We start from the raw sequence: 57671 nt of genomic DNA on the forward strand, positions 1-57671 counted from the left end.
CGCTAATTAAAAGTAATGGTAGAAAAAATAATTTGACAGAAAATTTGAGTAATTTCCAACTGAGACCACCAATCAAAAATAAGATTAATAAGAATAAGATTGTAAACATTATTGGCTCTCCTTATAAATTAATTATCTAATTGCAAGAATTATATGCAAGTTATATTTTAAAAGCAAGTTACGTTTCGCCAAAAAAGCCTTTCAGTAGTAAAATAACTTTAGAACTGAATGAAAGAGGCGTTAATATGGCAAAAGTTGAAAGTTTTACTTTAGATCATACGAAAGTGAAGGCACCTTATGTGCGGTTGATTAGTGAAGAGCACGGACCTAAGGGTGATCTAATTAGTAATTATGATTTGCGCTTAGTGCAACCTAACCAAAATGCAATTCCAACAGCAGGCTTACACACGATTGAGCATTTACTAGCAGGACTGTTACGTGATCGTTTGGACGGCGTGATTGATTGTTCACCGTTTGGCTGTCGGACGGGTTTTCATTTAATTGTTTGGGGTCAACATTCCACGACGGAAGTTGCTCAAGCTTTAAAATCATCCTTAACGGAAATTGCTGAAACAATTACTTGGGATGACGTACAAGGAACTGATATTTATAGTTGTGGTAATTATCGCGATCATTCCTTATTTTCTGCTAAAGAATGGTGTAAGCAAATCTTAAGTGAAGGTATCAGTGATCAACCCTTTGAACGACACGTTATTTAATTTAAAGAAGCTTCGAAAACCGCTTGCGCAGGTTGTTCGAAGCTTTTTTGTCTAAAAATTAGTGATACAAATGATGACTTTACCAATAATACAAGTTTCATTAAAGTCATCAATCTGATAGGTTAAAGTTGGAAAATCAGGATTATTAGAATCTGGAATAAATTGTACAAACCGTCTTTGGGCATCATAGTAAAAACGTTTAACGGCTACTGCCTGATTAACTTGAAAGACAACTAAATCGTCATTGTGTAATTCGGAGAGTTGATTGATTTTTTGTAAGCCGATTAAGGAGCCATCAGGTAGCACGCGGTTCATGGATTCCCCATTAACTGGGAGAAATATAATATCTCTGACATCTGAATATTTACCTAAAATTTGGCTGGGTAAACTGATGGTTTGCATTTGCTGATCAGTAAAAGGATCAACTTCTTGGGGTAAACCAGCGGAAATTCCTTCGGGAAAATAATTATACTTACGCACTAGTTCTGGAGTTTTCGTAGTTTGACGATAATTATCAAATAATTTTTGTGGTGTCACATTTAATGCTTTAGCATAGCTCAGAATTTCTTCTTCGCGTAGTGAGCGCTTTTGATTTTCATGATTGGAAATAGTATTTTGATTGAAGCCGGTTAGTTTACTCAGTTCCTTTTGAGTTAAATGTTGTTTTAAACGTAATTGTTTAATAATAGGTCCTAAGATATTTTTGGGCATAAAATCACTCCTTGCGATAAATATATCACAGCCAATAAATATTAAGCAACTTTTGAATTTAAATCTGAAAAGCTTGACGTAAATATTGCAATATGAGATATTAGCAAAGAGGAGTAAAATTATCATGAAGAAATTAGATCAAAAAACTTTGGATAAGAAAGTCTTGAAAGCAGCTTATTTAAAACCTAAATTTCATTTAAGAACCGCACGGCAAAATCGGGGATTAACTACCACGCAAATGGCACAATTAATTGGTTTAAAAAACCGCCGCCAATATGAGCAAAAAGAACGCGGTAAGGCGCCCTTTCATGATTATGAAATGTTAATCATTGCTCAGTATTTTGAAATGACCATTGAACAATTATTTTATGAAGATTAAATTCTGGTGTTACATATAATTAGAAGTAGATCACACAAAAGGAAAATGTCTAAAAATTATGCAAATTGAGTCAAAGCTTTCCTTCTTATCTTAAAATATTGAGGTGGGGGGACAAAAAATTCGTAATTTAAATGAACATCGGCCTTTTATAGTACTCACTTTTAAGCAACTTTTGTTCCAACTGCGATGAACGACTCTAATTGGCTATAAAATACTAATTCAGAGAGCCTAAGAATAGGGTGTTAATTGTTATTTCATTAATAACCACAATAATAAATACAGTATCACTCCGGGAAAAGGTGTAACGGTCAGTACAACCCAACAAATCCTCAGGACATTAGCATTCCAGTCGAAATATTCTGCTATTCCGCCCAAAACACCAGTCAAAACTTTATTAGATCGGGAACGATAAATTGGTAAATGCATAGTAAATCCTCCTTTGTTCTTAAACTGAATCATAAAAGTTTTTCTTGCTGTGATTAGTAGTTATAGAGAACTTTTTTCAAGTTCTAGCTTTATTATAAAGGTCCCAGCATTAATGAGATAGGATAATTTTCCAAGTTAATGACTCCGACTATCCGGAAGACAATAATTAGGTGTATAATATAGTTCCTTGGCAGGGGCATTACTCAAGGATTCAAAACTCACAATGGGGTTTTGAATCCTTTTTTACAGTTGCTTGCTGCTAAATCAGACATTCAAATATCTTAAAGGAGAAGATTATGGCACTTGTGCGACAAAAATTAGCTAAATTATTGCAGTGGCTAACATGGTTGTTAATGCTAGGGATGTTAGTTTCAGCAATCTTTTATGGGCCACAACGCTTAAGCAACCATCGCCTCTGGCTAGGAAGTTTAACCATCGGGTCTGTGGCCTTATTAGCGCTTGGAATTTATCTCTGGCGACAGCTGACAAATCAGCAACAGAAAATAATTAGTTGGTGTTTATTTGCGGCAGGACTAATTTGGCAAATTATTTTAATTATGGCTTTAAGTACGAGTAATGACTGGGATCCACAGAAAGTATTGATGTCGTTAACTCAGCGCACCATGTATAAAAATAATTATGTACTATATAACTACTTATCTTATTGTTCAAATAATTTGTTACTGTTTTATTGTTATGCTGGTTTACTAATGCTGAGTCAATTGTTACATTTAAGTTTAACTTGGACCTTCATTAATTGTTTTAATGCCGTAGCTATTGATTTAGCAGTAGTCTTGTTTTATCTAACTTTGAAAAAAATTACTGCTAAAAAGGTAGCGCACACTGCATTAGTAGTATTAACAATTACTTTAGTATTTAGTCCGTGGGTTATTATTACTTATACTGATACCTTATCGTTATTAACCACCGCATTAGCGATTTATAGTTTGGTCAATATTAAAATGACACAGACTTCCATGAAGCGTTACGGGTGGAGTGCTGTGGCGGGGATTATGCTTGCCTTAGGTTGGTATATGAAAGCTTCCAGTATCATTTTTGCGCTGGCATTGATATTAGTACTTGTAATTTTAAAAACACCTTGGAAAAAAAGTAGCTGCTTCTTATTAATTACTAGTTTGGTTGGTTTTGGTTTAACTTTCGTGACAATCAGTACAATTAATCAACATCAACAACTATATCCGATTAAGTCTGAGTTAAAGCACCCAGCTACGTACTATATGATGTTAGGTTCTAAGGGACATGGTGCTTGGAACGTGACAGATTTCAATCGCATTGTAGCTACTAAAGGTGAAAAAAATAAAACACAATTAGGCTGGCAAACGTATCAACAGCGGGTTTTAAAAATGGGCTGGCGCTATCCGCTATTTTTAATGAAAAAATTTTACTATACTGTGCGCGACGGATCATTTGGCTGGGGTGAAAATTCCACACCGCGGGGTTTTCTGATTCAAAATCGCCCCCAAACAACCACTTTGGGTGGCTTCTTACGCAGTTTGTTTTATCCTTTAGGCCATTATGTGTCAATTTATTATGTGTTGGCACAGGTTTGGTGGATTGCGATTCTAGTGGGAGCAGTCATTACTTTATGGCAACAGCGGCGGCAACAACCACACTTTTTACAAGTTTGCTTATATTTGACGATTATCGGTGGCTTACTCTATTTAATGCTTTTTGAATCAGGAATGAGTCGTTATTTGATTCAGTTCCTACCATTTTATGTGTTCATTGGCGCCCTGGGTCAACATGAGCTACTGTCCAATAAGTAAGAGAATTATTGTTCTGGCTTAGCAACGGCAATGTTAGCGATCTGTCCGTCAACTAAAGGCAAAACATCTTGAATATTCACGGTTACGGAGCGACCAATTTTACCAGCTGAAAAAGTGATTTTTTGATCAGTAAGTGCTTGTTGGTCAAAATAAATAGGATAATTATGCTGTTCACGAATACCGACGGGACTGTTAGCGCCGTGTTCAAAGCCAGAAGTTTGTTTGAGCATTTTTAAGGGAACCATGGCTACTTTTTTATTGTGGGAGGCTTTGGCTAATAATTTATAGCTTAAATGTTGATTTAATGGAATAACACCCACTAAAGGACCGCTTTGAGAACCATTGAGTACTAATGTTTTATAAACGTGTAATTCGTTGGTTGGATCATCTTTAATTTGCTGAACATCACCAACTTGCTGGGTGGCAAAATCCACGGGTTGGTAAGTGATTTTTTGCTTGTCTAAAATTTTCTCCACCAAGGTTTTCGATAAACGCTTTTTTTTGGACATAAAATCGTGTCTCCTTTTTGAATTTCATTTATAATATTAACATGATTTAGATTTTTAGAGCTAATAGGTGAGAATTTCATGTTTAAACGTCGTAAAACTACCAAAGTTAATTTACAAAAACAAGACTTTGAGCAAATCTTGAAGCAAGTCCGTCAAGATGATGAACGCTTGGTCACTGTTCAACAGCAGTTTGAACATTTGACTAAAAAGTATGTCACTTCAAAAAAAGTAAAGGAAAATAATTAAATGAGTCAACCAGTTTTTAATCAACTAATCATTACAACTGCTACTCAGAATTTAGATTTAATTAGTGCAGTATTAATTCAACAACAAATTCAAGGGATTGAAACCTTGCCAGATGATCAAGGATTGGCAATTTATTTGCCGGCAAAGACATTGAATCAACAGTGGTGCCAACAATTACAACAAGAGTTAAAGCAATGGGGCATTGCTGCAGATCAGTATGAATTACACCTACATGAAAATGTTGATGTGCATTGGGGTAAGTATTGGCAAAAATACTATCAACCAGTAACTGTTAGTCATTTTTTAAAGATTGTTCCCGCTTGGCAAAAAGATGCTCAACCAGCCACCACAGAAATTATGCTGCGACCACAGGAAGCTTTTGGTACGGGTGAACATCCCACGACTAAGCTTTGTTTGCAAGCATTGGAACTGTTTATTCATGGACAGGAGTCGTTAATTGATGTCGGAACGGGCACGGGGATTTTAGCTATTGCTGCGGCCAAGCTTGGTGTTAATCAGCTCTATGGTTATGATTTATCGGCAGAAGCTGTGACTGTTGCTCAAGAAAATTTTGCACTCAATCAGCTCACTAGTCAGTTTCAAGTCTGTCAAAATTCACTATTAACGGGTGTTCAACAGACAGCCGACATGGTTGTGGCGAATATGCTATTAGACCCACTAACTGCCTTAATGCCACAAATCAATGACCGTCTTAATACTTCAGGCTTAGTGATTGTGTCCGGATTTTTGGTGGAACAAGCAGAAACTATGAAAAAATTATTACAACAGCAACATTTAGTTATTCAACAAGAATTGATTAGTTCGGGCTGGTCTTGTTTGGTAGCTCAAAAGGAGCAAAGTTAATGCAACAAGTTTTTTGGTCAGAAACGCTTGCCCCCAACACCTCAAGTTTAGAGTTGGGCAATCCACATTACCAACATTTAATTAAGGTGTTGCACTATCCAGTAGGTAAACAATTTTGGCTGGTTGATCAGAGCCAGGCGACTTTTGTGGCAACAATCAGTAATATTTTAGCAACTAGTTTTGAAGTGACTCTCAAACCCCAAGCACGTCAGATAACGGAACTGCCGGTGCAAGTCACTTTAGCCTGTGCCTTATCGAAAAAAGACAAGCTGGAATTAATTACTCAAAAAGCAACTGAATTAGGTGTACACCAGTTGATTTTTTTTGAAGCCCGTTATTCGATTATGAAATGGAAACCGGCGGTTAGAATTAAAAAAATGGCCCGCTTACAAGAAATTGCGCAAGCAGCAGCGGCCCAGTCACAACGTTTGGTCATTCCTAAAATTAGCTATTTAAATAATGTGACCGAATTATTAGATTTTCCAGCAGATCATCGCTTGATTGCTTACGAAGAAGCCGCTAAACAAGGTGAAACAGCCCAATTGGTACAAACTTTGCAGACTTTGCAAGCCCAGCAGTCAATTATTTGTTTATTTGGCCCCGAGGGTGGTTTTCATATTGAAGAAATTACTCAATTGTTGCACAATAACTATATTAGTTGTGGCCTAGGTCCGCGTATTTTGCGGGCAGAAACGGCACCGCTGTACTTTTTAAGTACTTTGTCTTACCAAATTGAATTGAACAAGGAATATTAACGTGAAAAAATTTATTTTAAAATGTTGGCAATCGAATTATTGTCAAATCTGTTTATTAACAATTGTTTTAACGATTACCCTCCCTTTAATTGCGGGGACCTTTAAACTCGGTAAATCTTGGCGAGTTGGTTTGATCTTTTTAGTATTAAATTTAATTTTGGCGGTTTTGTATGGTCGATGGATTAAAAGAACACGCCAACCTAAATGGACGTTTGGAATTTTTCCAGGTTTCTTTTTGCTTCTAGTTTTATTGCATTATTTGACGAGTATCTATGCATATTTGTTGGTAATTTTATATTTGTTAGTGGAGTATTTAGCCTTTTTGTTGAGTACTTCTAAATAATTACTATTAATGATCAATCTGCAGTTAGTCTCATGTCTAAGTAATGAATTGTAGAACTGTACCAGAGAACTGGTGGTTCCAGCAAGCTCTAATGAAAGATTATACTGAAAGGTAGGTGCAGTCGGTTTTGTCGAAAGAAAAAGTTTATACGGCTGATGAAGTTTTTGCGTTATGTGCTACTTATATGAACGAACGTCATGTTAGTTATATTAAAAAAGCTTATCAGATGGCGGCTTATGTGCATCAAGATCAAAGGCGAGCTTCGGGGGAGCTTTATATTGTTCATCCCATTCAAGTGGCGGCTATCTTAGCTAATTTAAAAATGGATCCGGATACTGTTTCGGCAGGTTTTTTACACGATGTAGTGGAAGACACTAAGATTGTTTCTGGTGATATTCGAGAATTATTTGGTGATGATGTGGCTAATATTGTGGAAGGCGTAACTAAAATTTCCAAATATAAGTACAAATCTCATCAAGAATTATTAGCTGCTAATCATCGCAAAATGTTACTTGCAACGGCTAAGGATATGCGCGTTATCATGGTGAAATTAGCGGATCGTTTGCATAATATGCGGACGTTAAATTATTTGCGGCCGGATAAGCAGCGGCGGATTGCCAATGAAACTTTAGAAATTTATGCGCCGTTGGCGGATCGTTTGGGAATCAGTACAATTAAATGGGAATTGGAAGATTTATCCTTGCGTTACCTTAATCCACAACAGTATTATCGGATTGTTCATCTCATGAATTCCAAACGCACACAGCGTGAAGCTTATATTAAACAAGCAGTTCAGGAAGTTCAGGCAAATATTGATCAATTAAACATTCATTATGACATTAGTGGTCGGGCAAAGCATATTTACTCTATCTATAAAAAGATGCAAGAAAAACACAAACGTTTTGAAGAATTATATGATTTGTTAGCAATTCGCATTATGGTTAATTCAGTGCGAGATTGTTATAGTGTTTTAGGTAATATTCATGCGAAGTGGAAGCCGATGCCTGGACGCTTTAAAGATTATATTGCAGTGCCGAAAGTTAACGGGTATCAATCTTTACACACGACCGTCATTGGTCCCCAAGGGCGACCTTTAGAAGTGCAAATTCGTACCTATCAAATGCATGAAGTAGCGGAATTTGGGGTGGCTGCCCATTGGGCTTATAAAGAAGGCAAAAAGTCCGCCATTACTTTGGATCAAAACGACCATCAGATTGATGTCTTTCGTGAAATTATGGAGATCCAAGAAGAAACGACCAATGATGCAGATTTTATGCAAAGTGTGAAGGGCGACATTTTTAGTGATCGGGTTTATGTATTTACCCCTAAAGGCGAAGTCTTAGAATTGCCGAAGGGCTCTATTCCCTTAGATTTTGCTTATCAAGTGCACACTGAAGTTGGTAATCATACGACGGGTGTCAAAGTGAATGGAAAAATGGTTCCGCTTAATTATAAGCTGCGTAACGGCGATATTGTAGAATTATTAACCCAAAGTAATGCCGCACCCAGTCGCGATTGGGAAAATCTAGTCTATACTTCAAGAGCGCGGAATAAGATTAAACGCTACTTTAAAAGTGTTGATCGGCAAGATAATATCGAAGAAGGTCGCAATAAGCTAGAACGTGAATTACTGGACCGCAATTTTGCTCCTAAAACTTACTTGAGTAAAAAAATGTTAAGTAATGTCTGTCAACGTTATAATTTTGAAACTATTGAAGAATTATTGGCAGCCGTGGGTTATGGTGAAATTTCTGCTATTGGGGTTGTTAACCGTTTGACAGAAGCGGATCGTAAAAAGTTGGAACAACAAAAGCAAGCTGAATTAGAACAAAAGATTTTACAGGACACCCCGCCCGAAACGGAAGTGCCGCCAGAAGAAAAAATTGTGGCCAATGAAACTCAGGATCGAGAAGTCAATATTCAAGGTGCAGATAACTTATTGATTCACATGGGCAAATGTTGTACCCCGATTCCAGGCGATCAAATTGTGGGTTATATTACTAAAGGTCGAGGCGTAACTATTCACCGCGCAGCTTGTCCCAATATTGATTTAGAGAGCACTAATAACCGCTTGATTGAGGCAAGTTGGGGGAATGTTCATGACCATCATTATAATGTCAAATTAGAGGTGTTTGGTTATAATCGCAATGGTTTATTGACTGATGTATTGCAAGTTGTCAATAAACGGAGTGATTTGTTGTCTGGTGTCAATGGTCATGTTGATCAAGATCGGATGGCGCATATCACTTTGTCAGTAAAAGTTAGAAATTTGGAACACTTAAAAGATATTATGAATAAGATCAATAATGTTCAGGATGTTTACGACGTGCAACGAGTGATTAATTAAGGATTGATTTGAATGAAGGTAGTAGCACAGCGAGTTTTACAAGCACAAGTTAGTATTAATCAAGCAGTGGTTGGTCAAATTGGGCCCGGTTTAATGTTATTGGTCGGATTTGGGCACGACGACACAATTGAGCAAGTCAATTATTTAGTACCTAAAATTTTGCATAGTCGGATTTTTGCTGATCAGGCAGGTAAAACCAATTTATCTATTTTGGATGTACAAGGAGCCATTTTATCAATTTCACAATTTACTCTGTACGCTAATACTAAAAAGGGTAACCGTCCGAGTTTTACAGAAGCACTGGCACCAGCTTTGGCCAAAGATTTATACGAGCAATTCAATCAGCAATTGCGGAGTAGCAATTTGGTGGTGCAAACAGGACGGTTTGGCGCCGACATGCAAGTGCAATTAACTAATGATGGTCCAATGACAATCATTTATGAGAGGTAATTGATCAATGTTTAAATATGCAATTTGGGATTATGATGGTACTTTAGCAGATACGTATCCGGGAATTTTAAAAAGTCTCAAGCAAACGTTGCAACATTTTAATGACGATGTAGCAATCTCAGATCAGCAGTTGTATCGAAAAATCAAGTTGGGTTCAGTCACGAAGGAATTACAAATGGCTGCACAAAGTCTACAGCTGGATTTTGTGACTATGCAAAAATATTATCAAAATTTGGATCATCAGGCACAACTGAAAGTTCAGCTTTATCCACAAGCACAAGAAATTTTACGAACTGTTATAGCAGCTGGTGGTCAAAACTTTTTATTGACGCATCGCGATAATCAAGTGAGAGATTTGTTGCAGCAGCAAGGAATTGCACAGTTATTTACAGAAGTTATTACATCTAGTTTAACCTTTGCCCGGAAACCTAATCCCCAAGCTTTGAATTACTTGATAAAAAAATATCAACTATCCAAAGAGCAAACGGTGATGATCGGCGATCGTTCGTTAGATGTGTTAGCCGGACATAATGCTGAGATTGCCAGTATTTATTTTGATGTCGATGGTTTTCATGATCGTGCCACAGCCGAATATAGTGTCCAACAGTTGAACGATATGCAGCCACTGTTTGTGCATTAATTAGTTAATATGTTTCAAAAGTAGCTATCAATTATTAATTCACTGGAAATTTTGCACCAGTCCTTGATAAATGGCATCGGCTAATTGTTTTTGATAAGTAGGATTACTGATTTTTCGGTAATCCTTTTTATTATTGATATAACCGCCTTCGATTAAGATGGCAGGTTGTTCGTTTTCTCGTAAAACTTCAAAATTGCCAAATTTTAGTCCGCGATTTGGTAAAGCTGTGTGTTTTAGATTTTGGTTAATATGCTGTGCTAATCGCCGATCTTTTTTGGCAGAATAGTAGTAAGTAGTAATACCACTAGCATGACCATTGTCACTGGCATCGAAGTGTAGACTAATAAAAACGTCTGCGTTGAGTTTGTTTGCAGTTCGGGCCCGGTCGGCGAGAGCAATATTAGTATCAGAATGTCGCGTTAAAATAACATTCGCTCCTGTTTGCTCTAATTTGGCTTGTAACATTTGCATAATTTTTAAAGTATATGTTTTTTCATAGTGTTTTTGATTAGCCGATAATGCTCCCGGATCGTTACCACCGTGTCCCGGATCTAAAACGATTGTCGCTTCAGGTAATTTGGTGGCTGCAGTAGGTAGTGCATGGCGAGTGTCCGAAATTGACACTAATCCACTAGCAATATAGCCTTCTTCTCCCGAATTGAGCCGAATTTTATAAAATTTACCACTACGACCAAGATAAGGTAGAGTTGTTTGATCGGTGATATGTGCGACAATCTTTGAATTCAGGTTAGGTTGTTGATAAATTTGGGTATTGTTTTGTAAGGTAGTTACTGATTGGATGTTAGCAGTTTTGGAAGTTCCGGAATTTTGGGATCCTTGTTGAATTTTTTCCGGAACTTTATCAGTAATGATCAATTCAGAATTAGGAATCCAGCCTACTGTCTTGTCAAATAGGATTTGACTCCAATTATTTTGAGAGTAAACAATGTTGACTTTATCGGACTGCATTAAAGTTCCTAAAACAGGTGATGATTTTTGCGGATATTTTTGTACATTAGTATTAGGAGCTTTGATCACACCAAAGGTATTACTGGAAGTGTTAGCGTCATTATTAGCAATTAGCCAACTGGCAACCCAGCCAATCTTGTCACTATCAATCCGCACTTGATACCAATCATTTTTTTCACTGAGGATTGTTAAATGTTCGCCACGTTTAACTTGAGTAATTGTATCGTAAGACAGACTAGGTCCCAACCGGACGTTTAAGAAATTAGCCTGTACCGTAATTTGATTAGATTGAGCCAAAGTTAAAGTTGAATAACTAGCTAAGCATAATAATCCAATAATTAAAAAGAAGCTCATCAAATGATAATTATTTTTCGAAAAAATTTGTTTTACGCGTTTAAACATGAATTTGACATCCTGTAATATTGATTAATACTATATTATAATATTAAAAAGCAAATAGCCATTATATTTGAACTGGAGTTTGGAAATTTTACGACTTAGTCGAACTTAAAGTTTGAATGATCTAATGGTTTTTGAGAGCAATCCTCTTGAAAATTAAGGTTGCTTGAAAATAAATCACCAAATTGAAAAACTGGCTGGTTCAGACTTGACTTTCTCTTTGATGATGGTAATTTAGTAAGAGAGTAGTAATGTAGTATTACTTTAAATTAACAGAGAGAATATGACGGTGAGAGTATTCACTTAAAGTAACAGTGACGAGAATAAATTAATTCGTCTGGCAGGCGTTAACTGTAGCGATAATTAAGGTGGTACCGTGTAATTAATTTACACCCTTGTTTTTGAGCAAGGGTGTTTTTTAGTGAAGCGGTCACATCATTGGCAAATTAAGACCTGTGACTTGAAAAGATTGTTGTCCAGTGCGGTTATGAAAATTATAGTTGAATTTTATACTTGGTGCTGGCAGTATCACAGTTTGGAACAATGCTCAATGAATTATTGCGATCTTGTCTGAAGATGAAGGAGGATTAAAGATGCGGTATCAAAAACCTAAAGGTACAGTTGATATATTACCTGGAGAATCTGAAAAATGGCAATTTATTGAAGCCACAGCCCAACAAATTTTTAAAAATTATCAATATCATGAAATCAGAACCCCAATGTTTGAACAATATGATGTATTTGCGCGTTCGTCTGGTGATACTTCTGATATTGTTTCCAAGGAAATGTATGATTTTGAAGATAAAGGTGGCCGGCACTTAGCTTTACGGCCTGAAGGCACAGCTGGTGTGGTACGTGCTTATGTAGAAAATAAGTTATTTGCGCCCGAGTATGTGCGCCCTTATAAAGTTTGGTATAAAGGTCCGATGTTTCGTTATGAGCGACCACAATCCGGTCGTCAACGTCAGTTTCACCAAATTGGCGTAGAAGCATTAGGCAGTGATAGTCCACAACTAGATGTTGAAACAATTCTCATGGCGGTCAGTTTCTTAAATGAATTAGGAATTAATAATTATACGGTTGCGCTCAATACTTTAGGTGATCAAGAAACTCGTCAAGCTTATCATCAAGCATTATTAGCTTATTTGACGCCGTTGGCAGAGCAATTGAGTGCTGACTCGCAAGTTCGTTTGCAGAAGAATCCATTACGAATTTTGGACAGTAAAGATGCTCATGATCAAGAGATTGTCGCAGGTGCACCGTCGATTTTAGATTATTTAACGCCTGCAGCTCAAGAACATTTTCAACAAGTAACTGCGCTATTGGATGCGTTGAAAGTTCCATATACGATTGATTCCAATATGGTGCGCGGTTTGGATTATTATAATCATACAATTTATGAAATCATGGTTCAAAGTGCCGCCTTTAATAACCAAGAAATGACGGTGATTGCTGGAGGACGTTACAACGGTTTGGTGCAGCAATTAGGTGGGCCAGACGTGTCAGGAGTTGGCTTTGGCCTCGGTATTGAGCGCTTAATGTTATTATTAGAAGCTGAAAACCAGCATTTACCGAAAATGGTGGGACCTGATGTTTATTTAGTGAGCGTTGATAGTGCGGATTCTTTAGCCGTGTCACAGTTATTAGCTCAATTACGCCAAGCCGGCATCAGTGCTGAACGAGATTATTTGGATAAAAAAGTTAAAGGCCAGTTTAAGCAAGCGGACCGCCTGCAGGCGAAATTTACTTTGACCATTGGTGATAGCGAATTGCAGACGCGCCAAGCTAAGTTAAAACGATTAGCTGATGGTCAAGAAATTGCTGTTAACTTAGATGATCAAGCTGATTTATTGGCTAAAATTAAAAAGGGGTAAAACGATGGAACGAACAAATTATTGCGGCTTGATTGATGAAAAATATCTGAATCAAGAAGTAACCTTAGCTGGTTGGGTTCAAAAGAAACGAAATTTAGGTAATTTAATTTTTGTGGATTTACGTGACCGTGAGGGGATTGTTCAGTTAGTATTTAATCAAGAAAATGGCTCAGAAATTTTAAAGCAAGCGGATCAACTGCATTCGGAATACGTAATTAGTGTTCAAGGGACAGTTGTGGCTCGCTCCCAAGAGGCTATTAATGCTGAGATGAAGACTGGTAAAGTCGAAGTTAAAGTCAGCACCTTAGAAATTTTGAATCGTGCCAAGACGGTACCGTTTAATATTGAAGATGATGTTGATGCGAGTGAAGAAACTAAATTAAAATATCGGTATTTAGACTTACGGCGGCCTGAGATGCAAGCGGGGTTACGCATTCGTTCCCAAATTATGGCCACGGTGCACCAATACTTTGACCAGCACGGTTTTATCAACATTGAAACGCCCGATTTGGCCAAGTCGACGCCTGAAGGTGCGCGTGATTATTTGGTACCCTCACGAGTTTATCCAGGCAGCTTTTATGCTTTACCACAATCACCGCAACTGTTTAAGCAATTATTGATGGGCGCTGGGTTTGATCGCTATTATCAAGTGGCACGTTGTTTTCGGGATGAAGATTTGCGCGGCGATCGCCAACCGGAATTTACGCAAATTGATATGGAAACTAGTTTCTTGAGTGCGCAACAAATCCAAGATTTGACTGAGGGCTTAATTGCTCAAGTCATGCATGATGTCAAGGGGATTGATGTTCAGTTACCATTTCCGCGGTTGACTTGGAATGAAGCTATGGATCGGTTTGGGTCAGATAAACCTGACACCCGGTTTGGCATGGAGTTACAAGATCTCAGTGATTTATTTAAGGACTCAACTTTTAAAGTCTTTCAAAGTGCACTAGCTAATCAAGGACAAGTCAAAGCGATTGTTGTTAAAAATGCTGCTGATCAATACTCACGTAAAAAGATTGAAGCCCAACAAGAATATATTAAACGCTTTGGTGCCAAAGGCTTGGCCTGGATCAAAGTTAATGATGACCAATTAACGGGTCCTGTCGCAAAATTTGTACAAGATCAAGCTGCAGCTTTAAAAGCACGTTTAGCTTTAGCTAATAATGATTTAGTTTTATTTGTTGCAGATAGTCGCAAAGTCTGTGCTGATTCCTTAGGTTATTTACGGAAACACTTTGCGAAAGAATTAAAACTCTATGATGAAGATCAATTTAATTTCCTATGGGTCGTTGATTGGCCGTTGTTTGAATATGATGAGGGCATTGAGCGCTGGACGGCGGCACATCATCCATTCACGATGCCTAACGAAGAAGATGTGGCTTTATTGGAGACAGATCCGCATAAAGCTCACGCGCAAAGTTACGATATTGTCTTGAATGGTTATGAGTTGGGCGGGGGCTCGATTCGGATTCATACACGTGATATTCAAGAAAAAATGTTTAAAGCGTTAGACTTCACGAAAGAACGAGCACAAGAACAATTTGGCTTTTTGCTAGATGCCTTAGATTATGGTTTTCCACCACATGGCGGCCTAGCAATTGGCCTGGATCGTTTCGCCATGCTCTTAGCGCACCGGGATAATATTCGCGATGTCATTGCCTTTCCAAAGAATTCGAAAGCGTCTGAACCTATGATGCAAGCACCAGCACCCGTAGCGAAAAACCAGTTAACAGATTTAGATTTAGAAATTAAAAAGTAGCATATCTAATGAAGATTACCTCCTAATCCTTTAAAATAATGGCTTAGGAGGTAATTTTTTATGTATGAAAAACAAAAACAACAATTAACACCTTTACAATATCAAGTAACACAAGAGCAAGGTACAGAGCGCGCATTTGATAATCAATATGATGACTTTTTTGAACCGGGGATTTATGTGGATATTGTGAGTGGAGAACCACTATTTTCTTCAGCTAAAAAATATCAATCTGGTTGTGGTTGGCCCGCATTCAGTCAACCAATTGCTCCGTTGACGCAAAGAAGAGATTCTAGTCACCATATGGAGCGTGTGGAAGTTCGCAGTAAACAAGCCAATTCCCATTTGGGACATGTCTTTACCGACGGACCACAGGAAGATGGGGGGTTACGTTACTGTATTAATTCGGCGGCTTTGAAGTTTATCCCTTTAGCACAAATGGAAGCTGCTGGTTATGGTAAATATATTGATCTAGTAAAAACGACCTCTAAATAAACTTTTTTTCTAGAAATAATGTGTTAAAGTATTTAATGCAAGTAAATCTATAAAGGACTTTACACATTGATGAAGGAAATAGAACAAGTTTTAAAACGATATCGTACTTTGACTAAATTATCAGTCGCAGTGGTTTATGCTGTCTGTGTCTCAATTGCGGTGAATATCTTTTGGACGCCAGGTCATATCTATGGTTCCGGTATTACTGGTTTTGCCCAATTGATTGCCACTTTACTGAATCGTTGGTTGGCAATATCAGTACCCGTGGCATTTTTATATGCTTTGTTCAATTTACCTTTGTTAGTTTTATCCTGGAAAAAAATCGGACACAATTTTACGATCTTTACGGTCATCGCGGTTGCTTTATCTACGATTCTCATGCGGTTATTACCACCAGTTAAGGTACAATTTGATCCTATTATTTGTGCAATTTTTGGGGGAGTGTTTAATGGCTTTGGCACGGGGCTCGCGCTCAAAAATGAGTTGTCGACTGGTGGCTTAGATATTATCGGGATTGTGTTACGCAAAAAAGTCGGTAAAAGTGTCGGCACAATTAATTTGTCCTTTAACTTGATTATTGTCATTGGCTCTGGTTTTCTTTTTGGTTGGGTTCATGCGTTATACACAATTTTGAGCATATTTATCAATAGTCGTTTAATTGATGCTTTATATACTCGTGATCAAAAATTACAAGTCATTATTGTGACATCACACGCGCAGCAAGTGATTCACCAAATTCAAGACGAAATGCGACGGGGCATTACGATTGTGAACGATGTGGAAGGCGCTTATCGGCATACTAAAAAGACGATGTTGTTTACGGTTATTTCACAGTATGAATTACCCTTGTTTCGTCAAGCTATGCATCAATCCGATCCCTATGCTTTTGTGAGCATCACTGAAGCCAAAATGATTATGGGACGGTTTTATCAAGAACACATTTATTAACATATAAAAGACCTAACATCAAGATTTTGGTCGTCATGACTATCTGATTAGTTAGGTCTTTTTTATTTGCCTTTGTTTAATTTTTTAATTAGTAGTAAAGCTGTTCAAATGTAAATTATCTTCAATAATGGCTGCTACTTCTTCGATAGATTTGTTAGCCACGTTAATAACTAGGCAACCTAACTTTTCATAAAGTTGTGTAGCATAGTTTAATTCTTGTTTGATTTTATCACTACTGGAATAATTATTTTGAGCAGGTAAACCGTATGAGAGCATTCGCTGTTCACGAATCTTTTGAAGTACTTCCTCATCATTGGTTAAACCAATGATTTTATGAGGATCAACTTGCCACAGTTCAGGCGGTAATTGAACCTGCGGTACTAAGGGCAAATTCATCGCTTTGATTTGCTGATTAGCCAAATAAAAAGTTAATGGTGTTTTAGAAGTTCGAGAAATACCGAGTAAAACAACATCAGCTTCTAACATGCTGTGCGGATTTTTTCCATCATCATTTTCCGCGGCAAAGTCAATAGCTTCAATGCGCTTAAAATATTGGGAACTTAGTTTTCGGGCGGCACCGATTTCATGCGAAGCCGTTTTGCCGGTAAAAGCTTCAATGGTTGACAAGTAAGGGTTCAAAATATCAAAACACAACATGTTTTGATCATGTTTAAAATCTTTCACGATCTGATCTAATTGCGGACTACTCAGTGTGTAAAAAACAATCGCTTGTTCTGCTTGAGCACGTTTTAAGATTGCGGTTAATTTAGGGACGTCATTAACAAATGAGTATCTTTTTTGCGTCATTTGAATTTGAGGAAATTGGGCTAACATGGAGCGAGAAAAATTAGTTGTGGTTTCACCAGAAGAATCGGAAATCGTATAAACTATTTGTTTCAACATAATCACCTACTGTTTTTCTTTCAAATTAGCATTTTTATTTTAAAAAAGCTAGTCAAAGTCGGTAAATTATGGTTTCAACTTATCGAATTGTTTGTTATACTAGTTAAGAACTGTTGTAATAAACGGTTACGTAATGAAGCGGAAGGAGGGATATCATATGGCTAAGACCGTTGTTCGTGAGAACGAGTCTCTTGATGATGCTCTTCGTCGGTTTAAACGTTCTGTTTCTAAGAGTGGTACTCTTCAAGAATACCGTAAACGTGAGTTTTACGAGAAACCTAGTGTAAAACGTAAGCTGAAATCTGAAGCTGCACGTAAGCGTAATAAGAAGAGAAGAAGACGTTAAGAATTCGGGGTGTGATAGGGAATGTCCCTCACTGATCAATTAATGACTGACATGAAAGTTGCCATGAAAAGTCATGACAAGACCGGTTTGTCAGTTATCAGAATGCTTAAATCAGCTTTGATGAACAAGAAGATCGAAGTCGGTCATGATTTGACTGCGGATGAAGAAAATCAAGTAGTTGTTTCGCAAATGAAGCAACAAAAAGATTCTTTAGCAGAATTTGAAAAAGGTCATCGGGACGATTTAGTTGCAGAAACTAAGTCTCAAATGGCTATTTTACAAAATTACATGCCGCAACAACTATCAGAAGCTGAAGTTCGTCAACTGATTCAACAAACTGCCACTGACATAGGCGCAGAATCAAAAGCTGATTTTGGTAAATTAATGAAAGCTGTGATGGCCCAAGTTAAGGGACAGGCAGATGGTTCATTGGTTAATAAAATTGTCAAAGAAGTACTGCAATAACGTACTAAGGTTAAAGTGATTTTGCTTTAGCCTTTTTCTTTAGCTTCAATTTGTAATAAAATAAGAGATAGATCCAAGTTAGAGGCTATGAGCACAAATATAAAAGTTCCAATCTAAATGGGATTTTAAAGATTTAATTTTTTAGGTCTAGCTACTAATTTTAGAAATAAAATTGTGCTCAGAAATTGGTTCATAATTGGGATTAATTTAATTTTATAAAATAAGTTCTGAACGAAGGACAGGAGAAATTTTATTTGACAGTTGAAATAACTAAATCGTTTTATTTACAAAGTAATGATGATGCGGTGCTATTTGGCAGTAATGATGCTAATTTGACTATTTTGGCAGAAAAATTGTTACTGAAAATTCATCCTTTTGGTAATCGTGTCGACTTAAGTGGAGCAAATGATGCCGTTAATCTAGCTTTACAAATTCTCAAAGTTCTCAGTCGTTTGCAACACTCGGGTATTCAGATTGGTCAAGCAGATGTAGTTAGTGCTGTACAAATGGCACAAGCCGGCACCTTAGAATACTTTGAAGATCTTTATAATGAAATTTTATTGCGGGATGCGAAGGGAAAACCAATTCGTGTACGTAACCTCGGACAACGTAATTATATTAAAACTATTCAAAAAAATGATATTACTTTTGGCATTGGGCCCGCGGGAACTGGTAAAACTTATTTAGCAGTGGTGATGGCTGTAGCAGCGCTAAAAAAAGGTCGCGTTAAAAAATTGATTTTGACCCGACCAGCAGTGGAAGCCGGCGAAAATTTAGGCTTTTTGCCAGGAGATTTAAAAGAAAAAGTGGATCCATATTTACGTCCCATTTATGATGCGTTGTATTCAATTTTAGGAACCGAACAAACTAATCGTTATTTGGAACGAGAAATCATTGAAGTAGCTCCTTTAGCGTACATGCGTGGTCGGACACTAGATGAAGCCTTTGTGTTGTTAGATGAAGCACAAAATACGACGCATGAACAAATGAAGATGTTTTTGACGCGCTTAGGCTTTGATTCCAAAATGGTAGTCAATGGCGATCCCACACAGATTGATTTGCCTCGGCGTTCACCCAGTGGGTTGTTACAAGCACAACAAATTTTACGTAACTTAGCACATATTGGTTTTGTAGATTTCCAGTCCGGCGACGTAGTTCGTCATCCAGTGGTAGCGGAAGTGATCGAAGCTTATGCTAAAGTTAATAGGAGTAAAGAATGAACTTAGAAATTTATGACGAACAACACTTACTTGATAACAAACATTTAGATTTAGTCCAGCGCTTATTTGAGGCAGGGGCAAAAAAAATTGCCTTACCTGAAAACACAGAAGCCTCAATTACTTTTTGTACTTCCGAGCAAATTCATCAAATTAATCTCAAATATCGACAAACAGATCGACCAACGGATGTCATTAGTTTTGCTTTAGAGGATGGTGATGACGATGGCATTAGTTCACAGGCTTTAGCAGCAGAATTTGGTATTCCACGCAACATTGGTGACTTGTTTATTTGTCCGGAAGTGGTCACTAAACAAGCACAAGAATATGGACATTCTTTTGAGCGAGAACTAGGTTATACTGTCGTTCATGGCTTGTTGCATCTATCTGGTTGGGATCATATTAAACCAAAGGAAGCTGAGCAAATGTTCAGTTTGCAGCGGGAAATTTTAGCAGATTTTGGTTTGAAGCGGTAATTCAATTGAAAAAGGGGTTGGCAGAATAATGGAAACTAAGCAGTTAATGGATTTAGCAACAAAAATGTTGGATAAAGCTTATACACCGTATTCGCATTTTCAAGTTGGTGCTGCACTTTTAACCCAGGATGGTCAATTATTTGGTGGTTGTAATATTGAAAATGCTTCTTATGGTTTGACTAATTGTGCTGAAAGAACCGCTATTTTTCAGGCAGTTGCGCATGGTCAACGGCAATTTCAAGCTTTATTAATTACTGGCAATACTCCCGGTCCGATTGCCCCATGTGGTGCTTGTCGGCAAGTGATTAGTGAATTTTGTGATCCGCAAATGCCCGTTTTTTTGACAAATCAAACAGGAGCAATCCAACAAGTCAGTGTGGAACAATTGTTGCCAGGAGCTTTTACAACAGGAGATTTAGAACATGGTAGATAATTTTCGTTCGGGTTTTGTGGCAATTATTGGTGAACCGAATGTCGGGAAGTCCACTTTAATGAATCGTATTTTGGGGAGTGAAATTTCGATTATTTCTCCCAAAGCACAAACCACACGTAATAAAATTCAAGGTATTTATACAGATGAGCAACAGCAAATCATTTTTGTAGATACCCCTGGCGTCCATACACCGAAGAATAATCTGGATCAGTATATGGATAAAGCAGCTTTTTCAGCTTTAACTGAAGTCGATTTAATTTTATTAATGGTTAGCGCTCAAAAATCTGTCACGAAAACTTTACAAAATATTATTGCCAAATTACAGACAGTCCAAGTACCAGTTTTTTTGGTAATTAATAAAATTGATTTGGTTCATCCAGACATCTTGTTGCCGCTGATTGAACAATATAGTAACTTATTACATTTTCAAGAAGTGTTTCCCGTCTCGGCGACTCAAGGCAATAATGTGGCGGAGTTATTGACTGCTATTGGGCAGCAATTGCCTGTTGGACCGCAATATTATCCGGCTGATCAAATTAGCGATCATCCCGAATATTTTGTCGTTGCAGAAATTATTCGGGAGAAAATTCTAGAATTAACGCGGCAAGAGGTTCCACATTCAGTAGCAGTCGTGGTGGAACAAATGAATCAACATTTAAATAATAAATTGCAAATTGATGCTACTATTTATGTGGAACGCGATAGTCAAAAGAAGATTATCATTGGTAGTAAGGGTTCTTTACTCAAACAAATTGGGATTCGTTCGCGTCGAAAATTGGAAGACTTGCTGGGTGAGAAAATCAATTTGAAATTATGGATCAAAGTCCAAAAAAATTGGCGCGAAGATCCGCTATTTTTAGCACGAATTGGTTATTCACTGAAAGATTTGCAGTAATGATGGTTCAGCGTAATCAAAATTTTCAAGGTTTGGTCTTACGCAATCAGGATTATCATGAAAACGATCAACTGGTGTGGTTGTTAACTGATCAATTTGGCATTGTGACTTTTTTGGCTCGTGGGGTTAAAAAAGCACAATCGAAACAACGCGGCTTAGTTTTGCCTTTTACGTATGGTCAGTATCAAGGGACGATTAATACGTCGGGATTTTCTTATTTAAGTGATGCTTTAAATTTGCACCAGTTGCAAACTGTGGCGCAGGACATTGAGCTGAATGCTTATGTCACTTATCAAAATGATTTGATTTTACGCGCTTTTAGTGGTCAAAAAGTTTCTTTGGCCTGGTACCGACAAATTTTAGCAGCCCAAAAATTAATTGATCGGCAATTGGATCCAGAAATTATTACTAATGTTTTGGAACTACAACTGCTCAAGCCGTTTGGTGTAGCTCCTAATTTGACTAGTTGTGTGGTTGGTGGCGAACGCCAAGGAACTTTTGATTATTCTTTAAGTTTCGGTGGTATTTTATGTAGTCGCCATTGGACGAGAGATCAACATCGTTTGCATTTAGCCCCCAAAGTAGTGGCTTATTTGCGTTTTTTGGCGCAGTTAGATTTACAAAAAGTGGGTAAAATACAAGTTTCTGATTCGATTAAGGCTCAGTTGCGAAAAACTTTGGACTTAATTTATCAAGATAATGTGGGCGTTTATCCAAAAAGTAAAAAATTTTTGGAACAAATGTTTCGCTGGCAATTATAGAACTTTGAATTAATTAGAGGTTGAGCAATTTAAATGGAAGATTTTTTACAAGTTATGCAACAACATACTTCAGTGCGCGATTTTCAAGATCGGGCTCTTGATGAAGTAACGAAACAAAAATTAATTACGGCGGCACGAAGTAATGCCTCGTCTAATTTTGTGCAAGCATTTTCTATTTTAGAAATTCATGATGCAACATTGCGCCGCAATTTGGGACAATTGGCGAATTGTGAACCTTACGTCGTACACAGTGGTGTCTTTTATGTGTTTATTGCGGATTTGTATCGGCAAAAAGTTTTATTGGAGCAAAATCGGCAAAATATTGCGAGTTTAACTAATTTAGAATCATTGTTGGTCAGTGTCGTCGATACAACTATTAGTGCCCAGAGTATGGTTATCGCTGCTGAACAGTTGGGGTTAGGCATTTGTTACATTGGTGGGATTCGCAATGATCTTTTCAAAGTGGCCGAGTGGTTAAATTTGCCGTCATTGACCGTGCCATTATTTGGTCTAACTATTGGTTATCCTCAGACTAAAAATCAAGTCAAACCGCGCTTACCAGTGGCTAATCAGGTGAACGTTGATACTTATCCGCGCCAACAGTTTGCGGATTTAACAGCATATCAAGCTCAAACTGCAGCTTATTATCAAAAGCGCGCGCAAAATGCTCAGCAAAGTGATTGGCTACAAAAAAATCGAGCTTTTTTCAAAGAAATCCGGCGGCCGGAAGTGGCGAAATTTGTGCGCCAGCAAGGCTTTGTGTTGTAATTGGATAAAGAAGAGTTGACAGTCTTCTAAAGACTGCTAAAATTAAGATGTTTGTACAGCGAGTGTGGTTAGTGAGAGCACATGTAGATTAAAATGGCGAATTGATTTAATTAATAATGAAGAGCAGGCTGTGAGGCCTGAAATAGGGTGGAACCGCGAAGTTATTCGTCCCTATGCAATTTTTTGAGATTGCATAGGGCTTTTTTTGTGAAATGAGGTAGAAAATTGGAAAAAAAATTGAATGTACAAAACATGATTTTAACCTTACAGCAATTTTGGAGTGAAAAAGGCTGTATGTTGATGCAAGCTTATGATACAGAAAAAGGCGCGGGGACTATGAGTCCGTATACTTTTTTGCGGGCTATTGGTCCTGAGCCGTGGAATGCCGCTTATGTTGAGCCATCCCGGCGCCCAGCTGATGGTCGTTATGGCGATAATCCCAACCGCCTATATCAACATCACCAATTTCAAGTGGTTATGAAACCATCACCGTTAAATATTCAAGAATACTATTTAGACAGTTTAAAGGCCTTAGGGATTGATCCCTTAGAACATGATATCCGTTTTGTGGAAGATAACTGGGAGAACCCATCAATGGGTTGTGCTGGTGTTGGTTGGGAAGTTTGGCTTGACGGGATGGAAGTTTCCCAGTTTACCTATTTCCAGCAAGTGGGTGGATTAAGCGCTGATCCAGTGACGAGTGAAATTACTTATGGCGTCGAGCGCTTGGCTTCTTATATTCAAGATGTTGATTCGGTGTTCGATTTGGAATGGGGCAATGGCGTCCGGTATGGTGATATCTTTAAAGAACCGGAATATGAACATTCCAAATATGCCTTTGAAGAAAGTGATCAGACCATGCTCTTACAATTCTTCAATGACTATGAAAAAGAAGCGCAACGTTTAATTGATTTGGGCTTAGTACATCCAGCATACGACTATATTCTAAAGTGTAGTCATACGTTTAATTTGTTAGATGCACGCGGTGCGGTTTCTGTCACTGAACGGGCTGGCTTTATGCACCGCATTCGGTCGATGGCCCATCGAGTCGCCAAAGCTTTTGTGGCCGAACGGCAAAAATTAGGTTTTCCATTATTAGATGAAGCCACACGTCAAAAATTATTAAAGGAGCAAACTAATGACTAAAGATTTTTTATTAGAATTAGGTTTAGAAGAAATGCCTGCCCATGTGGTAACTAGTACAGAGCAGCAATTAGCCCAAAAGGTGGCCGCTTATTTACAGGAGGCCAATCTGGCTCACGGGTCAATTGAACAATTTTCCACACCACGGCGCTTAGCACTTTTAATTCATGATGTGGCCGAACAGCAACCCGATCAAGAACTTGAGGTCAAAGGTCCTGCCAAAAAGATTGCACAAGATGAACAAGGTAATTGGAGTAAAGCGGCCCAAGGTTTTGTTCGCGGTCAACAATTAAGCACCGACGATATTTATTTTAAAGAATTAAAAGGTACGCCCTATGTTTACGTCAAAAAGCAAATTTTCGGCAAACCGGCCGCGGAAATTTTGGCTGGTTTAATTAAGCCCTTATCCGAATTAACTTTTCCGACACGCATGCGCTGGAATAAATTTGATTTTGAATATATTCGGCCGATCCATTGGTTAGTTGCGCTGTTGGATCAAGAAGTTATTCCCATGCAATTATTAAATATTCATGCTGGTAATCAAACTCAGGGCCATCGCTTTTTAGGAACGACGATTACTTTAGAAAAAGCCAGTGATTACCAACAAGCTCTGGCTGATGACTTTGTCATTGTTGATGCAGCCCAGCGTAAAGCTTTAATTCAAGAACAGATTCAAGCTTTGGCGAAGCAGAATCATTGGGTCGTTGATTTAGATGAAGACTTGTTAGAGGAAGTTACTAACTTAGTTGAGTACCCCACAGCATTTGCTGGCAAATTTGCCGCCAAGTATTTAAAAATACCAGAAGAAGTGCTCATTACTTCAATGAAAGATAATCAACGTTATTTTTATGTGCGCGATGAACAAGGCCAATTAGCACCTTACTTTATTGGGGTACGTAATGGGAACCAAACACATTTAGATAACGTGATTGCTGGAAACGAAAAAGTGCTGGTCGCACGGCTGGAAGATGCCGCCTTCTTCTTTGCGGAAGATCAAAAGCATACTTTGTCAGAGTACGTTTCGCGTCTTCAACAAGTTACGTTTCATGATAAAATTGGTTCCATGTCTGAAAAAATGCAACGTACACAGATTATTGCCGATTTATTAGCGCAAAAATTTAATTTGTCCCCGCAGGAACACCAAGATGTTTTACGGGCGAGTGCCATTTATAAATTTGATTTGGTAACGGAAATGGTCGGCGAATTTTCGGAATTGCAGGGAGTGATGGGCGAAAAGTATGCGCTGATTTTTGGCGAACGGCCAGCAGTTGCGCAAGCGATTCGCGAACACTATCAACCTACTTCTTCAGAAGGCCAGTTGCCGCAATCTAAAGTCGGGCAAGTCTTATCTTTAGCTGACAAAATTGAAAGTTTACTCAGCTTTTTTGCGGTAGATTTAATTCCTAATGGTTCTAATGATCCGTATGGTTTAAGACGGCAAGCCATTGGAATTGTGCGGATTTTACAGCAGCAACAATGGCATCTTGATTTTGCTCAATTATTACCTCAGATTGTTCAGTGTTATAACCAAAAGTTAGGTTCAGTTAAGTTTGATTATCTGAAGCATCAAGCGGAATTAGAAGAATTTATTGTAGAACGAGTTCAGCAATTATTAACGCAAGCACAAGTGCCACATGACGTCGTCATGGCGGTGACAGCAATGACAAAAATTGATCCAACTCAGATGATAGCCACTGCTCAAGTATTAAATCAGCATCAAGCAGACTCTGATTATAAGGAGAACATGGAAGCTCTGACGCGAGTATTACGGATTGTGGCTAAGCAAGCAATTGCTGAACAAGAAATTGACACAACTTTATTCCAAAATCCATCTGAGCAACAGTTATTTCAAGCAGTTAATGACTTGAAGGAGCGCTTTGCATCGTTAACGACGCAAGCAAGCTATCAAGCTTTACAAAAATTACAGCCGCTCATTAGTCAATATTTCGAAGAGAACTTGATTATGGATAAAAATGCAGCTGTGCAGCAAAATCGTTTAAATCAGCTGCACCAATTGGCCCAATTAATTTGGCAGTTGGGTGACTTGAATCAATTAGTAATTAAATAGTGTAGTTTTTAAAAGATTGGAACAAAGCAACTAGTAATGGTTGATTAATAGTTCCAATCTTTTTTATTATAATTTTTGAAAGAATAAGGGGAGTAATTACTGTATATGAAGTTTTTTTAACTTGAGAGCTGGTGTTTATTGATAAAATATAATAAAATAATGAAGATTAAATGAACTTAAATTATTTTTTACTAGTTAAATATTGGAAACCAAAGCTGTTCGGACTTAATAATAAACAGCTGATCTAAAAAATTGAAATGGTGTGTGAAATGCAAAAAAAATTATCCTTAACTAAATTACAAACAACCATTGTAGTAATTGATTTTCTTGTTTTTGGCATAATAGGTTATTTAATCCCCTTAGTGGGGGATGATCTTAATTGGTGGAGTAGTTGGGGCACTCATTACTTTACTAGTGGTACATTTTTAACGTATGATGGTCGTTATTTGGGCGATTTATTTATTATTTTGATGAGTCATCTGCCGATAATCAGCTTCTTACTTTACGGAATATGCGCGGTTAGTTTGGTTATTTTATTGAAAACTATTACGCAGGTTGTGTGGCCGGCGGTGGATAGTACTTTAATAATGTTATTATGTTCTTTAGCGCTCTTGTTCTTACCGCCAACGGTGTGGCAACAAATTTGGGGGTGGCGGGCTGGTTTTGCCAATTACGTTCCGTCCATGATTTTTCCCTTGTTTGAGCTCACTTTAATTTTAAATCGACGACATTTACCTTTAACTTTAGCTAAAAAAAATCAAATTTTATTATTTTTCGGAGCACTGCTGAGCCAATTCTTAGCAGAACATATAACATTACTCAATTGTTGTAATGTTCTTTTAATTTATTTATTAATGCGCAAAGTTCTAACGACAGCTTTTATGCATAATTATATCCGCCCGATTGCAGGAGGAACTTTTTTAGGTGCAATTTTAATGTTTGTCAATGGTGCATATCTGCGGATTTTACTAGGACGGGATTCTTATCGCAGTATTAATCATCAACAGTCTAATACGTTAATTAATTATTATAAATTGATGTTTGAGCAACATCCGCACCGAGTGTTTTTATATTTAGTTGGGATAATAGTTTTTGGTTTACTATGTGCTGATAATTATCATCAGTTACATAATCAGCAGTTGCTGACGGTGACAGCTTTGTTAATTGTGGAAGCAATCATTAGTCAATTACCCTTTCTAGTTATTTCACCTTATGGTCCACGGTGTGCTTTTAGCTGGGTATTGTTCAGTTGGTTGGCAGTAATTATCAATATTGTGCCTTGGCTGAATGACACCGCGCATTTCACAATTGGCTTACTGAGTTGTGGTTTGCTCATTGCCGGCTTAACGGGAGTCTTTTTTGCTGAGAATTATCACCAGACGTTTGTGGCGGCTCGAGATTTAGCCCTTTATCAAAGAAAACAAAATTCAGCCCAAACTTATGTATTAGATTATGCTGATGTGGATTTTATTTGGACCAATAATAATAGTCAAGATCACAATTTTCAAGTGTTTTTTGTTAAGCCTAAAAGTCAAGTAATTCCTGTAGCTTATCCAGTCTGGAAGAAGTTAAGCCAAGGCTTAAATTTAAAACAGGTGGTTAATCAAAAAAAGCTTTTAAAACGACTACAGATCGATTTAAAAGCAACGCCTTAATTAAAAATATATCCGGCATTTTAATTTACTAGTGATAAGGATGCGGTTGACCTTTGATTTCGTGCTGCACGTGCTGAAACATATCGTCTAATAATTCGACAATGTGGGGATCATCGACTTGATAAAAAATCTTGATCCCCTGGCGTTGTTTACGAACCAATTGATAACGATATAAAATGCCTAGCTGTTTGGAAATAATCGGTTGTTCAAGCTGCAAATTTTGGACAATCTTGGTGACCGTAACGGGTTGTGTTTGTTGTTTTAAAAAATAAAGAATTTTTAAGCGCGTTTGGTTACCTAATATTTTATAAATTTTAGCTACTTCAGTTAAAACTTGTTCATCAAGGGGATTAATAATCAACACTACCTTTAAAATAATTGAATTAAATGCGTAATTAGTCCACTATCCCAAAAAACATAACAACCAACTGCCACGTAGATGATCTTGGTTAAGGGTTCACTATATTGATGAATGAATTTTTGGATAGTTTTGAAATCACCAATTATTTTAATCATAACAGTAAATATTATAGAAAGCAGTAAAATAAATAAGGTAGCTTCTATAAATTGTTTGCTATTCAAATTAGTCAAAATTGGCAAGAACAAAGACAGGTTACAACCGGAACAAACACTAAGATAGGTCAAAAAAGTGGTCTTTATGGGATGAGTTTGGGTATTATTTTGGTTAACGTCATCATTATCGTGAAAAGCTAAGTAGATGGGAAAAATTCCTAAAATACCGAGTAACCATTCGGGCAAAAAAGTTTGTAAAATTTTACCTAAGCCAAAACTTAGTCCTAATAAAACAATTAACCCTAAGCAATAACCACTAATGACGGGTAGCAAGCGAAAGCGTTGCAGCAACAGTAATAAAATAACAAAGAAATCTAAATTAATGCCGACGAAAGTTAAACCAATTATCCACCAATTCATTAATTAGCCTCCTATATATCAAAAAAGATATATTAATTATATATCTTTTTTTGTATATAGACAAATTACTGAAAAACTAAAACTTTGCATTTTACCAGTTAAACAATTACAATAAAATTAACATTAGGTCAAGTAGTCATATTTTTATATGACTACTTATTTTTCTAAAAAAAGCTGATTTTTTAAAATGGAGTGAAAGCAGATGGTAACGAAAATTCCGGAAGCTTTTATTGAAGAAGTCCGGCAAAAAACGAATATTGTTGACGTTATTGAACCCTATGTTCAACTAAAGAAATCGGGTCGCAATTTATTTGGTCTCTGTCCGTTTCACGAAGAGCGAACTCCTTCGTTTTCAGTTTCAGAAGAGAAGCAAATTTTTCACTGCTTTAGTTGTGGTCGTGGTGGCAATGTTTTTAAGTTTTTGATGGAAATTGAAAGTTTGACTTTTCCAGAAGCTGTTGTGAAAGTGGCAAAGTTTAGTGGTATTACTTTACCAGAACAATATAGTTCAACAGCTAATAAAGAAGTTAATTCCCCTCAAACGACTTTAAAGAAAGATTATCAGACAGTTCAAGAACTATATCATTATATTTTATGTAAAACAGAACTAGGTGAGCCGGCGCTGAATTATCTCCACCAGCGGCAATTGCAAGACGAGACGATTGAGCACTTTCAAATTGGTTATGCCCCAACAGCTGATAATACTTTGACAGAACTTTTGCAAGATCACAAACCAGAACAATTACAAAATTCAGGTTTGTTTGTACAGTCGCAACAAGGTCAGTTATATGATCGTTTTCGAGATCGGGTCATGTTTCCTATTACTGATCAAAGTGGTTCTACGATTGCTTTTTCCGGACGTGTTTGGCATGAACAAAATGAGCAGCAGCCAACTGCTAAATATTTAAATAGTCCTGAAACACCGATTTTTAATAAGAGTCAAACTTTATTTAATCTGGCAGCTGCTAAAAGTGCCATCCGTCAGTTTGGAGCTGCCATCTTGTTTGAAGGCTTTATGGATGTGATTAGTGCTTATCAAGCTGGTGTCGAAAATGGTGTTGCTTCGATGGGAACTAGTCTAACGCAACAACAGCTATATATGTTACATCGAATTACTAACAAATTGGTGATTTGTTATGATGGCGATGCACCGGGAATTAAAGCAGCACACCGTGCTTTAAATTTATTGAAGGATTCGAACTTTGATATTAGCGTGGTAGTCATTCCTAATCAGCAAGATCCAGATGAATTTATTAAAAGTCAAGGCGCTAGTGCTTTTCAAACGCTAGTGCGCAAAAAAGCGTTAACACCGAGTGCTTTTATGTTGGAATATTTAAGTCAGCAATATGATTTGACCAACGATAGTGCTAAAGTAGATTATTTAAACGCGGCCTTAGATTATGTTGTCGGTGATAATTCACCAGTGGAACAAGAATTATATGTGCAACAATTGGCGCAAAGGTTAGGTGTTTCAAAACAAGCTATTCAGCAAGAATTGTTGGATAAACAACGAGCACAGGACTTATTAAAACCCGCTGCTGATTACGGGCAAAATCAACAACAAGATGCCGCCATGGCGGTGAAAGAAGTAACTCCTAGTACCTTAAGTAAAACGGAAAAATCCGAACGAAATTTATTAAATATTGTTTTCCATTTTCCACAAGTAATTGGTATACTGGATAAGCATGTGGATTTTAGTTTTGTTCACGTCCAATATCAAGATATTTTTGATTATTGGGTACGATATTGTCTGACGGTTTCTCAACCGTTAATCGCACAATTTATGGATCAGATTCCAGATAATTTGCGGAATTTGGTCAGTACGATTGAAATGCTGCCCCGTCCTGCTGATTATTCAACAGAGGAAGTTGATGATTATATTAATAATATTATGTATGATCATAAACAGCAGCAATTATCAGAGTACCAAATGCAAATTAAACAGGCGGCCCAAATTGGCGATGCACAGCAAGAATTGCAATTAACGGTTCAATTAGTTACTTTGCGTCAGGAATTAGAACAACTTAAAGTAGCGGCTGAGAAGTAAAGTGTAATAGAGGAGGATTTTTCGTGGCTGAAAGTAAGAAGAAAAAAAGTGTCATCAAATCAAGCAAAGAATTAGAACGTGCAACGAATGATTTGATCAAAAAATATAAAAAAGACGGAAAAATCTCTGAACAAATATTAAATGAACAATTAATCAAGCCTTTTGCCTTAAAAGGCGATTCGATCGGTGAATTGGTTAATCATTTTACTGATAAAGGGGTCAGCATTGTGGATGACCACGGTGATCCTAGTCAGTTAGCTCTCAAGAGTCAAAAAGAAGTCAATCATCATGAATTAAGTGATATGTCGGCGCCAACAGGGGTCAAAATGAACGATCCAGTGCGGATGTACCTCAAAGAAATTGGGCGGGTTCCGCTATTAAATGCACAGGAAGAAGTCGAATTAGCTCAACGTATCGAAAAAGGTGATAATGAAGCTAAACAACAGTTGGCAGAAGCTAATTTACGTTTGGTTGTTTCGATTGCTAAACGTTATGTGGGCCGAGGCATGCACTTCTTAGATTTAATCCAAGAAGGTAATATGGGGTTAATGAAGGCCGTGGAAAAATTCGATTACCGTAAAGGCTTTAAGTTTTCGACTTATGCTACTTGGTGGATTCGCCAGGCAATTACCCGTGCCATTGCAGATCAAGCGCGGACGATTCGGATTCCGGTTCATATGGTGGAAACTATTAACAAACTCATTCGGATTCAACGACAATTACTACAGGATCTAGGACGGGAACCAACACCGGAGGAAATTGGTGCAGAAATGGATATTCCTACGCAAAAGGTGCGTGATATTCTCAAAATTGCCCAAGAACCGGTGTCCTTAGAAACGCCCATTGGTGAAGAAGATGATTCGCATTTGGGTGATTTTATTGAAGATGACGAAGCAACGAGTCCTGAAGATCATGCTTCTTATGAATTACTCAAAGAACAATTGGAAAATGTGTTAGATACGTTGACCGATCGCGAGGAAAATGTTTTGCGTTTACGCTTTGGGTTAGATGATGGCCGCACGAGAACTTTGGAAGAAGTGGGTAAAGTGTTTGGCGTAACTCGTGAGCGGATTCGACAAATTGAAGCGAAAGCCTTGCGCAAACTGAGACATCCCTCAAGATCAAATCAGTTAAAAGATTTTTTGGACTAGATTATTAAAGATTAAAAAAAGACCGCTTAAGCGGCCTTTTTCTTTTAAGAAGTTGAGATAAAAAAAGCAATTATTAAAATCTTCTGGGTGGAAGTGGTGCTGATGTTTAGCTGCTCAGTAATTTGAGAGTTTAATTTTAATGTAGGAAAGTAGGAGGAGTCATCTTTGAAGTTATCACGTCGTTTACAAGCCATTGCTGATTTGGTGCCCGTGACTGCAGCAATGGCCGATATTGGTTCTGATCATGCTTATTTACCGATTTATTTGGTACAGCAACAAATTGTCCAAACTGCGTTTGCTACTGAAGTAGCACCTGGGCCATTAGCAATTTCCAAAAAAGATATTCAACAAGCTGCACTAACTACCAAAATTAAGCCGCGTTTTGGTAATGGTTTGCAGGCACTTAAAGATACTGATTTAGTCCAAACTGCAGTGATTGCCGGCATGGGGGGGCAATTAATTCGGCAGATTTTAGAGCAAGGTCAATCGCAGTTGGCAACGATTAAGTATCTTGTGTTAGAACCTAATAATTATGAATTTCAAGTACGTCAATGGTTAGATCAGCATCAATTTGCCATTACTGCCGAAACAATCGTGCAAGAAGGGCGCCATACTTATGAGATTATGAAAGCTCAATTTAGTGGCAGTCAACCGCAGTTAACGCCAGAGCAACTGATGTTTGGCCCCATTTTACTACAGGAAAAAAGTGGCACTTTTAAAAATAAATGGCAACAGCAATTAAAGCGGAGTAAAATGATGTATTGTAATCTCAAAAATGCAAAACAGCCCCAAGAACAGAAATTGGTATGGGCACAGCAAAGAATTCAACGAATTGAGGAAATCTTGAGATGATTACAGGAGAGCAATTAGTACAAAAAATTGAAGAATTTGCACCATTAGCGTTAAAGATGGGTAATGATCCGACTGGTTTGCAGATTGGTAGTTTACAGCAGCCAGTGCATCGCGTTTTAACAACATTAGACGTTCGACCAGCAGTGGTTCAAGAAGCGCTAGAAAAACAAGTTGATTTTATCTTTGCGCATCATCCCGTAATGTTTCATCCAGCGACTAATTTGGATACTTCTTTACCACAAAACCGGATGTATGCTGATTTGTTAAGCAATCAAATTACAGTTTATGCGGCACATACTAATTTGGATCGGGCGCCTCGTGGAATGAATGATTGGTTAGCGGAATCTTTAGGTTTAACGGACATCCAGCCATTTAATTATGATGAACAACATATTGCTTTAGGGCGCTATGGCAAATTAAAACAACCACTATCTATTGCCGAATTAGGGCAATTGTTAAAAGAAAAATGGCAGTTAACTGGTTTACGGGCGATTGCTAGTGACTTACAGCAAAGCGTGCAAACAATTGGCATTATTGGCGGCAGTGGTAGTTCGTTTTATCAAGCAGCGTTAACTGTACCGGTGGATTTATTGATTACTGGTGATGTTAGTTATCATACCGGACACGATTTATTGGCGGCGCATTTACCCGTTTTAGATCCGGGGCACCATATTGAAGTTATTTTTAGTCAGATGGCCCAGAAGTTGTTACAGCATTGGAATCAACAGTATTCTTGCTGGCAATTAGAAATTTTAGCTTCGACGACTAATACGGAACCATTTCAATTTTTATAAGAGAGGTCTAAAAGATGCAATATACTAGCTTGATACCCCGATTTTTACGATATGTCAAACAAAATACACGCTCAGATGAATCGGCCGATACGATCCCCACAACTAAGCGGCAAGTTGATTTTTTGTTAAAATTAAAACAAGAGTTACAAGATTTAGGTTTAAGTGAAGTTGTTTATCACGTAGACAATTCGTATTTAACGGCCACGTTACCCAGTAATTTGGACTATGAAGTACCCACGATGGGTTTACTAGCACATGTTGATACGGCTGACTTTAATTCAGAGCACGTTAACCCTCAAGTCGTGGCTAATTATGATGGACACAGTGTAGTGAACTTGGATGCGCAAGGACAATATCAATTAGATCCAAAGGTTTTTCCTAATTTGAAGCAGTATGCAGGGCATGATTTAATTACGACAGATGGAACGACTTTATTAGGAGCTGATGATAAAGCTGGTGTCAGTGAAATTGTGACGGCAATGGAATATTTGCTGGAGCATCCTGAGATCGCTCATGGGAAGATTCGGTTAGGTTTTAGTCCCGATGAAGAAACTGGTAAGGGTGCGCACCACTTTGATTTTCAAGACTTTGCCGCTGATTTTGCGTATACAATTGATGGCGGATCGTTAGGTCAATTGGAATACGAAACTTTCAATGCTGCCGCTGCACAAATTACGATTCATGGTAAAAATGTACATCCAAGTGTTGCTAAAGATGTTATGGTTAATGCTAATCTGATTGCCTTACAACTGCAGGCTGCTTTACCTAGTGAACAAGTACCAGAAAAAACTTCCGGACGCGCAGGGTTCTTTTTATTAACGGATATTCAAGGAACGATTGATCAAGCACAATTATCTTATATTATTCGAGATTTTGATCGCACCCAATTAGAACAACGGAAGCAATTACTGCAAACAATTGTGGATCAGTTAAATGACCAGTACGGTGCGCAGACGGTGGAAGCAAAAATCTATGATCAGTATTATAATATGATTGAAGTTATGCAAGACCATCTGGAAGTGGTACATTTGGCCGAGCAGGCGATGCATAATTTACAGATTGAACCGGATGAAACCGCCGTTCGTGGGGGAACTGATGGCTCTATTATTTCATTTATGGGATTACCGACCCCCAATATCTTTGCGGGTCCGGAAAACATGCATGGTCGCTTTGAGTATGTGTCACAACAAGTGATGAGCCAAGCAGTAGACGTCATTTTAGAAATTATTCGTTTAAATAGTCAAGGAGAATAGTTATGCCATTAGTTCATATTGAGTTAGTCGCTGGTCGTACACCAGAACAATTAAAACAATTATGTCAAGATGTTACTGCCGCCATTAGTAAAAATACGGGCGCACCTGCGGAACATATTCATATTATTTTAGATGAGATGCAACCGGATCATTATAGTGTCGGTGGCGTTTTAAGATCGGAACAAAAATAAGTCAAACGGGTATGCTGAATAGAGATTGAAACCAAAAAAATTTTTCGTCAATTTAAGCGAAAAATTTCTTTTTAGGGCAGGACAAAGGGATAGTAATGACGGGAATTTGGAATGTTGTTCAGAGATCCTTACTAATTAATCTTTGTCCTACTTTTTTTATTTATGTGAAACATTATCAAATAAGAAAGCATGAGGAAGGTTCATGGACCAACAACTGAAACCGAAAATTAGTACCGTCGGTTTATTATCATTAGGTGCTGGAGGAGTAATAGGTAGTAGTTGGATCTATACCAACAGCCAATTTTTTCACCAATATGGCGCTGGCGGCGAGATTTTTGGATTAATTGTTGCCGCTGGTTTGGCAATTTTAATTTCATTGTCGTTTGCAGAACTGTCAACTATTTATCCAGAAGCTGGTGGTGAGGTAATTTATGGTTATCAAGCTTTTGGTAAGAAAGGTGCTTTATTTGCTGGTTGGGCACTGTTAGGTGCGTACTTAAGTATTTTAGGCTTTTTTGTAACAGCTTCTAGCTTATTAATTGCACGTATTTTTCCACAGGTGGCGAGTGGTCCCAGTTACCATTTTGCCGGAGTAGCAGTCCATTATCGCGAATTGATTTTGGGAATTGGGATAACTTTGGTTGTTTATGGTTTGAATTATTTGGGGGCCAAATTAACGAGTCATGTACAAGCAACCCTCTTTTTTTTGCTATTAATTTTGGGGGCAGTTTTAGTAGTCGTTGGCTTTAGTCAAGGTAAAGTTACTAATTTTTGGCCAGCTTTTTATCCGAAACAACACCCATTACCGGAAGTTTTTCGCTTTATTTTACCTGCAATGACTTTTTTAACGGGCTGGGAATCAATTGGAATTTTAGCCGGTGAGTCTCAAACACCGCCCAAAAAAATTGGTTGGATTGTCATTGGAGCGATTAGCTTGGCGGCAGGATACTATATTGCAGTATTGTTATCTTCGGCTTGGATTTATCCGTGGCAAAAGACGGCTCATCTTTCAATGGGAACGATTGATGCTTTTAAAAAAGCTGGTTATCCGCTCTTGAGTGCATTAGCGTATCTCATTTCTTTTTTAGGGTTAGGAACTAGTTTTCTGACGTTGTTTTCAGCCGCACCCCGATTGCTGTTTTCGCTAGCAGAAAAGGATATTTTACCGCGTTATTTTGCGAAGATACATCCGCGGTTTGGTACGCCTTATAGGGCCTTAACCTTGACTTTAGTTTTGGTTTTAGCGATTGGTTGGTTAGGTAAAGGGGCCTTGACGTATTTTTTGGATACGGGCGGATTATTGACGGCACTAGCCTGGAGTTTTAATACGTTAAATTTACTGAAAATTCGGCGTAAGAATCCAGATTTGCGGGGTGGCTTTTATAACAAATCGCTATTTTGGCCAATTTTAGGTGGCGTAGCGGCTATTTTGATTACTTTAGGAACGATTATTCCAGGAACACCGGTTTCCTTGGTTTGGCCTTATGAATACGTCATTTTAGGAGCTTGGGTGATCATCGGTTTGTTAACCTATTTTTTGCGTAAAAAGTAAATAATTGAAAATAAATTAAATAAAAAGACTGGGACTATCAAGCTAGTTAAAGTTGACAATGATTATACTGTTAACTTCAAACTAGCTTAAAATCCCAGTCTTTTTGATAATCTCAAATTAAGAATGATCACTGATGTATTGCATAATGCGTTGTTCATCTTCTGGAGTATAATCCGCTTTGCCAGCCTTGATAGCGTGGATTTTTTCCACCGAAAAATGGCTTTCAAATGCAAATTGTGCATCATTTTTGTGAGCTTTCTTTTGATATTCGATAATTAATTCCGATAAATTGTACTGCATACTAATCAATCCTCTCCTCGGTTAAAATGTTTTCATATGATTTAATGGCCAATAACGCCATTTAACAACGCCGACCACTTTATTCTTTTTAATAAAACCGATATAGCGGCTGTCCTTAGAGACACTGCGATGATCACCCATTACAAAGTACGAATCTTTGGGCACCCGATTGGTCTTTTTCATTTGCTGTAACTGTTTTTTAGAATAAATCTGCATATAGTTTGATGTTTTAGCTAACGAACTAATCGAAAAATTACCCGTATCAGCATAGCGTGTTCCATAAACACCATTGCTGCCATCATCAACTAATTTGAAACCTGGCTTCAAATAATTCTGGGATATTTTTTTGCCGTTAATATAAATTTCATTATTTTTAGCGACGACCTTTTCTCCTGGTGTGGCGATAATTCGTTTGATATAGAACTGTCCTGGCTCGTCGGGAGCATCAATGACGACCACTTCACCACGCTTTAATTGACTATGACGATAAGCAATTAAGCGATCACCGTCTTCAAACGTTGGCTGCATTGATGTACCAGAAACCCGGGCATTATCAAAGACAAAACGATTTAATAACGTGATAATGCCAAATAAAACAGCAGCTAATAAAAGGGTTTGTAACAGCCAAATGCCCCAATCCTTTAAGCTACTAGTTTCGTTAGAGTTGCTTTCTTTACTCATACTTAAACCTCACTTACCAATGATTAATAACTCTATTAATTAATATGATACACTTTTATGGAATTGATATCTTTAAAAACTTTGTTAAGATTCAATTTTGTCTCGACTTCTTAATTATGATAAACTTTTTAAATAACAATAATTTAAGGTCAACTATGCAAAATCTATCATATCCCCAACAATTACAACGATATCAAGCACAATTGCAAGCCGATAAAGAACTTAGCTATCGTTTACAGCAAATGCAATTAACACTACAAGCTTATCAAAAACAAACCTTGCCCTTTCAAAGTTTACCACCTTTGATTTTGGATGCCCAAGATTTGCAAAGATTATTACTTAATACTCAAGTTATGCCTAGTTTGACATGGCAACAAAAAGTTAAGTATTTAGAAAATTTAGCACGATTTATTGATGATTTTCGTCAGTTTCTGCAACAGCAGTATGGTGTTTGGGCCTTACTCAATCAAGCAATGTTAAATTGTTGGGTACAATGTTTCCCACAACAGTCGTACTTAGAATTAATGGCAGGCAATGCCAGTTTGAGTTGGGGACTACAACAAAGAAAACAATCAGTTATTGCGACCGATGATTTGTCTTGGTCTAAGCAAAGTCGCACCGGACATCAGCCGTGGTTACCAGTTCAGCAAGCTGATGCACTAACGGCCTTGCAGCGTTACGGCTCGCAAGTCGATGTAATTTTACTTGCTTGGAGTCCTGACCGCGAGGAAATTGATTGGCAAATTTTAAAAGAGTTACGCTCTTGGACAACTCGTCCACAATTATGGGTCATTGGTGAATATCGTGGGGCTACGAATAGTTTACGCTTTTGGCAAGGGGCCCATTTACATTACGATGCCAGAATTGCTAAGATTAATCAATTTTACCCAACCTTTGATTTAGTTAAAGATCATTTATTTGTAGTCAGGTGAATTATGAAAAGAACAATTGTTTTAAATATTTTAATGATATGCTTATTAGTGTTAGCAGGAGTTGTGGTTTCCAAAAATGATTTACGCAATTACCAAACACTGATGGATCGGGGGAATATTCGAGAAAATGCACTAATTTTTCCGTCACGTTCACGCCAATCAATTCCAACGGTTTTACGAAAGTTTGAACAAAGCAATGTGAAACATTATCAAATTAATTTTATTCAAAAAAAGAACCCCAATTTAAGTTATGTGTATATGTCACATAATGTCAAAGCTTTACCCATGACCAATGGTCGCTTTTTTTCACCAAGTGATTTTCAATCGCCAATCCCGTTTGTGGTTTTAGGTCGTGATCTTGGTCAAAAGACGTATAAACCTCAGTATCAAGCTTATTATCAATTAAACCATAACTACTATTCTGTGATTGGTTATACTGGCTTGAGCAATACCTCGAAACTCAATCAACATATCTTTATTTCAACTTCGCCCAAACAACATAATCATACTCAGATTCGACATTATCAAATTGTGATTGATGGACAATTATTAAATCATCCGCAAAAACTTAAAAAAGTTCAAACTATCTTGCATGCTAGTTATCCTTATCGTTCAGCAAATCAAATTAATAATATTAAGCAAAGCTGGTGGCTACGTTGGGGGTGGACGTTGCTGATTTTGTCAGGAATTGCGTTGTTAGTTCTATTTTTAAGCTTTTTTGTGCAAATTCCTGCGGTACAGTTATTGAAACGCTCCTTACTCAATGGTGATTTACTTTTAGACTTTCAATTTGGCAATTGGTTGAAATTTGTGATTACCGAAATGGTGACTTTTGGTGTCGCGTTAATCATTATTTTTGCTAAAATTCAAATTGTTAGTTGGAAATACTTTATGCTGTACTTAATCTTTTTATTTATTGCAGTCATTTTATTAGCAGCGTTTCAATTATTAATTAATCATAAGAATAAAAATGAGGCTCTTCATGAAAAATGAGTTACCGGCAACATTTGTCGCAAAGTATCAACAGTTATTGGGCGCTCAAGCAACGCCTTTCTTAGCTAGTTTTCAACGACCCGCAACGCACGGTTTTCGTTTAAATCCTGCTAAAAGTTCAACTGCCTTAGTCAATGAGGACTTAAGTCAACCGGTCTTGGGCGTGGATAATGGTTATTACGGTCAAGTTAGTGGTAAAGCGATTGATCATTTAGCGGGGTGGGTTTATTCGCAAGATCCGAGTGCCATGAATGTGGCCCAATTTGCTCAGCCGCAACCGGGGGAGCGAGTTTTAGATTTATGCGCAGCTCCCGGAGGCAAAAGTACGCAATTAGCAGCTTTTTTACAGGGGAAGGGCTTACTAGTAGCTAACGAGATAAATTCAGCGAGAGCGAGGACTTTATCCTCAAATATTGAACGTTGGGGGATTACTAATGCAATAGTGACCAATAATTCACCAGCACAATTGGCCAAGGTTTGGCCGCAATATTTCGACTGTATTGTAGTGGATGCACCTTGTTCAGGGGAAGGTTTGTTTCGTAAAGACCCAGAAGCCATGAAGTATTGGTCTTTGGATTATGTCTTGCAATGTGCCAAATTACAACGTCAGATTCTAGATTCAGCCGTGACAATGTTAAAGCCAGGAGGCCGTTTGATTTATTCAACTTGCACATTTGCTCCGGAAGAAGATGAGCAAAACATTGCCTGGTTAGTTGAGCATTATCCGGTGAAAATTATTGATTTACCAACTACCGCGCAGATGGATCACGGCTATCCTGAATGGGGCAATGGTCATGCTGATTTAACCAAGGCTGTACGCTTGTTTCCCCAGCATTATGCAGGTGAGGGACATTTTATTTGTGCGCTGCAAAAAAATGGAACCCAAGCTGCCGATTTATCGGCTCCAGCTGCTGTTTTAAAACATTCGAAAACCAAAAAACGGACTTCCTTAGACTTAACGACTTGGCAACAGTTTGTCCAGCAAACATTGACGCAGTCCTTGGACATTAAACCGCTGGTACAAGGTACTGAATTATATAGTAGTGTGATTGATGGTCAGGCGGTACCAACACTGCACGTTTTACGTAATGGTTTGAAATTGGGCACGTTTAAGAAAAATCGCTTTGAACCCAATCATGCCTTAGTATTGGCGTTAGCACCGGAGCAATTTCAACAAGTCATTGAGTTAACTGCGGAGCAATTCCAGCATTTTGTGCATGGTGAGGCTTTAACTTTGCAACAACGTTATGACTATCAAGGATTTGTGGCAGTTAGTTTTGAACATAAGATTTTTTCATGGGGCAAATTGGTTCAGCAACAATTGAAAAATTTTTATCCGAAGGGTTTAAGACAGTAAGCTTAGCCGGTAAATTCAAAAATTAACCGTGTTTATCGTTTCGTTTAAAGAATATGTCAATCGCAATTAGTAGCGAAATGATAACCTAAGGTGAAACACAAAAAATGTTCGTATTTGATTGATGATGAAACTTCCAAAGTTTTTTTTATTTTGGGGTTTACATCAATTATGGATACGAACATTTTTTAGTACTTCTCCAAAGCAGAAGTTTGGGTGTAATGGTTACAAAAGCTTGTAAATTTCCAGAGCAATTGATTATCACGTGTTGAAATGATTGCGCCACTTGCTAATTAACAGCGTGATGTCGGAGATTTTTTGAAGTGTTGGCTGATCCTTAATCAATTGCCAGCTACTGCAAGATTTTGCAGATATTTATCAGCTAGTTAAGGTTGCCATCCTGTTAGGACAACTTTGCCCTTCATATGTCCCGTTTCCACATCAGCGTGCGCTTTTTTCATGTTTGCAGCGTTGATGGGGGCGTAATTAATTTTGTTAATTGGTTGCAGTTTGTTTTCTTCATATAATTGCGCGATTGTATTTAAAATTTTGTGTTGGGAAATCATGTCTTTAGTTTGATAATATGATTTGCTGTACATCCATTCCCACGAAAAAGTGATGCGTTTTTTGGTCAGTTTTTGGAGGTCAATTAAACGCTGATTTTCGGTAGTTGCGACTACTTGACCGTCAGGATTGATGATTTCCGCAATTTCATCCCAATGAGCGTCCAGATTGTTGAGATTTAAAATATAATCTACGTATTGAAAGTTTAACTGACGGATTTGCTTAATTAAATTTTGGTGATGATCGACTACATAATCGGCCCCTAATTGTTTAACCCATTGAATCGCACTGTCTTGAGCTGCGGTTGCGATCACTGTAAGATTAGCTAGTTTGGCCAGTTGGATAGCGATAGATCCCACACCGCCAGCACCATTGATAATTAATATAGTTTGGTGGCTCTTAATGGTAGGGTCAATCTTTAACTTCTCAAATAAAGCTTCGTATGCGGTTAAGCCTACTAAAGGAACTGCGGCGGCGGCTTCGTTTTTTAAATTAGTTGGGGCCCATCCGACAATTCGCTCGTCAACTGCTTGGTATTGGGAATTACTACCAGATCTAGTGAAATCGCCGGCATACCAAACCCGATCACCAGTAGCAAATAAGGAGACTTGAGGACCGGTTTTGATAACTGTTCCGACAGCATCCCAACCAATGATTTGCGGAACTGTTAATTTAGTAGTACTTCCTGATTTGCGAACACCAATATCCACTGGGTTAACAGAAACGCCCTCCACCTTAACTAGTAAGTCATGAGCTCTAATAGTAGGTTCTAGAATGGTTAAGTCTTCGAAACTGTTCGCGTCAGAAATTGGTAGGTGTTGATAAAAACCGACAGCGTGAATTTTTTTAGTCATCTTTATTACCTCTCAGTAATGAAGATACTAATACAATTTCAAAATATTGGAAGAAGTGAATTTAAAAGCATTAGGTGAATTTAAATTCACCTCTAGTATCATTTCACTTAAAATGTATAATATATTTTATTGATTAATGAAAGTGAAAAAATTTAAAGTGGCTGAGTTGAGTGTTTTACAGAGAATTTTTAATTAACAACAGGTGAATTTTAAAATGCGAAAGAATTATAATTGCGACTTAGGATGTCCGGTACAAAATACCTTGCAATTCATATCGGGTAAATGGAAATGTGTGATTTTATATCACTTATTTAAAAATAGTGTCTTGCGCTTTTCTGAATTAGAGAGAAAGCTGCCTTATGTATCTAAAAGAATGTTGATTAAGCAGTTAAATGAACTAGAAAGTGATGGGATCATTGATAAAACAATTTACCCGGTTGTCCCGGTGAAGACTGAATATCGAGTTTCAGAATTTGGACAAACCCTCTCTTTTGTGATTGAAGCTCTGGAAACTTGGGGAACGGACTATTCACGGACAATGGTGAGGCAAGATTCAAGATTATAGATCAGTCAGGAATAATGCTTTGGCAGAACAGGATGAATTACAGTCTAAAATCAATCACAAATCGGATATTTGAGAGAAGTTAGAAGGGCTTGAACCTTAACTGAGGTTTTTATCATAATGTTTTTAGGTTTAACTGCGGACTAGCCTGAAAGCTGCCAACTTAGTTTTTTTTATAGATATAAAAGAAACTGGGGCAAAATTTCGGCTCATAACAAAAACGCAAGACAATCTTGAATTTTTTGATTGTCCTGCGTTTTTTGTTATGAAACTTCCAAAGTTGGTATTTAACTTTGGACTTGGAGGTTAATCTTCTGTATTAAATTTGTTGTAAGAAGTTGACTAATTCGGAACTTAAAACATAGTGCACCTGGGTTAATTCTGTGATGTTCTGACACCCTAACAATAGCATGATTTGTTGTAATTGTTGAATGAATTCTTGTCCAGCATTGATGGTCTGTTCTAAGCCTGAATGCTTTAAACTATGCAAAACAGGGGCTGCTATGCCCACAGCTTTTGCACCCAAAATTAAACATTTGATAGCATCTAAGGGATTACGAACACCACCGGAAGCCCAGAAATTCAAATCTGTTAATTTAGCTTGATTGATCGCTAATAAAGATTCTAAAGTGGTCAGTCCCCAATTTTGTAAGAACTGATAATCAGTCTGATGATTACGTTCACTTTCAATTTGGACAAAATTAGTGCCTCCACGACCACCAACATCAATGTTTTGCACGCCCAATTGCTGCAACTGCTGAATGCCAGACACACTCATGCCACAACCGACCTCTTTAATAATAACAGGCACACTCACTTGTGTGATAAGGTCTTTTAAGTTTTGACTCCAACAAAAATTAGTTTGGCCTTCAGGCATGACCACTTCTTGAGCGGCATTAACGTGTACCTGTAAATAATCAGCTTGAATTAAGTCAATGCACTTTTGGGCATCCTGCCAAGTAGTAGCAGCGGAAACGTTAGCCAAAATGACACCTTCGGGATTGGTTTGCCGAACAATTTGGTACGATTGGCGGACAGCGGCATTATCAGGATAGCGTAAATAATTACTCATTGAACCGACAGCCATGGCCAAATTTAATTGGTTCGCGACTTGCGCCAATTGCTGATTTAATTGGGTTACTTGCGGAGCGCCACCTGTCATTGCATTAATATACAATGGTGCTGCTGTCACTTTTTTAGTAGAAGGCCAAGTAAAAGTAGAATCAATTTGTTGGCTGGTTACATCTGGGATGATTGGGGCAACGACCCGGAATTGTTGAAAGTCGGCATTAGCAGACTGATAAAATTTTTCGGATAAAAAAATGTGTTCATTCTTACGTTGTAGATCATAAGGTTGTTTGGGCATAAAGACCTCCCAGATTAATTAAAAGGGGTATAGACATTAAAGTTCAACGGCTGAATACCGTTTTCCTGCCAAGCTTTTAATAGTTGCTTAGTTTGTTGATCGTCTTGAATCATGGCAATACCACAATCACCACCACCGGCGCCCGAACTTTTAGCAGCCGCATGAAATTGTTGTGCTAATTCACAAAGCTTATCTAAGCGGGCTGTTTCAATAATCACACCACTAAAGTCGGCTAATTTTTGTAGAATGCGACGATTAATTGTTAACTGTTGTAAGATCAGTTGCGCGTTGTTTTCTTTAAAACCTTGAATCATGGTTTTTAAACACTGCTTGGAAGCAGTTAAAAACTTTTGGTAATTTTGCTTTTGGTGTGCCCTAGCAGCGGCAATTTTATCGACTAATACCGGCGTTGAAGCAGGACTACCACTCCAACCGATTAATAATTTGAGATTGGGCGGACAAGTTAATGATTCAATTTTGAGTTGCGGCCATGGCTGTTGAATGACTTGAACTAAGGAGTTGGTTTTTAGTTGCTGGGTGAGCCATTGACGATCCGGTGATTGATAAGCAATCCAACCACCATAGACACTGGCGGCAATGTCGCCGAAAGAACCATTATTTTGGACCATAAAGTGAGAAATAGCTGCTAATTTAAAAATTTCTTCTTTAGATAAGTTTAGTTGGTAAAATTGTGCTAAAGCGCTGACTGTTGCGACAGTTACCGCTGCTGAAGAGCCCAAACCGTACTTTTTTCCATCGTCAGCATCTAACTGACTATTCACATTGACATCAAATAATTCTAATGAATGATTTTTTTCCAACGCATATAACTCTGTATATTTGATGGAGGATAAAATGTATTCAAATGGATTATCACGATTATCAATAACTAATTGATTGCCTTCTCTTTGCCAAATGACGGGCATTTCTTCATATTGTTTCGAATTAATTGTACCATGATCGTGCGCACGATTAATGGAGACCGTCACGAATTGATCCAAAGACACCACAATTGCTGGATACCCAGGCTCTACTACGGCATACTCCCCCGCAATATATAATTTACCTGGAGCTTTCACAGTTATCAATTCATCAAACCCTTTCATTGTTTGTACTATCTGTCTGTGTTGTAAAACACCAAAAAAATATTATAGCATAATTTTATTGAATTCCTGGTCCCGGTTTGAGAATTGTCGTAGTAGCTTGCGGAAAATTGGTTTGAATTTGTTGTTGTAACGTTACCACATCATTATCAGAAGTAATGACTTTGACATTCGGACCGGCATCAATGGTGGCATAGGCCAAGCAACCTTGCTGTCTTAATTTTGCCAAAAAATTGATGAGGCTTATGGTATCTGCCGAAAAATAAGAAAAACCAGGACGAGCCGTCCAATTTAAAGCATGCATTGCTAAAGCATTATTTTGCGAGATCAGGCCAATTTGTTCCAAATCTTGGTTGGCAATGGCATTAAGCATAGCATTCAGATCTGTTTGGACAATTTGGGGCCAAGCTTTGTAAAAAGGTGAGGTTTGCACCGCGTGTTGCATGCCTTGAGTTGAGGAAATTTTTTTAGGTTGTTGATTAAAAACCACGCTCACGATGCGAATAGGAATTTGGTTAGGTGGTTGGATAGGTTCAGAAAAAGAACTTTGATCGTCTGTGCCATGATGCCATTGGACAAAGCCCCCGAAGATTGACCGCGTAGCAGAACCCGAGCCCATACGGGCTAAGCGTGAGAGCGCGGTCTTGTCTAAATTCATTTGAAATAAGTTATTAAGAGAACCAGCCAAAGCGGCAAACCCCGAAGCTGAGGAGGCTAAGCCAGCAGCAGTGGGCACATGATTATCAGTTTGCACACAAATGGCGCGGTGGGAGTGATTTAAATGTCGAACATAATCTAAGAAGTGATGCGTACGTTGGAAAAATTTGGCCGGCGCAATTTCTTGATTGAGCCAAATTTGATCTTGAGGACCATCAATAAATTCAGTTGTCGTCGTCGTATAATAGCCATCTAAAGTTAACGATAAACTATCAGTATAAGGTAAGCGTAACTGCTGGTCTTTTTTGCCCCAATACTTGATGAGGGCGATATTGGTATGAGCTGTGGTAGTTGTGGACATTGATTAATTCCTATCTTTGTTGAAGTGATTGAATCCAAGTTTGGTGAGCACCGGCATTCATGACAGCCTGGCTGATGATTTGAGCGTTAGTTTGATCTGAAGCTAGGGCAATCAAACAACCGCCACGACCACCGCCAGTGATTTTAGTGCCGAGCGCGCCTGCTTGATTAGCAACTTGAATTAATTGATCGAGAAAAGGCAAACTGATTTTTAAGTCATGTAAAATCGTTTGGGCTTGTGTAAAAATGTGGCCGAGTTGCGTGACTTGTTGTTGTTGTAAACAGGTTTGTGCTTGCTTAGTCAATTGTCCTAATGTAGCTAATTTTTGATTGACCAGTTGTGGTTGTTGCTGTTTCAACACGCGTAAGTCATGAACCGCTTGGCCCGTGTTCCCGGTAATTCCAGAGTCAATAATAACTAAGTAGGCACAGAGATTCATGGTAAACGGCTGAATTAATTGATCTTTAATAAAATAGATCGGTTGCTTGGAGTTGACGGTGACGGCATCGACACCACTCGGAGTACCATGGATAATTTTCTCAGAAAAATTAGTATAATGAAGTAATGTAGCCTGTTCTAAAGGCGTATGTGTATAATTAAAGAGTGCCTTAGTAATGGCCGCTCCAGTGGCGGCGGAGGAGCCCATTCCACGTTCAATGGGCAACTGACTAGCAATGGTTATTTGCAGGTGCTGGGTAATGGGTAAATCGCGCATTAATAATTTAATTAAGGTCGCAATTCCTTGTAATTCTGGTAAAACATTGGTTAATGAACCGTGATAATATTGAGAAGCAATAGTTGTTTCAGTTGTTATGGGTTGAACCGTTACTGTGGTGGGAATATCCAAGAGCGGAATAGTGATGGCTGGTTGGCCGTAGACCACCGCGTGTTCACCGATTAAAATTATTTTACCGTGGGCTTGACCACAATTCGTCATAAAATCACCTTTCTCATAGTCTTTTATTTTACACAATTTAGACTTAAAACGCACCTTTTCATCGTTAAAAGTTTATCCAGGAGGTTTTCATGTCATTAAAATTAGTTTTGGGTACGATGCAAAAAGACAAGCACGCTTTAATGTTAAAAGACTTAAAGCAGCAACTAAAACAGTATCCGCAAGATAATTTTATTTGGTTAGTGCCAGATCATGTGAAGTTTGAACGGGAAGTGCAGATTTTAACGCAATTAAAATCCGCTCCCCAACAGATTATTGCAACCAATCGGCTACAAGTTTTTTCTTTTTCCCGCTTGGCGTGGTATTTTTTACGCAACGATCCCATTTACCAAAGTCCGCAGTTAACCCAGACAACGAAAGTGATGTTATTAGCTGATATTGTGCAACAACAAGCTGGACAATTACATTTGTACGGCGGTGAGGTTAAACATATTGGTTTTATTCAAGATTTACAACAACAACTAGATAATTTCATCAAAAATCATATTACGCCGCAACGCTTACAGATGATGGCACAAGATATCTCACAAACTGGTGATTTGCATTTAAAGCTATTAGATTTAAGTTTAATTTACGAGCAATACTGGCAAAAGATCACGACGAATTATAATGATGAGCACCAGTTATTAACATTGTTAACCCAGTTTTTACGGGCTGATCCCCAACAACAGCAGTTACATTATTTTATTAGTGACTTTACACAATTTTCGGCAGAGGAATTATTAGTTTTACAGGCTATTTTGACTCATGCTGCGACTGTCGAAATAAGCCTGACCTTAGATCATCCGGTTAATGATCAACAAACAACGCCTTTTTTTCAACGCCCCCAACAAGTCTTTCAATGGTTGACGCAGACTTGTCGTCAAGAAGATGTTGCTTATACAACACAAGTGGCTCAAGCTCGACGAGTAACGGCGGATTTAGCTTGCGTGGAAGACTTTTGGATCGCCCAAAATACTCAATTAACGCATCCACAACCGGAACAATTGCAGGATGATAGTTCAGTACAAATTTGGCAAGCTAGCACGCAGCAACAAGAGTTATTAGCAGTGACTACTTATATTCGACAGTTGGTGGCGACTCAAGGTTACCGCTACCGTGACTTTTTGGTTTTAGCACGGAATTTAACGGATTATCAACAAATAATTGATCCGTATTTTCAAAATCAAGGCTTGAGTTATTTTGTGGATTTACCACATTCGATGCGTGATCATGCATTTAAAGATGTGATTGATAGTTTATTTGCTTTAGTGCAAAATAATCTGCAATACGCTGATATTATGCGCTTATTGCGGACAGAATTAGTAGTACCGCAAGATTTGACCTTAGAACAGTATCGCCAAGCAGTTGACCTCACGGATAATTACTGTTTAGCGCATGGCTTACAAGCTAGGGATTGGCTTGCGGCTAAAGACTTTGCGGCTTTAGGGCAGCATCCGACAACAGAAATTCAGCATCAATTTAAACAAATTAATACGATTAAGCATTTGGTGGCCCATATTTATCACCAAGTACAACAACTAGTGCAACAAGAAATCACTGTCCAACAAGCTTGCAGCCAGTTATATCAATTACTAGTTGATTTACAAGTCTTTGCTAACCTCAAACAATGGGAAACAGCTGCCATTGATCAAGGAAATTTAGCGTTGAGTCAACAGCCAGAGCAAGTAGTGAATACTTTCGTACAGATTTTAGACGAATTTGTCGACTTATTTGGTACTCAGAAATTTGCGGCTACGGAGTTTTTAATTGTTTTGGATAATGGTTTTGATGAAGCTCAGTATTTAACTATTCCGGCGGCGTTAGATGCTGTCCAAATCTCGGGTTTAGGAGCACAGCAAGTCGCACAACGAAAAATTACCATTATTTTAGGTGCTAATGACCAGGATATGCCACAAGTTAATGAAGCGGTTAGTTTGTTTAGTGATGATGATTTAGCGGCCTTACAACCTTTACTGGCTAGTGATGAAACACTGCCGCCCACTAAAGAACAGTTAAATAGTTTTGAACCATATTTACATGATCTGGCCTTTTTAAGTAGCAGCCAAAGATTAATTTTTACTTATGCGCAAACTAAAAATGAAGCTGCCGTCCAATTATCACCTTATGTGCGAATCTTAAAGCAGCATTTTCAAATTACTGAACAAGTGGTGGACTTTGTGGAACCTACTTCACCGACTGCGGTTTTACAATTATTAGGTAGTCCCGTTTTGACAGCGGATCATTTGTTAGCTGTTTATCGTCATAGTAAAACCCAACAAATTCCTGTCGCCCCAGCTTGGCAGGCCATTAAAGACTTACTTTTTCAATCTGATGGTGCCGCTCAGCAGTACTTGTCTAAAATTTGGTCCGGCTTATCTTATCAAAATATTGCTGTTCCGTTAACAGCCCAAATTAGTCAACAATTGTACGGTCAAGAATTGACAGTCTCCATTTCTCAACTTGAAACGTTTTATCAGAATCCTTACGAATATTTTTTGAAATATGGTCTAGGATTAAAACCGCGTCCAGAATTTAAAATTACGCCGGCTAATCAAGGAACGTTTTTTCATGAAGTGATGGACTTAACGGTGAAGCAATTACAAATGCAAGGTATTTCGTGGAGTGAATTGCAAGCAAAACAGTTACAGACAATTGCCCAACAAGTTATTGAACAAGTCTTGGCACAGCCAGCTTACCAAATCTTTTCGCACAATGAACAATTCATCCAGCAACGGATGGTGATGACGGTTCAACAATCGCTGGAAGTTTTACGGCAACAAGCTCAGGACGCACAATTTACCCCGTGGAAAACCGAGGTAACTTTTGGGCAAGTTGGGGCGCAGCATGATTTGCAACCCTTGCGTCTAGAATTAGCGGATGAGCACCAAATTATTGTGCGGGGGCGGATTGATCGGATTGATCAATTGCAAAGTGACCCGAACTATTATTTTGTGGTCGATTATAAATCTAGCGCTCGAGATTTTGATTTTAAAAAGTTTTACGCCGGTTTAGACTTGCAGATGATGACTTATTTAACCAGTTTATTAAATGATTCGTCATTATTTAATGGCGCAATGTTACCGGTTGGTGGTTTTTATTTTCATTTACAAAATCCCGCAGTCAATGTTGAAGATTTGAAAGGCGATTTGAGTCAAGCGGCTAATTTGTGGTTTAAACAGTATCAGTATAAAGGTTTGATTATTGACGATGGCAAGAGTGCCTTAGCGTTAGATCCATCAATTGATGAGACAGCGTCACAAGTTTTTCAAATTGGAAAAAAACATCGGGTTTTAGCTAGTAAAGTGGTGAGTCCGACCCAATTTCAACAGATGGTTGATTTTAATCAAAAGTTGATTAAGCAAGCAGCTCACCAAATTTTTCAAGGTGTTGACGCCATCAGTCCTTTACGTTTAAACCGGCAACAAACCACTTTGCAATATAGTGATTATTTGCCAATTATGCAATTTGATGCCATGTTACCGGAAAATCAATATCGAAATTTAACCAAATTGAATAAGAAAAAATTCTTTGAGTTGTTGCAGCACGAAAAGGAGCAAAAGTAATGACAGAATTTAGTCCGACTGCAGATCAACGCCAAGCACTAATGGCTACGGGCAGTGATATTTTGGTTTCAGCGTCTGCTGGGGCCGGCAAAACTAAAATCTTAGTGGAACGTATTGTTCGGCAATTGCAACAGGGTGAACAGATTGAGCACTTATTAATTGTCACTTTTACTGAAGCAGCGGCTCAAGAAATGAAGCAGCGCTTATTACAACAAGTTCAGCTGGCGGCTCAACAAGCTACCAAGCCACAATTAGTGCAGCACTTACGCGCCCAATTAGCTAAAATTCCGGGCGCTTCTATCAGCACTTTGCATGCCTTTTGTTTACAAGTAATTCGTAAATTTTATTATTTAATCGACTTAGATCCAGTTTTTCGTTTGTTAAGTGACTCTAATGAACGCTTTTTGCTCCAAGAACGGGCCTGGCAGCACGTTCGCAGTGCGTATTACCAAGCCGCCGATAGTGACTTTCTAGCATTAGAAAATAATTTTGCCACGGGTAATGACGATAGTGAAGTGGAAAATTTATTTTTTAAATTAACCGACTTTGCGTTAACTAATGAAAATCCCCAACAGTGGTTGCACCAATTAGCCGCGGATTATCAAGTAGTTGGTGACGTGAGTGCCGCCAATTTTTATCAAAAATATTTTTTAGATTTTTTGGAACAACAATTGCATTATCTAATTGTACAAGTCAGTGATTTAGCCGAACAAGCTACTAATTTTACGGAGCTAAATGGTTATCAAACCAGTGTTGAGACGTTGTTACAGCAAGTTAATGCGTTATTAACTGATCTCAAGCAATTAAAGTGGGATCAGTTGCGCCAACGCGTTTTAGCATTAACACCGATCAAGGGACGGGCTAAAGCTAAAAGTGATAGTAGCATTGTGGAGCCGTTTAAAGCTAAGAAAAAAATCGTGAGTCAATTAATCCAGGAATGGCAATATAAGTATTGTGTTTTAGATAACAATCAATGGTGCCAAATTTTACAAGCTAGTGAACATTTAATTGATAAAGTGGTAGAAGTTGAAGAGCGCTTTTTAACGGCTTTTCAAAAACAAAAGCAGCGTCAACATAGCCTAGACTTTAATGATTTGGAACATTATTGTTTAAAAATCTTGCAGGTGGATTATCAAGGACAACAAGTTGCCCGAGAATATTATCAAACTTTATTTCACGAAATTTTAGTAGATGAGTATCAGGATACTAATCCATTACAAGAAGCAATTATTCAACAAATCAAACAGTCAAATCCCGGTAATTTATTTATGGTGGGCGATGTTAAACAGTCAATCTATGGTTTTCGGCAGGCAGCACCATTTTTATTCACGCATAAATTTCAAGCCATGCAACAAGACCCAACTGTTGGTCAATTGATTAATTTAACGACTAATTTTCGCTCACATCCCAATGTTTTAGCCACAGTCAATGAAATCTTCCGTCATATTATGGATCAAACCTTAGGGGAGGTCGACTATGACCAAACGGCGCAGTTGCAAGCTGGTAGTCAGTTTCCCGCCAAGTGTGATGCTACTAGCGAGGTGTTGTTCTTACAGCAATCTTCCTTGACTGCGAGCCATTTGACGAATGAACAAGCACAAATTCAATTGATTATTCAACGCATTCAAGAGTTAAAAGCGGCTAATTTTCAAGTTTATGATCGGCAAACGCAAAAATTACGTCCCCTCCGTTATAGTGATATTGCTATCTTGACGCGGGTAAAAAGTTTGAATAATGATTTAATTGAACAATTTAATCAAGCACAAATTCCAATTGTCGTTCATGATGCTGCTAATTATTTCCAGGCAACCGAAGTGCAAGTCATGTTGTCGATGTTAAAAATTATTGATAACCCTCAACAAGATATTGCTTTAGTAGCAGTTTTACGTTCGGCCATTGTTGGTTTAGATGAAAATGAATTAGCATATTTACGGATTAATCAACGTGGCGATAATTACTATCAACGAGTAGAACATTATTTAAAAGATCGAGAGTATAACCAAAAAAATGCTTTTGCGCAGCGCTTAACGCAAAAAGTGACAACTTTTATGGAGCAATTAACCAGTTTTCGCAGATTAGCACCGAAAATTAGTTTGGCCGCCTTAATTTGGCAGGTTTATTTAAAGACGGGATATTTGTCTTATGTGCAAGGAATGCCTAACGGTTCCCAACGAGTCAGCAATTTGCACGCTTTGTATCAACGAGCTGATGAATTTGAGCAGCAAGGATTTAAGGGGCTGTTTCAGTTTATTCATTTTATTGAACACATTGAAGATAACAATCAAGATTTGAGTCAACCAGTTGAACACCATGGACAACAAGATGAAGTGCAGGCCTTAACGATTCATGGTAGTAAAGGCTTGGAATTTCCGCTTGTCTTTGTTTTAAATCTGGATCATAGTTTTAATTTGATGGATGTTAGAAAAAGGTATTTATTAGATGCCCAGCAGGGCATGGGAATTAAGTATTTAGATACAAAAAACCGTATCTTTTATGAAACCCTGCCGATGACCGCTTTAAAAGCTAATCAAAAAAATAAGGTTTTGTCAGAAGAAATTCGCTTGCTTTATGTAGCATTAACCCGAGCTCAACAAAAGTTGATTTTGGTGGGGTCAGTTAAAGATAATCCGGAAGTGGCGTTTGAAAAATGGCACCTAGGTTTAACTGGCGAAACAACCGTTTTAGATATTGGTTTGCGGACCAATTTTCATTCGTTTCAAGAGATGATCCAGCCCATTTTGGCCTTAGCCGGCACGTTGAAACAGCAAGCTGAAACCATAGTGATTGAACCTAAAAAAAATAGTAATTTTCAGTTTGTGGCTCGCTTTATGGCAGTTCCGTTAGAAAAGAAAAAGCCGCTACTAACACACCCCAATGATCAAACAACTGCGACTAGTGCACCAGTAATGGATGATCTTTTTCTGAAAACTGCGCGGCAAATTTTAGGCTTTCAATATCCTCAACAAATTGCTACCACCACGACTGCTTATCAATCCGTCTCCGAAATCAAGCATTTATTTGCGAATCCCGATGATCAAACCTTACCCACTTTAGATTTACAAGCCCAGTCAACTTCCGGTCAACGTTATGTCTTAAATGATTTTAAGCGGCCGAGGTTTTTAAGTCAGGATAAATCCCAGGTGACACCAGTTGATGTGGGGAGTGCTACGCATTTGTTATTGCAAAAAATCACTTTAACGCAGACCCCCACGCAGCAAGATTTTCAGGCTTTGGCCCAACAATTAGTGGCACAAAAGGCGTTGAGTGCCAATGTGGCGCAACAGATTGACTTTGTCAGCTTAGAAAACTTCTATGCTTCTACTTTAGGACAGCAGATTATTGAAAATCAAAAAACCTTACACCGAGAATGGACTTTTTCGATGGTTTTGCCGGCCCAACAAATTTTTCCCCAACAACAACTAGGTGATGATCAAATTCTAGTCCACGGAATCATTGATGGTTTATTTGTTAATCAAGCCCAACAAGTAGTGTTATTTGATTATAAAACTGATCACGTTAATTTACGGCAAGCTACAGGGGAACACTCAGTCCAACAAATTGTACAGAAATATTCGGGGCAGCTCAATTTGTATCAACAAGCAGCCCAACAAATTTTGCACTTACCGGTAGTAGATAAATTCCTTTGTTTATTGTCCGTTAATCAAATAATTAAGGTAAACTAGACTGTATGAAGAATAAAAAGTATGTTGTGGTTGATTTAGAAACCACGGGAACTAGTCGTCAAGATAATGATCGAATTATTCAGTTTGCAGCGGTTGTGATTGAAAATTGGCAAATCCAAGATCAGATTACTTTTTTAATTAATCCAGAGCAACCAATAACTAAACGAATTAGTAATTTAACCGGAATAACTAACGAGCAACTGCAACAGCAAGCGGTTTTTCAAAAACATGCCCAGTCCATTTTTGAATTATTAAAGGATGCCACTTTTGTGGCGCATAATGTTAATTTTGACTTGCCCTTTTTACAGTCTGAATTAACTGCGGCCAATTTACCTCAACTTAATTGTGCGGCGATTGATACGGTGGAATTGGCGCAAGTGTTGTTACCGCAGGCGCCTAGTTTTAAATTAGTTGATTTGACACGTTATTTAGAGATTGATCATTTAGCACCGCATCAAGCTGACAGTGATGCCTTAGCAACAGCCATTTTATTTTTAAAGTTACGCGAGCGCTTGTTAAAATTACCAGCGCCCACTTTAAGATGGTTGGTCAAAGCAGCACCAAACTTTTTACGACAGACTGGGGACTTTATTACGCAAGTGGCCCAGCCGTTATTGAATGAGAAGCAAAGCCTACCGAACAATTTAGTGATGAGCCACCAGATTGTTTTACAAAAACCGTTGAGCACGAGTGCAAGTTTCTTGTCGTCCGCTACTTTTCCGGTGACTAAAAAACAGAAATTAGCATTGTTTAAAGAACAATTACAATGGCGTCCACAACAGGCTAAATTGATGAACTTTGTTCAACGTAAATTGACGCAAGAAGCGCCTTTGGCACTAATAGATGCCCCGACGGGGTTAGGCAAAACTTTGGGTTATTTATTGCCAGTTAGTTATCAGTTAGATCAAGGTCAAAAAATAGTCGTTGCCACTTCAACAAAGTTGTTGCAACAACAAATTTTAACAAAGGACTGGCCGCAAATTGAACAATTGCGACAGCGTCATTATGAAGTGGCGCAGTTATCTAGTGCACAGGATTATTTAGATTTAGATAATTTTTATCGGTTATTAACCCAAACGACAAAAGGTCGGCAAACTAAATTATTATTGCTGAAAATTTTGGTGTGGTTGACCCAAACGACCAGTGGTAATTTACAAGAATTAAATATTACAAATGATCAAACGGAAATTTTTCGTTTATTACGCAGTTCGGGTCACCGCACTAGTGGTTTATTTATGGAATATGATTTTTGGCACCGCCAATTACAAACAGCCCGACAAAGTTCTTTAATTGTGACCAACCAAAATTATTTATTACGGCATTTGGATTTAGATGTTTGGCAAACTGCTCAGAGCGTGATTGTTGATGAGGCAGCTAATTTATTACAACAAACTTTACAACCGCAAGCGCAATTCAATTTGGCAACGACGCAAACAGCACTGAAACATTTGAGTGATTTATTGTACCAAAACCGGGTTCTATTACGGCAATTTTTTCAGCAAAATCGCTGGCAATCGTGGCGTTATACGAATTTGACCGAGTTTGAACAAAAGTTTGGCGAATTAACAGCTAGTTTGCACCGCTTAAGTGCAGATTTAATGACTAATTATGTCAAACAAAAGCTAACTTTGCAGCAGAGAAGTGGGTCTGTGCAACTAGGAATTTCACAGACGGAAATTCAGGCGACGACAATCACTTATTTGCAGCAATGTTCACAAGCTCTTCAAGCTTTATTAGCGGTCGTTTTGCCGTTGCTCAGATTATATCAAGCAACGAAACGTAATTCTTTACTAGCTGTTGACCGTTTGTTACAGCAAATTACTAATGAGTATTTATTATTGCAACAGCAGCTACAACAATTAGAATCAATCATCCAGCAGTTGACCAAGCAGCAGACAGGCGGGGTTATTATCACGATGGTTGATTATCATAATTGGGATAGTTTAACATTAGCGACGCAAGTTTTTAATCAACGAGCAGTGATGGACGCATTAAAGGACCGGTTTGCTACGGTCATTTTGTTAGGAGCAGGCTTAAAATATCAACATAGTTTTCAAAACTTTTTGCAGCAATTAGGTTATACAGCGCCCATTGCTCAAAAAAATAAGTTAAGTTTACAAGCTGATTTTCCCGTAGCAACGCGTTTAAAGGTTTATCTGCCAAGTGATGCTAGCGCCCCCGCCAAAACTGATTTTGCTGCAACTTTAGGTCAGCAATTGGTAGAATTGCTACGCTCACAGACTACGCAGACGTTGATTTTATTTAATTCTCTGCGGACTTTGCAAGCAGTTTATCAAGCTGTGCAAATAAGCGGGTTAACTGATGAACGTGAGGTTTTAGCACAATCAATTTCGGGTTCTAACCGGCGGTTACAGAAACGCTTTGCTTTAAATCCTACAGCGATTTTATTAGCGACAACTAGTTTTGGTACGGGCTTAAATTTAGCTCCGCAACATTTAAAATTAGTGATTATTACGCAATTGCCATTTGAAGCACCGGATGATCCGTTTGTGAAAGCTAAAAATCAATATTGGCAACGTCAAGGTCATAATGCCTTTCAAGTGGAAAGTTTGCCGACGGCTGTGCGTCGCTTGAAGCAACAAGTAGGACGTTTAATTCGCGGTCCCAAAGATCAAGGTACGTTAATTTTTCTAGATCAACGCTTGCAGACGGCACATTATGGTAAACTAATTTATCAAGAGTTAGATTTACCGCTATTACGGACAGATTTAACTGTTGCACAAATCAGTCAACAACTAAGTGTGGTGAAAAAATGAAACGACAATGGAAAAGTTCGTTAATTTGGGGCGGAATTATTGTAGTAATTGCTATCTTAATTGGTAGTTTATACTTAATGGTGCTGCCACATAGTTCTGCTAAAAAGCAAGCCATTAAAGTAGCGCAAACCCAGGTCGGAATTGAACAAGTTAATTTTTACTCCGAATTTGACCGCCAAAAGCAATATTTTACTGTCGGTGGTAAAAATCGCCAGCAGCAATATTTTTATGTTTTGATTAATGGTCAAACGGGTGCTGTTAAAAGCATTGCTGGTAGTCCTCATTTGGTACAGCAAGTCCAACAAACGGTTCAGGAGCATCAACATCCCCAAAAAATTAATAAGGTGGCCCTGGGTTATGATAAAAAGCGGCTGGTGTGGGAAGTAACCTATCGGAATAAGAATCATACGTTAGGCTATTATTTGATCAATTTTAAAAATACGAAAATTTTACAAGTAATT

General features: G+C 38.1%; 55 protein-coding genes (2 of these 55 only partly in view). 40 read left to right on the top strand and 15 right to left on the bottom strand.

Annotation, left to right across the window (positions count from 1 at the left end; translation table 11 throughout):
• A protein-coding gene (locus tag AC3B6B_RS05175) for a hypothetical protein (RefSeq protein WP_489757602.1) crosses the window boundary here: on the bottom strand, window positions 1–109 show its 5' portion. 86 nt of this gene lie to the left of the window's left edge; the window shows 109 of its 195 coding nt (coding positions 1–109); its start codon is at window positions 107–109; its stop codon lies beyond the left edge, outside the window.
• A 136-nt stretch (window positions 110–245) separates the two neighbouring features.
• On the opposite strand from AC3B6B_RS05175, the gene AC3B6B_RS05180 reads away from it, so the two are divergent.
• A complete protein-coding gene (locus AC3B6B_RS05180) occupies window positions 246–719 on the top strand; it encodes an S-ribosylhomocysteine lyase (protein WP_489757603.1) in 474 nt (157 codons plus the stop codon).
• 51 nt (window positions 720–770) lie between these two features.
• Here the strand turns inward: AC3B6B_RS05180 and AC3B6B_RS05185 are convergent, their stop codons facing one another.
• Window positions 771–1430 (bottom strand): LexA family protein, encoded by a 660-nt coding sequence (locus AC3B6B_RS05185; RefSeq protein ID WP_489757604.1) that lies wholly within the window; start codon window positions 1428–1430, stop codon window positions 771–773.
• 124 nt (window positions 1431–1554) lie between these two features.
• Between AC3B6B_RS05185 and AC3B6B_RS05190 the strand changes: the two genes are divergently transcribed.
• Window positions 1555–1809 carry a helix-turn-helix transcriptional regulator gene (locus tag AC3B6B_RS05190; RefSeq protein WP_489757605.1) on the top strand — a complete coding sequence of 85 codons (255 nt, stop codon included), beginning with the start codon at window positions 1555–1557 and terminating at the stop codon, window positions 1807–1809.
• Between the two features lie 249 nt (window positions 1810–2058).
• Here AC3B6B_RS05190 and AC3B6B_RS05195 read toward each other — a convergent pair whose 3' ends face one another.
• Window positions 2059–2235 carry a PspC domain-containing protein gene (locus AC3B6B_RS05195; protein WP_489757606.1) on the bottom strand — a complete coding sequence of 59 codons (177 nt, stop codon included), beginning with the start codon at window positions 2233–2235 and terminating at the stop codon, window positions 2059–2061.
• Between the two features lie 296 nt (window positions 2236–2531).
• Here AC3B6B_RS05195 and AC3B6B_RS05200 point away from each other — a divergent pair, with 296 nt between their 5' ends.
• A complete protein-coding gene (locus AC3B6B_RS05200) occupies window positions 2532–4022 on the top strand; it encodes a glycosyltransferase family 39 protein (protein WP_489757607.1) in 1491 nt (496 codons plus the stop codon).
• Between the two features lie 5 nt (window positions 4023–4027).
• Here the strand turns inward: AC3B6B_RS05200 and AC3B6B_RS05205 are convergent, their stop codons facing one another.
• The gene (locus AC3B6B_RS05205; RefSeq protein WP_489757608.1) at window positions 4028–4531 is read right to left on the bottom strand and encodes a YbaK/EbsC family protein; all 504 of its coding nucleotides are present in this window, start codon (window positions 4529–4531) and stop codon (window positions 4028–4030) included.
• A gap of 78 nt (window positions 4532–4609) precedes the next feature.
• Between AC3B6B_RS05205 and AC3B6B_RS05210 the strand changes: the two genes are divergently transcribed.
• The 7 genes from AC3B6B_RS05210 (at window position 4610) to AC3B6B_RS05240 (ending at window position 10176) form a co-directional block, all read left to right on the top strand.
• Window positions 4610–4777: a hypothetical protein gene (locus AC3B6B_RS05210; protein WP_489757609.1), complete on the top strand. Its 168-nt coding sequence runs from the start codon at window positions 4610–4612 to the stop codon at window positions 4775–4777.
• Entirely contained in the window at window positions 4778–5641 is an 864-nt protein-coding gene (prmA, locus tag AC3B6B_RS05215; RefSeq protein WP_489757610.1) for a 50S ribosomal protein L11 methyltransferase, read from the top strand.
• Window positions 5641–6396 (top strand): RsmE family RNA methyltransferase, encoded by a 756-nt coding sequence (locus AC3B6B_RS05220; protein WP_489757611.1) that lies wholly within the window; start codon window positions 5641–5643, stop codon window positions 6394–6396. The genes prmA and AC3B6B_RS05220 overlap by 1 nt, the downstream gene beginning before the upstream one ends.
• Window position 6397: 1 nt before the next feature.
• The gene (locus AC3B6B_RS05225) at window positions 6398–6739 is read left to right on the top strand and encodes a hypothetical protein (protein WP_489757612.1); all 342 of its coding nucleotides are present in this window, start codon (window positions 6398–6400) and stop codon (window positions 6737–6739) included.
• Window positions 6740–6866: 127 nt separating this feature from the next.
• A complete protein-coding gene (locus AC3B6B_RS05230; RefSeq protein ID WP_489757613.1) occupies window positions 6867–9086 on the top strand; it encodes a RelA/SpoT family protein in 2220 nt (739 codons plus the stop codon).
• A gap of 12 nt (window positions 9087–9098) precedes the next feature.
• Entirely contained in the window at window positions 9099–9536 is a 438-nt protein-coding gene (gene dtd, locus AC3B6B_RS05235; protein ID WP_489757614.1) for a D-aminoacyl-tRNA deacylase, read from the top strand.
• Between the two features lie 7 nt (window positions 9537–9543).
• Window positions 9544–10176 (top strand): HAD-IA family hydrolase, encoded by a 633-nt coding sequence (locus tag AC3B6B_RS05240; RefSeq protein WP_489757615.1) that lies wholly within the window; start codon window positions 9544–9546, stop codon window positions 10174–10176.
• Window positions 10177–10215: 39 nt separating this feature from the next.
• Here AC3B6B_RS05240 and AC3B6B_RS05245 read toward each other — a convergent pair whose 3' ends face one another.
• On the bottom strand, window positions 10216–11547 hold the full coding sequence (locus AC3B6B_RS05245; RefSeq protein WP_489757616.1) for an N-acetylmuramoyl-L-alanine amidase family protein: 1332 nt from the start codon (window positions 11545–11547) through the stop codon (window positions 10216–10218).
• A 590-nt stretch (window positions 11548–12137) separates the two neighbouring features.
• On the opposite strand from AC3B6B_RS05245, the gene hisS reads away from it, so the two are divergent.
• From hisS to AC3B6B_RS05265, 4 genes are all read left to right on the top strand, one after another.
• Window positions 12138–13418 (top strand): histidine--tRNA ligase, encoded by a 1281-nt coding sequence (gene hisS, locus AC3B6B_RS05250; protein ID WP_489757617.1) that lies wholly within the window; start codon window positions 12138–12140, stop codon window positions 13416–13418.
• A gap of 4 nt (window positions 13419–13422) precedes the next feature.
• Window positions 13423–15180 (top strand): aspartate--tRNA ligase, encoded by a 1758-nt coding sequence (aspS, locus tag AC3B6B_RS05255; RefSeq protein WP_489757618.1) that lies wholly within the window; start codon window positions 13423–13425, stop codon window positions 15178–15180.
• A gap of 60 nt (window positions 15181–15240) precedes the next feature.
• On the top strand, window positions 15241–15672 hold the full coding sequence (gene msrB / locus AC3B6B_RS05260; RefSeq protein WP_489757619.1) for a peptide-methionine (R)-S-oxide reductase MsrB: 432 nt from the start codon (window positions 15241–15243) through the stop codon (window positions 15670–15672).
• Window positions 15673–15741: 69 nt separating this feature from the next.
• Window positions 15742–16620, top strand: a complete 879-nt coding sequence (locus tag AC3B6B_RS05265) for a YitT family protein (RefSeq protein WP_489757620.1) — start codon at window positions 15742–15744, stop codon at window positions 16618–16620.
• Between the two features lie 84 nt (window positions 16621–16704).
• Here the strand turns inward: AC3B6B_RS05265 and AC3B6B_RS05270 are convergent, their stop codons facing one another.
• Window positions 16705–17523 (bottom strand): pyruvate, water dikinase regulatory protein, encoded by an 819-nt coding sequence (locus tag AC3B6B_RS05270; RefSeq protein WP_489757621.1) that lies wholly within the window; start codon window positions 17521–17523, stop codon window positions 16705–16707.
• 157 nt (window positions 17524–17680) lie between these two features.
• Between AC3B6B_RS05270 and rpsU the strand changes: the two genes are divergently transcribed.
• The 11 genes from rpsU (at window position 17681) to AC3B6B_RS05325 (ending at window position 27750) form a co-directional block, all read left to right on the top strand.
• Complete coding sequence (gene rpsU / locus AC3B6B_RS05275) at window positions 17681–17869, top strand: 30S ribosomal protein S21 (protein ID WP_249512765.1); 189 nt, start codon at window positions 17681–17683, stop codon at window positions 17867–17869.
• A 21-nt stretch (window positions 17870–17890) separates the two neighbouring features.
• On the top strand, window positions 17891–18334 hold the full coding sequence (locus AC3B6B_RS05280; RefSeq protein WP_489757622.1) for a GatB/YqeY domain-containing protein: 444 nt from the start codon (window positions 17891–17893) through the stop codon (window positions 18332–18334).
• A gap of 254 nt (window positions 18335–18588) precedes the next feature.
• The gene (locus AC3B6B_RS05285; RefSeq protein ID WP_489757623.1) at window positions 18589–19554 is read left to right on the top strand and encodes a PhoH family protein; all 966 of its coding nucleotides are present in this window, start codon (window positions 18589–18591) and stop codon (window positions 19552–19554) included.
• A complete protein-coding gene (ybeY, locus tag AC3B6B_RS05290; protein WP_489757624.1) occupies window positions 19551–20027 on the top strand; it encodes an rRNA maturation RNase YbeY in 477 nt (158 codons plus the stop codon). Before AC3B6B_RS05285 ends, ybeY begins: the two co-directional genes overlap by 4 nt.
• Window positions 20028–20055: 28 nt before the next feature.
• On the top strand, window positions 20056–20460 hold the full coding sequence (locus AC3B6B_RS05295) for a cytidine deaminase (protein WP_489757625.1): 405 nt from the start codon (window positions 20056–20058) through the stop codon (window positions 20458–20460).
• Window positions 20450–21355 (top strand): GTPase Era, encoded by a 906-nt coding sequence (gene era / locus AC3B6B_RS05300; RefSeq protein WP_489757626.1) that lies wholly within the window; start codon window positions 20450–20452, stop codon window positions 21353–21355. The genes AC3B6B_RS05295 and era overlap by 11 nt, the downstream gene beginning before the upstream one ends.
• The gene (gene recO, locus AC3B6B_RS05305) at window positions 21355–22116 is read left to right on the top strand and encodes a DNA repair protein RecO (RefSeq protein ID WP_489757627.1); all 762 of its coding nucleotides are present in this window, start codon (window positions 21355–21357) and stop codon (window positions 22114–22116) included. Before era ends, recO begins: the two co-directional genes overlap by 1 nt.
• Window positions 22117–22149: 33 nt before the next feature.
• Window positions 22150–22884 carry an NADPH-dependent oxidoreductase gene (locus AC3B6B_RS05310; protein WP_489757628.1) on the top strand — a complete coding sequence of 245 codons (735 nt, stop codon included), beginning with the start codon at window positions 22150–22152 and terminating at the stop codon, window positions 22882–22884.
• A 252-nt stretch (window positions 22885–23136) separates the two neighbouring features.
• Entirely contained in the window at window positions 23137–24030 is an 894-nt protein-coding gene (gene glyQ, locus AC3B6B_RS05315; RefSeq protein WP_489757716.1) for a glycine--tRNA ligase subunit alpha, read from the top strand.
• Entirely contained in the window at window positions 24023–26095 is a 2073-nt protein-coding gene (glyS, locus tag AC3B6B_RS05320; protein WP_489757629.1) for a glycine--tRNA ligase subunit beta, read from the top strand. Before glyQ ends, glyS begins: the two co-directional genes overlap by 8 nt.
• 269 nt (window positions 26096–26364) lie before the next feature.
• Window positions 26365–27750, top strand: a complete 1386-nt coding sequence (locus AC3B6B_RS05325; protein ID WP_489757630.1) for a hypothetical protein — start codon at window positions 26365–26367, stop codon at window positions 27748–27750.
• Window positions 27751–27778: 28 nt separating this feature from the next.
• Here the strand turns inward: AC3B6B_RS05325 and AC3B6B_RS05330 are convergent, their stop codons facing one another.
• The gene (locus tag AC3B6B_RS05330; protein WP_489757631.1) at window positions 27779–28111 is read right to left on the bottom strand and encodes an ArsR/SmtB family transcription factor; all 333 of its coding nucleotides are present in this window, start codon (window positions 28109–28111) and stop codon (window positions 27779–27781) included.
• 8 nt (window positions 28112–28119) lie between these two features.
• A complete protein-coding gene (locus AC3B6B_RS05335; protein WP_489757632.1) occupies window positions 28120–28683 on the bottom strand; it encodes a cadmium resistance transporter in 564 nt (187 codons plus the stop codon).
• Window positions 28684–28885: 202 nt separating this feature from the next.
• Here AC3B6B_RS05335 and dnaG point away from each other — a divergent pair, with 202 nt between their 5' ends.
• From dnaG to AC3B6B_RS05370, 7 genes are all read left to right on the top strand, one after another.
• Complete coding sequence (gene dnaG / locus AC3B6B_RS05340; protein ID WP_489757633.1) at window positions 28886–30730, top strand: DNA primase; 1845 nt, start codon at window positions 28886–28888, stop codon at window positions 30728–30730.
• Window positions 30731–30753: 23 nt separating this feature from the next.
• The gene (gene rpoD, locus AC3B6B_RS05345) at window positions 30754–31881 is read left to right on the top strand and encodes an RNA polymerase sigma factor RpoD (protein WP_489757634.1); all 1128 of its coding nucleotides are present in this window, start codon (window positions 30754–30756) and stop codon (window positions 31879–31881) included.
• A 165-nt stretch (window positions 31882–32046) separates the two neighbouring features.
• On the top strand, window positions 32047–32733 hold the full coding sequence (locus AC3B6B_RS05350) for a tRNA (adenine(22)-N(1))-methyltransferase (RefSeq protein WP_489757635.1): 687 nt from the start codon (window positions 32047–32049) through the stop codon (window positions 32731–32733).
• Window positions 32730–33527, top strand: coding sequence for a Nif3-like dinuclear metal center hexameric protein (locus AC3B6B_RS05355; protein ID WP_489757636.1), 798 nt, complete (start codon window positions 32730–32732; stop codon window positions 33525–33527). Before AC3B6B_RS05350 ends, AC3B6B_RS05355 begins: the two co-directional genes overlap by 4 nt.
• A gap of 14 nt (window positions 33528–33541) precedes the next feature.
• The gene (gene pepT, locus AC3B6B_RS05360) at window positions 33542–34780 is read left to right on the top strand and encodes a peptidase T (RefSeq protein ID WP_489757637.1); all 1239 of its coding nucleotides are present in this window, start codon (window positions 33542–33544) and stop codon (window positions 34778–34780) included.
• A 2-nt stretch (window positions 34781–34782) separates the two neighbouring features.
• Complete coding sequence (gene thmT / locus AC3B6B_RS05365) at window positions 34783–34971, top strand: 2-hydroxymuconate tautomerase (protein ID WP_489757638.1); 189 nt, start codon at window positions 34783–34785, stop codon at window positions 34969–34971.
• A 202-nt stretch (window positions 34972–35173) separates the two neighbouring features.
• The gene (locus AC3B6B_RS05370) at window positions 35174–36523 is read left to right on the top strand and encodes an APC family permease (protein WP_489757639.1); all 1350 of its coding nucleotides are present in this window, start codon (window positions 35174–35176) and stop codon (window positions 36521–36523) included.
• Between the two features lie 117 nt (window positions 36524–36640).
• Here the strand turns inward: AC3B6B_RS05370 and AC3B6B_RS05375 are convergent, their stop codons facing one another.
• Entirely contained in the window at window positions 36641–36823 is a 183-nt protein-coding gene (locus AC3B6B_RS05375; RefSeq protein WP_489757640.1) for an LBP_cg2779 family protein, read from the bottom strand.
• Window positions 36824–36844: 21 nt separating this feature from the next.
• Window positions 36845–37504 (bottom strand): signal peptidase I, encoded by a 660-nt coding sequence (gene lepB / locus AC3B6B_RS05380; protein WP_489757641.1) that lies wholly within the window; start codon window positions 37502–37504, stop codon window positions 36845–36847.
• A gap of 155 nt (window positions 37505–37659) precedes the next feature.
• Between lepB and AC3B6B_RS05385 the strand changes: the two genes are divergently transcribed.
• From AC3B6B_RS05385 to AC3B6B_RS05395, 3 genes are read left to right on the top strand one after another with little or no spacing between them, the layout of a single operon-like run.
• Complete coding sequence (locus tag AC3B6B_RS05385; protein WP_489757642.1) at window positions 37660–38436, top strand: hypothetical protein; 777 nt, start codon at window positions 37660–37662, stop codon at window positions 38434–38436.
• 3 nt (window positions 38437–38439) lie between these two features.
• Window positions 38440–39429, top strand: coding sequence for a hypothetical protein (locus AC3B6B_RS05390; protein ID WP_489757643.1), 990 nt, complete (start codon window positions 38440–38442; stop codon window positions 39427–39429).
• On the top strand, window positions 39419–40786 hold the full coding sequence (locus tag AC3B6B_RS05395) for an RsmB/NOP family class I SAM-dependent RNA methyltransferase (protein ID WP_489757644.1): 1368 nt from the start codon (window positions 39419–39421) through the stop codon (window positions 40784–40786). Before AC3B6B_RS05390 ends, AC3B6B_RS05395 begins: the two co-directional genes overlap by 11 nt.
• Before the next feature lie 383 nt (window positions 40787–41169).
• Here the strand turns inward: AC3B6B_RS05395 and AC3B6B_RS05400 are convergent, their stop codons facing one another.
• Entirely contained in the window at window positions 41170–42201 is a 1032-nt protein-coding gene (locus AC3B6B_RS05400) for a zinc-binding alcohol dehydrogenase family protein (RefSeq protein ID WP_489757645.1), read from the bottom strand.
• A 214-nt stretch (window positions 42202–42415) separates the two neighbouring features.
• On the opposite strand from AC3B6B_RS05400, the gene AC3B6B_RS05405 reads away from it, so the two are divergent.
• Window positions 42416–42766 carry a winged helix-turn-helix transcriptional regulator gene (locus AC3B6B_RS05405; RefSeq protein WP_489757646.1) on the top strand — a complete coding sequence of 117 codons (351 nt, stop codon included), beginning with the start codon at window positions 42416–42418 and terminating at the stop codon, window positions 42764–42766.
• A gap of 316 nt (window positions 42767–43082) precedes the next feature.
• Here AC3B6B_RS05405 and fni read toward each other — a convergent pair whose 3' ends face one another.
• The 4 genes from fni to mvk all read right to left on the bottom strand — a co-directional run bounded on the left by fni (window position 43083) and on the right by mvk (window position 47187).
• Window positions 43083–44129, bottom strand: a complete 1047-nt coding sequence (gene fni / locus AC3B6B_RS05410; RefSeq protein WP_489757647.1) for a type 2 isopentenyl-diphosphate Delta-isomerase — start codon at window positions 44127–44129, stop codon at window positions 43083–43085.
• 14 nt (window positions 44130–44143) lie between these two features.
• A complete protein-coding gene (locus AC3B6B_RS05415; RefSeq protein WP_489757717.1) occupies window positions 44144–45217 on the bottom strand; it encodes a phosphomevalonate kinase in 1074 nt (357 codons plus the stop codon).
• Window positions 45218–45290: 73 nt separating this feature from the next.
• The gene (gene mvaD, locus AC3B6B_RS05420) at window positions 45291–46250 is read right to left on the bottom strand and encodes a diphosphomevalonate decarboxylase (protein ID WP_489757648.1); all 960 of its coding nucleotides are present in this window, start codon (window positions 46248–46250) and stop codon (window positions 45291–45293) included.
• A gap of 10 nt (window positions 46251–46260) precedes the next feature.
• Entirely contained in the window at window positions 46261–47187 is a 927-nt protein-coding gene (gene mvk / locus AC3B6B_RS05425) for a mevalonate kinase (RefSeq protein ID WP_489757649.1), read from the bottom strand.
• Between the two features lie 89 nt (window positions 47188–47276).
• Here mvk and AC3B6B_RS05430 point away from each other — a divergent pair, with 89 nt between their 5' ends.
• The 4 genes in view from AC3B6B_RS05430 to AC3B6B_RS05445 are tightly spaced (at most 5 nt apart) and all read left to right on the top strand, a layout consistent with a single transcriptional unit that may run on beyond the window.
• Window positions 47277–50750 carry a PD-(D/E)XK nuclease family protein gene (locus tag AC3B6B_RS05430; protein ID WP_489757650.1) on the top strand — a complete coding sequence of 1158 codons (3474 nt, stop codon included), beginning with the start codon at window positions 47277–47279 and terminating at the stop codon, window positions 50748–50750.
• Window positions 50750–54433 carry a helicase-exonuclease AddAB subunit AddA gene (gene addA, locus AC3B6B_RS05435; protein ID WP_489757651.1) on the top strand — a complete coding sequence of 1228 codons (3684 nt, stop codon included), beginning with the start codon at window positions 50750–50752 and terminating at the stop codon, window positions 54431–54433. The genes AC3B6B_RS05430 and addA overlap by 1 nt, the downstream gene beginning before the upstream one ends.
• Before the next feature lie 5 nt (window positions 54434–54438).
• Complete coding sequence (locus AC3B6B_RS05440; protein WP_489757652.1) at window positions 54439–57210, top strand: helicase C-terminal domain-containing protein; 2772 nt, start codon at window positions 54439–54441, stop codon at window positions 57208–57210.
• A protein-coding gene (locus tag AC3B6B_RS05445) for a cell wall elongation regulator TseB-like domain-containing protein (protein WP_489757653.1) crosses the window boundary here: on the top strand, window positions 57207–57671 show its 5' portion. It continues 12 nt past the right edge of the window; 465 of the gene's 477 nt are visible here — the first part of the coding sequence; its start codon is at window positions 57207–57209; its stop codon lies off the right edge, out of view. Before AC3B6B_RS05440 ends, AC3B6B_RS05445 begins: the two co-directional genes overlap by 4 nt.

This window comes from Bombilactobacillus sp. ESL1197, from assembly GCF_058107145.1.

Coding starts and splice junctions, on each gene's coding strand:
- AC3B6B_RS05180 (WP_489757603.1), top strand. CDS start 246: ATGGCAAAAGTTGAAAGTTTTACTTTAGATCATACGAAAGTGAAGGCA.
- AC3B6B_RS05185 (WP_489757604.1), bottom strand. CDS start 1,430: ATGCCCAAAAATATCTTAGGACCTATTATTAAACAATTACGTTTAAAA.
- AC3B6B_RS05190 (WP_489757605.1), top strand. CDS start 1,555: ATGAAGAAATTAGATCAAAAAACTTTGGATAAGAAAGTCTTGAAAGCA.
- AC3B6B_RS05195 (WP_489757606.1), bottom strand. CDS start 2,235: ATGCATTTACCAATTTATCGTTCCCGATCTAATAAAGTTTTGACTGGT.
- AC3B6B_RS05200 (WP_489757607.1), top strand. CDS start 2,532: ATGGCACTTGTGCGACAAAAATTAGCTAAATTATTGCAGTGGCTAACA.
- AC3B6B_RS05205 (WP_489757608.1), bottom strand. CDS start 4,531: ATGTCCAAAAAAAAGCGTTTATCGAAAACCTTGGTGGAGAAAATTTTA.
- AC3B6B_RS05210 (WP_489757609.1), top strand. CDS start 4,610: ATGTTTAAACGTCGTAAAACTACCAAAGTTAATTTACAAAAACAAGAC.
- prmA (WP_489757610.1), top strand. CDS start 4,778: ATGAGTCAACCAGTTTTTAATCAACTAATCATTACAACTGCTACTCAG.
- AC3B6B_RS05220 (WP_489757611.1), top strand. CDS start 5,641: ATGCAACAAGTTTTTTGGTCAGAAACGCTTGCCCCCAACACCTCAAGT.
- dtd (WP_489757614.1), top strand. CDS start 9,099: ATGAAGGTAGTAGCACAGCGAGTTTTACAAGCACAAGTTAGTATTAAT.
- AC3B6B_RS05240 (WP_489757615.1), top strand. CDS start 9,544: ATGTTTAAATATGCAATTTGGGATTATGATGGTACTTTAGCAGATACG.
- AC3B6B_RS05245 (WP_489757616.1), bottom strand. CDS start 11,547: ATGTTTAAACGCGTAAAACAAATTTTTTCGAAAAATAATTATCATTTG.
- hisS (WP_489757617.1), top strand. CDS start 12,138: ATGCGGTATCAAAAACCTAAAGGTACAGTTGATATATTACCTGGAGAA.
- aspS (WP_489757618.1), top strand. CDS start 13,423: ATGGAACGAACAAATTATTGCGGCTTGATTGATGAAAAATATCTGAAT.
- msrB (WP_489757619.1), top strand. CDS start 15,241: ATGTATGAAAAACAAAAACAACAATTAACACCTTTACAATATCAAGTA.
- AC3B6B_RS05265 (WP_489757620.1), top strand. CDS start 15,742: ATGAAGGAAATAGAACAAGTTTTAAAACGATATCGTACTTTGACTAAA.
- AC3B6B_RS05270 (WP_489757621.1), bottom strand. CDS start 17,523: ATGTTGAAACAAATAGTTTATACGATTTCCGATTCTTCTGGTGAAACC.
- rpsU (WP_249512765.1), top strand. CDS start 17,681: ATGGCTAAGACCGTTGTTCGTGAGAACGAGTCTCTTGATGATGCTCTT.
- AC3B6B_RS05280 (WP_489757622.1), top strand. CDS start 17,891: ATGTCCCTCACTGATCAATTAATGACTGACATGAAAGTTGCCATGAAA.
- ybeY (WP_489757624.1), top strand. CDS start 19,551: ATGAACTTAGAAATTTATGACGAACAACACTTACTTGATAACAAACAT.
- AC3B6B_RS05295 (WP_489757625.1), top strand. CDS start 20,056: ATGGAAACTAAGCAGTTAATGGATTTAGCAACAAAAATGTTGGATAAA.
- era (WP_489757626.1), top strand. CDS start 20,450: ATGGTAGATAATTTTCGTTCGGGTTTTGTGGCAATTATTGGTGAACCG.
- recO (WP_489757627.1), top strand. CDS start 21,355: ATGATGGTTCAGCGTAATCAAAATTTTCAAGGTTTGGTCTTACGCAAT.
- AC3B6B_RS05310 (WP_489757628.1), top strand. CDS start 22,150: ATGGAAGATTTTTTACAAGTTATGCAACAACATACTTCAGTGCGCGAT.
- glyQ (WP_489757716.1), top strand. CDS start 23,137: ATGATTTTAACCTTACAGCAATTTTGGAGTGAAAAAGGCTGTATGTTG.
- glyS (WP_489757629.1), top strand. CDS start 24,023: ATGACTAAAGATTTTTTATTAGAATTAGGTTTAGAAGAAATGCCTGCC.
- AC3B6B_RS05325 (WP_489757630.1), top strand. CDS start 26,365: ATGCAAAAAAAATTATCCTTAACTAAATTACAAACAACCATTGTAGTA.
- AC3B6B_RS05335 (WP_489757632.1), bottom strand. CDS start 28,683: ATGAATTGGTGGATAATTGGTTTAACTTTCGTCGGCATTAATTTAGAT.
- dnaG (WP_489757633.1), top strand. CDS start 28,886: ATGGTAACGAAAATTCCGGAAGCTTTTATTGAAGAAGTCCGGCAAAAA.
- AC3B6B_RS05355 (WP_489757636.1), top strand. CDS start 32,730: ATGATTACAGGAGAGCAATTAGTACAAAAAATTGAAGAATTTGCACCA.
- pepT (WP_489757637.1), top strand. CDS start 33,542: ATGCAATATACTAGCTTGATACCCCGATTTTTACGATATGTCAAACAA.
- thmT (WP_489757638.1), top strand. CDS start 34,783: ATGCCATTAGTTCATATTGAGTTAGTCGCTGGTCGTACACCAGAACAA.
- AC3B6B_RS05370 (WP_489757639.1), top strand. CDS start 35,174: ATGGACCAACAACTGAAACCGAAAATTAGTACCGTCGGTTTATTATCA.
- AC3B6B_RS05375 (WP_489757640.1), bottom strand. CDS start 36,823: ATGCAGTACAATTTATCGGAATTAATTATCGAATATCAAAAGAAAGCT.
- lepB (WP_489757641.1), bottom strand. CDS start 37,504: ATGAGTAAAGAAAGCAACTCTAACGAAACTAGTAGCTTAAAGGATTGG.
- AC3B6B_RS05385 (WP_489757642.1), top strand. CDS start 37,660: ATGCAAAATCTATCATATCCCCAACAATTACAACGATATCAAGCACAA.
- AC3B6B_RS05390 (WP_489757643.1), top strand. CDS start 38,440: ATGAAAAGAACAATTGTTTTAAATATTTTAATGATATGCTTATTAGTG.
- AC3B6B_RS05395 (WP_489757644.1), top strand. CDS start 39,419: ATGAAAAATGAGTTACCGGCAACATTTGTCGCAAAGTATCAACAGTTA.
- AC3B6B_RS05400 (WP_489757645.1), bottom strand. CDS start 42,201: ATGACTAAAAAAATTCACGCTGTCGGTTTTTATCAACACCTACCAATT.
- AC3B6B_RS05405 (WP_489757646.1), top strand. CDS start 42,416: ATGCGAAAGAATTATAATTGCGACTTAGGATGTCCGGTACAAAATACC.
- fni (WP_489757647.1), bottom strand. CDS start 44,129: ATGCCCAAACAACCTTATGATCTACAACGTAAGAATGAACACATTTTT.
- mvaD (WP_489757648.1), bottom strand. CDS start 46,250: ATGTCCACAACTACCACAGCTCATACCAATATCGCCCTCATCAAGTAT.
- mvk (WP_489757649.1), bottom strand. CDS start 47,187: ATGACGAATTGTGGTCAAGCCCACGGTAAAATAATTTTAATCGGTGAA.
- AC3B6B_RS05430 (WP_489757650.1), top strand. CDS start 47,277: ATGTCATTAAAATTAGTTTTGGGTACGATGCAAAAAGACAAGCACGCT.
- addA (WP_489757651.1), top strand. CDS start 50,750: ATGACAGAATTTAGTCCGACTGCAGATCAACGCCAAGCACTAATGGCT.
- AC3B6B_RS05440 (WP_489757652.1), top strand. CDS start 54,439: ATGAAGAATAAAAAGTATGTTGTGGTTGATTTAGAAACCACGGGAACT.